The organism is Thermobaculum sp. T2p (genome assembly GCF_059335935.1).
The window spans coordinates 57672-115342 of record NZ_JANZYQ010000015.1; the positions used below are offsets into that span (position 1 = coordinate 57672).

At 59.6% G+C, this 57671-nt stretch carries 51 protein-coding genes (2 of these 51 cut by a window edge); 16 read left to right on the forward strand and 35 right to left on the reverse strand.

The features are described from left to right. The 7 genes from N2245_RS07805 to N2245_RS07835 all read right to left on the reverse strand — a co-directional run. Positions 1-278 carry the start of an ABC transporter permease gene (locus N2245_RS07805; RefSeq protein ID WP_494536170.1) on the reverse strand. It extends 718 nt beyond the left edge of the window, so only the first 278 of its 996 coding nucleotides appear in the window; its start codon is at positions 276-278; its stop codon lies beyond the left edge, outside the window. Between the two features lie 181 nt (positions 279-459). After that, positions 460-1443 carry a sulfate/molybdate ABC transporter ATP-binding protein gene (locus N2245_RS07810; RefSeq protein WP_494536171.1) on the reverse strand — a complete coding sequence of 328 codons (984 nt, stop codon included), beginning with the start codon at positions 1441-1443 and terminating at the stop codon, positions 460-462. Then, positions 1440-2234, reverse strand: coding sequence for a sulfate ABC transporter permease (locus tag N2245_RS07815; protein WP_494536172.1), 795 nt, complete (start codon positions 2232-2234; stop codon positions 1440-1442). The genes N2245_RS07810 and N2245_RS07815 overlap by 4 nt, the downstream gene beginning before the upstream one ends. Continuing rightward, positions 2224-3042, reverse strand: a complete 819-nt coding sequence (gene cysT / locus N2245_RS07820) for a sulfate ABC transporter permease subunit CysT (protein WP_494536221.1) — start codon at positions 3040-3042, stop codon at positions 2224-2226. Before cysT ends, N2245_RS07815 begins: the two co-directional genes overlap by 11 nt. Positions 3043-3052: 10 nt before the next feature. Next, entirely contained in the window at positions 3053-4057 is a 1005-nt protein-coding gene (locus tag N2245_RS07825; protein WP_494536173.1) for a sulfate ABC transporter substrate-binding protein, read from the reverse strand. Positions 4058-4512: 455 nt separating this feature from the next. Further along, a complete protein-coding gene (locus N2245_RS07830; protein ID WP_494536174.1) occupies positions 4513-5154 on the reverse strand; it encodes a ribonuclease FAU-1 family protein in 642 nt (213 codons plus the stop codon). A 26-nt stretch (positions 5155-5180) separates the two neighbouring features. Continuing rightward, positions 5181-7157: an alpha-galactosidase gene (locus N2245_RS07835; protein ID WP_494536175.1), complete on the reverse strand. Its 1977-nt coding sequence runs from the start codon at positions 7155-7157 to the stop codon at positions 5181-5183. Positions 7158-7725: 568 nt separating this feature from the next. Between N2245_RS07835 and N2245_RS07840 the strand changes: the two genes are divergently transcribed. Together N2245_RS07840 and N2245_RS07845 are read left to right on the forward strand one after the other, a co-directional pair. Continuing rightward, on the forward strand, positions 7726-8190 hold the full coding sequence (locus tag N2245_RS07840) for a MarR family winged helix-turn-helix transcriptional regulator (RefSeq protein WP_494536176.1): 465 nt from the start codon (positions 7726-7728) through the stop codon (positions 8188-8190). Next, a complete protein-coding gene (locus N2245_RS07845) occupies positions 8165-9916 on the forward strand; it encodes an MFS transporter (protein ID WP_494536177.1) in 1752 nt (583 codons plus the stop codon). Before N2245_RS07840 ends, N2245_RS07845 begins: the two co-directional genes overlap by 26 nt. A 195-nt stretch (positions 9917-10111) precedes the next feature. Here N2245_RS07845 and N2245_RS07850 read toward each other — a convergent pair whose 3' ends face one another. Beyond that, positions 10112-11017, reverse strand: a complete 906-nt coding sequence (locus N2245_RS07850; RefSeq protein WP_494536178.1) for a polysaccharide deacetylase family protein — start codon at positions 11015-11017, stop codon at positions 10112-10114. A 238-nt stretch (positions 11018-11255) separates the two neighbouring features. Between N2245_RS07850 and N2245_RS07855 the strand changes: the two genes are divergently transcribed. Further along, positions 11256-12230, forward strand: a complete 975-nt coding sequence (locus N2245_RS07855) for a ring-cleaving dioxygenase (protein ID WP_494536179.1) — start codon at positions 11256-11258, stop codon at positions 12228-12230. A 72-nt stretch (positions 12231-12302) separates the two neighbouring features. Here the strand turns inward: N2245_RS07855 and N2245_RS07860 are convergent, their stop codons facing one another. From N2245_RS07860 to N2245_RS07880, 5 genes are all read right to left on the reverse strand, one after another. Further along, positions 12303-14294: an alpha-amylase family protein gene (locus N2245_RS07860; RefSeq protein WP_494536180.1), complete on the reverse strand. Its 1992-nt coding sequence runs from the start codon at positions 14292-14294 to the stop codon at positions 12303-12305. A 27-nt stretch (positions 14295-14321) separates the two neighbouring features. Further along, complete coding sequence (locus N2245_RS07865; protein WP_494536181.1) at positions 14322-15221, reverse strand: carbohydrate ABC transporter permease; 900 nt, start codon at positions 15219-15221, stop codon at positions 14322-14324. A 6-nt stretch (positions 15222-15227) separates the two neighbouring features. After that, the gene (locus N2245_RS07870; protein ID WP_494536182.1) at positions 15228-16169 is read right to left on the reverse strand and encodes a carbohydrate ABC transporter permease; all 942 of its coding nucleotides are present in this window, start codon (positions 16167-16169) and stop codon (positions 15228-15230) included. A gap of 12 nt (positions 16170-16181) precedes the next feature. Next, positions 16182-17693: an ABC transporter substrate-binding protein gene (locus tag N2245_RS07875; RefSeq protein ID WP_494536183.1), complete on the reverse strand. Its 1512-nt coding sequence runs from the start codon at positions 17691-17693 to the stop codon at positions 16182-16184. 69 nt (positions 17694-17762) lie between these two features. Next, positions 17763-18521: a GntR family transcriptional regulator gene (locus N2245_RS07880; protein WP_494536184.1), complete on the reverse strand. Its 759-nt coding sequence runs from the start codon at positions 18519-18521 to the stop codon at positions 17763-17765. 123 nt (positions 18522-18644) lie between these two features. On the opposite strand from N2245_RS07880, the gene N2245_RS07885 reads away from it, so the two are divergent. After that, positions 18645-20495 (forward strand): Gfo/Idh/MocA family oxidoreductase, encoded by a 1851-nt coding sequence (locus N2245_RS07885; RefSeq protein ID WP_494536185.1) that lies wholly within the window; start codon positions 18645-18647, stop codon positions 20493-20495. Positions 20496-20638: 143 nt separating this feature from the next. Then, entirely contained in the window at positions 20639-22039 is a 1401-nt protein-coding gene (locus N2245_RS07890; RefSeq protein WP_494536222.1) for an alpha-L-fucosidase, read from the forward strand. 12 nt (positions 22040-22051) lie between these two features. On the opposite strand, the gene N2245_RS07895 is transcribed toward N2245_RS07890, so the two are convergent. Next, positions 22052-22966: a nucleoside hydrolase gene (locus N2245_RS07895; RefSeq protein WP_494536186.1), complete on the reverse strand. Its 915-nt coding sequence runs from the start codon at positions 22964-22966 to the stop codon at positions 22052-22054. Positions 22967-23064: 98 nt separating this feature from the next. Here N2245_RS07895 and N2245_RS07900 point away from each other — a divergent pair, with 98 nt between their 5' ends. Further along, positions 23065-25731: a UxaA family hydrolase gene (locus N2245_RS07900; RefSeq protein WP_494536187.1), complete on the forward strand. Its 2667-nt coding sequence runs from the start codon at positions 23065-23067 to the stop codon at positions 25729-25731. A 2-nt stretch (positions 25732-25733) separates the two neighbouring features. On the opposite strand, the gene N2245_RS07905 is transcribed toward N2245_RS07900, so the two are convergent. After that, positions 25734-26537 (reverse strand): SDR family NAD(P)-dependent oxidoreductase, encoded by an 804-nt coding sequence (locus N2245_RS07905; protein WP_494536188.1) that lies wholly within the window; start codon positions 26535-26537, stop codon positions 25734-25736. Between the two features lie 31 nt (positions 26538-26568). Next, positions 26569-26946: a sensory rhodopsin transducer gene (locus N2245_RS07910; protein WP_494536189.1), complete on the reverse strand. Its 378-nt coding sequence runs from the start codon at positions 26944-26946 to the stop codon at positions 26569-26571. A 164-nt stretch (positions 26947-27110) separates the two neighbouring features. On the opposite strand from N2245_RS07910, the gene nhaA reads away from it, so the two are divergent. Further along, complete coding sequence (nhaA, locus tag N2245_RS07915; RefSeq protein WP_494536190.1) at positions 27111-28478, forward strand: Na+/H+ antiporter NhaA; 1368 nt, start codon at positions 27111-27113, stop codon at positions 28476-28478. Positions 28479-28826: 348 nt separating this feature from the next. Then, a complete protein-coding gene (locus N2245_RS07920) occupies positions 28827-30134 on the forward strand; it encodes an alkaline phosphatase (RefSeq protein ID WP_494536223.1) in 1308 nt (435 codons plus the stop codon). A gap of 38 nt (positions 30135-30172) precedes the next feature. Here the strand turns inward: N2245_RS07920 and N2245_RS07925 are convergent, their stop codons facing one another. Continuing rightward, entirely contained in the window at positions 30173-31657 is a 1485-nt protein-coding gene (locus tag N2245_RS07925) for a glycoside hydrolase family 32 protein (RefSeq protein ID WP_494536191.1), read from the reverse strand. Further along, positions 31657-32112 (reverse strand): SRPBCC family protein, encoded by a 456-nt coding sequence (locus N2245_RS07930; RefSeq protein ID WP_494536192.1) that lies wholly within the window; start codon positions 32110-32112, stop codon positions 31657-31659. The genes N2245_RS07925 and N2245_RS07930 overlap by 1 nt, the downstream gene beginning before the upstream one ends. Before the next feature lie 119 nt (positions 32113-32231). On the opposite strand from N2245_RS07930, the gene N2245_RS07935 reads away from it, so the two are divergent. The 5 genes from N2245_RS07935 (at position 32232) to N2245_RS07955 (ending at position 36192) form a co-directional block, all read left to right on the forward strand. After that, on the forward strand, positions 32232-33230 hold the full coding sequence (locus tag N2245_RS07935) for a hypothetical protein (RefSeq protein WP_494536193.1): 999 nt from the start codon (positions 32232-32234) through the stop codon (positions 33228-33230). Positions 33231-33309: 79 nt separating this feature from the next. Beyond that, the gene (locus N2245_RS07940; RefSeq protein WP_494536194.1) at positions 33310-34002 is read left to right on the forward strand and encodes a rhomboid family intramembrane serine protease; all 693 of its coding nucleotides are present in this window, start codon (positions 33310-33312) and stop codon (positions 34000-34002) included. Positions 34003-34012: 10 nt separating this feature from the next. Beyond that, entirely contained in the window at positions 34013-34864 is an 852-nt protein-coding gene (locus N2245_RS07945; protein ID WP_494536224.1) for an SDH family Clp fold serine proteinase, read from the forward strand. 32 nt (positions 34865-34896) lie between these two features. After that, the gene (locus N2245_RS07950; RefSeq protein WP_494536195.1) at positions 34897-35895 is read left to right on the forward strand and encodes a DnaJ C-terminal domain-containing protein; all 999 of its coding nucleotides are present in this window, start codon (positions 34897-34899) and stop codon (positions 35893-35895) included. Between the two features lie 18 nt (positions 35896-35913). Further along, positions 35914-36192 carry a chaperone modulator CbpM gene (locus N2245_RS07955; protein WP_494536196.1) on the forward strand — a complete coding sequence of 93 codons (279 nt, stop codon included), beginning with the start codon at positions 35914-35916 and terminating at the stop codon, positions 36190-36192. Between the two features lie 152 nt (positions 36193-36344). Here the strand turns inward: N2245_RS07955 and N2245_RS07960 are convergent, their stop codons facing one another. From N2245_RS07960 to N2245_RS08005, 10 genes are all read right to left on the reverse strand, one after another. Then, on the reverse strand, positions 36345-37691 hold the full coding sequence (locus N2245_RS07960) for an ABC transporter substrate-binding protein (protein WP_494536197.1): 1347 nt from the start codon (positions 37689-37691) through the stop codon (positions 36345-36347). 44 nt (positions 37692-37735) lie between these two features. Next, positions 37736-38629 carry a carbohydrate ABC transporter permease gene (locus tag N2245_RS07965; protein WP_494536198.1) on the reverse strand — a complete coding sequence of 298 codons (894 nt, stop codon included), beginning with the start codon at positions 38627-38629 and terminating at the stop codon, positions 37736-37738. 10 nt (positions 38630-38639) lie between these two features. Continuing rightward, positions 38640-39560 (reverse strand): carbohydrate ABC transporter permease, encoded by a 921-nt coding sequence (locus N2245_RS07970; protein WP_494536199.1) that lies wholly within the window; start codon positions 39558-39560, stop codon positions 38640-38642. 206 nt (positions 39561-39766) lie between these two features. Next, positions 39767-40510, reverse strand: a complete 744-nt coding sequence (locus N2245_RS07975) for a tyrosine-protein phosphatase (protein ID WP_494536200.1) — start codon at positions 40508-40510, stop codon at positions 39767-39769. A gap of 55 nt (positions 40511-40565) precedes the next feature. Next, positions 40566-40919 (reverse strand): hypothetical protein, encoded by a 354-nt coding sequence (locus N2245_RS07980; protein WP_494536201.1) that lies wholly within the window; start codon positions 40917-40919, stop codon positions 40566-40568. After that, on the reverse strand, positions 40916-41131 hold the full coding sequence (locus tag N2245_RS07985) for a hypothetical protein (protein WP_494536202.1): 216 nt from the start codon (positions 41129-41131) through the stop codon (positions 40916-40918). Before N2245_RS07985 ends, N2245_RS07980 begins: the two co-directional genes overlap by 4 nt. 356 nt (positions 41132-41487) lie before the next feature. Further along, positions 41488-42429: a PfkB family carbohydrate kinase gene (locus N2245_RS07990; RefSeq protein WP_494536203.1), complete on the reverse strand. Its 942-nt coding sequence runs from the start codon at positions 42427-42429 to the stop codon at positions 41488-41490. A 1-nt stretch (position 42430) separates the two neighbouring features. Further along, positions 42431-43885, reverse strand: a complete 1455-nt coding sequence (locus tag N2245_RS07995) for a purine-cytosine permease family protein (RefSeq protein WP_494536204.1) — start codon at positions 43883-43885, stop codon at positions 42431-42433. A 4-nt stretch (positions 43886-43889) separates the two neighbouring features. Then, positions 43890-44891, reverse strand: a complete 1002-nt coding sequence (locus N2245_RS08000; protein WP_494536205.1) for an ADP-ribosylglycohydrolase family protein — start codon at positions 44889-44891, stop codon at positions 43890-43892. After that, positions 44888-45616 carry a GntR family transcriptional regulator gene (locus N2245_RS08005; protein WP_494536206.1) on the reverse strand — a complete coding sequence of 243 codons (729 nt, stop codon included), beginning with the start codon at positions 45614-45616 and terminating at the stop codon, positions 44888-44890. The genes N2245_RS08000 and N2245_RS08005 overlap by 4 nt, the downstream gene beginning before the upstream one ends. 127 nt (positions 45617-45743) lie before the next feature. Between N2245_RS08005 and N2245_RS08010 the strand changes: the two genes are divergently transcribed. After that, a complete protein-coding gene (locus N2245_RS08010; protein ID WP_494536207.1) occupies positions 45744-46100 on the forward strand; it encodes a DUF190 domain-containing protein in 357 nt (118 codons plus the stop codon). Between the two features lie 80 nt (positions 46101-46180). On the opposite strand, the gene N2245_RS08015 is transcribed toward N2245_RS08010, so the two are convergent. The 4 genes from N2245_RS08015 to N2245_RS08030 all read right to left on the reverse strand — a co-directional run bounded on the left by N2245_RS08015 (position 46181) and on the right by N2245_RS08030 (position 49715). Next, complete coding sequence (locus tag N2245_RS08015) at positions 46181-46720, reverse strand: YciE/YciF ferroxidase family protein (RefSeq protein ID WP_494536208.1); 540 nt, start codon at positions 46718-46720, stop codon at positions 46181-46183. 79 nt (positions 46721-46799) lie between these two features. Next, entirely contained in the window at positions 46800-47231 is a 432-nt protein-coding gene (locus tag N2245_RS08020) for a GNAT family N-acetyltransferase (protein ID WP_494536209.1), read from the reverse strand. Beyond that, entirely contained in the window at positions 47162-47395 is a 234-nt protein-coding gene (locus N2245_RS08025) for a hypothetical protein (protein ID WP_494536210.1), read from the reverse strand. Before N2245_RS08025 ends, N2245_RS08020 begins: the two co-directional genes overlap by 70 nt. A gap of 43 nt (positions 47396-47438) precedes the next feature. Beyond that, complete coding sequence (locus tag N2245_RS08030; RefSeq protein WP_494536211.1) at positions 47439-49715, reverse strand: MMPL family transporter; 2277 nt, start codon at positions 49713-49715, stop codon at positions 47439-47441. A gap of 125 nt (positions 49716-49840) precedes the next feature. On the opposite strand from N2245_RS08030, the gene N2245_RS08035 reads away from it, so the two are divergent. After that, positions 49841-51019, forward strand: a complete 1179-nt coding sequence (locus N2245_RS08035; protein ID WP_494536212.1) for an NAD(P)/FAD-dependent oxidoreductase — start codon at positions 49841-49843, stop codon at positions 51017-51019. 42 nt (positions 51020-51061) lie between these two features. Here the strand turns inward: N2245_RS08035 and N2245_RS08040 are convergent, their stop codons facing one another. Next, the gene (locus tag N2245_RS08040) at positions 51062-54985 is read right to left on the reverse strand and encodes an alpha-amylase family glycosyl hydrolase (protein ID WP_494536213.1); all 3924 of its coding nucleotides are present in this window, start codon (positions 54983-54985) and stop codon (positions 51062-51064) included. A gap of 145 nt (positions 54986-55130) precedes the next feature. Between N2245_RS08040 and N2245_RS08045 the strand changes: the two genes are divergently transcribed. Continuing rightward, positions 55131-56132 (forward strand): PfkB family carbohydrate kinase, encoded by a 1002-nt coding sequence (locus tag N2245_RS08045; RefSeq protein ID WP_494536214.1) that lies wholly within the window; start codon positions 55131-55133, stop codon positions 56130-56132. Here N2245_RS08045 and N2245_RS08050 read toward each other — a convergent pair whose 3' ends face one another. Continuing rightward, positions 56133-57329: a DUF58 domain-containing protein gene (locus tag N2245_RS08050; protein WP_494536215.1), complete on the reverse strand. Its 1197-nt coding sequence runs from the start codon at positions 57327-57329 to the stop codon at positions 56133-56135. It lies immediately after the preceding gene. A gap of 1 nt (position 57330) precedes the next feature. Continuing rightward, positions 57331-57671: the end of an AAA family ATPase gene (locus N2245_RS08055; protein ID WP_494536216.1), read on the reverse strand. 628 nt of this gene lie beyond the right edge of the window; the window shows 341 of its 969 coding nt (coding positions 629-969); the start codon falls outside the window, past its right edge — the gene reads right to left on this strand; the stop codon is at positions 57331-57333.

A 57671-nucleotide genomic window follows, 5' to 3' on the forward strand; every position in this document is an offset into this window, starting at 1 on the left:
GTCGTAGGGGACACGAACCTGTTCTGGCTGAGCCGCTGCATGATAAGCCCACAGATACTGATGCTGGCCCCAGCAATAGTTATGCTGATCAACCTGGGCACCCTGCTGATCCACAGTATCTCCCAATCCCGAGCATCGCCTCGGATAAGGGCCGTGAGAGATAGATCGTGCACTCCCACGAACAGCGATACCAAGGCAAGGAGACCAAACGCTGCCAGCATCCAACCTATCGCAGGGTCAACCGAGTACCTGCGTCGCACACCAGAAGACAGATGCATGTCCCAACCTCGATCCCGTAGATACAAGAGCCCCGCAGACTTACTACGGAGCACTATCTTACATCCACCTAACTTTAGCAATAAATAATAGTTAAATTCAAGATTTAGCCTAAGCTAATTATTGGGGTGCGTGCAAGGGACGCAAAGAGGGTATATGGACCGTGGGGGTCTCCCCCCACGGTCACGCACTGAGAGGAAGCGCTTGGGGTTTGTCAAAAGTACGCGCTCTGGAGAGGTCCAAGTAGACCTCCTGTCCAGGTACCAATCCCAGGTCAAGCAGCTCATCCCTAGTGAGCTGTGCCCACAGCCCGTTGCCGTCCTCAAGGGAGAGATCCACCCGCACGTCGTAGCCCAAGCGGGCGATCCTGCAAACAACGGCCCTCTCGGAAGCTGTGTGGGAGGGCACCAACGATAGGCGGACGTCGTGAGGCCTTATCATCAGGTCCCCCACCCTGCAGGTCTGTCCTACGAAGTCCATCACGAACTCGCTGGCAGGGTGATCGTAGAGGCCATCAGGGGTATCTACCTGCTCTATCCGACCCTGGTGCATCACGGCGATGCTATCGGCGATCTCCATCGCTTCTTCCTGGTCGTGGGTCACGAGGAGCGTCGTAACCTCGATCTCGTCGTGCAGGCGGCGTAGCCAAGCACGCAGTTCCCCTCTAACCTTAGCGTCAAGCGCCCCGAAGGGCTCGTCCAGGAGCAGCACCTTTGGCTCCACTGCCAGCGCCCTAGCAAGCGCCATGCGCTGCAGCTGCCCTCCCGAGAGCTGCGAAGGGTACCTATCGGCCCACCCGGATAGCTGGACCAACTCTAGCAGCTCCCCCACCTTCCGAGCTATCTCCTCCTTGGGGCGCTTGCGTATCTTGAGGCCGAAGGCTACGTTCTCCCACACGGTCATGTGCTTGAAAGCAGCATAGTGCTGAAACACCAGCCCAACGTGCCTGCGCTGTGGCGGTAGCACGGTAACATCCCTTCCCCCAATGCTGATTCTACCCTCGTCAGGGCTCTCCAGCCCAGCTATCAGTCGCAGTAGGGTGGATTTACCGCACCCGCTGGGCCCCAATATGGCCATCAGCGAGCCTTCGGGCACCACGAGCGACACGTCCGCTAGTGCCTTGAAGATTCCAAAGCTCTTGCTAACTCCGTCCACGATTATGCTCATCTTGCTTCCCCCTTATGCGTGAATCTATTTATCAGCAGCAGCATGACGACCCCCAAGCACGCCAGCAGCACCGAGGCTGCGTAGGTCCCGGTGGTGTCATACTGCTGAAACCTGTCGGCCACGTACATAGTTAGAGTCTGGGTACGGCCCTCGAGGTTCCCCGATACGACGTTGACCGCGCCGTACTCGCCCAACACCCTAGCGGTTGTCAAAACCACGCCATAAGCCACGGCGTTGCGGATCGCCGGCAAGGTCACCCGCAGGAACGTCTGCAGCTGCGATGCCCCTAGGGTATACGCCGCCTGCTCCTGCTCCTCACCCACCTCGCGCAGCACCGGCAGCACCTCCTTGGCCACGAACGGCAGCGATATGAACACGTTCGCCAACACCATCCCGGGAAGCGCGAAGATCACCCTCACACCGACATCGCTGAGCAGGGGACCAAACCACCCGGCAGTGCCGTAGGCCAAAACCAGGGCTAGCCCTACCACCACCGGCGAGAGGGCAAGCGGCAGGTCTATGATCGCCGAGAGCAGGCTCTTGCCTGGGAACCTTCCCCGTGCTAGCAACAACGCTACCCCCACCCCGAAAAACGCGTTCAGGGGCACAGAGATCACCACCATCAGCAGGGTAAGCCAGAGAGCATGCAGCGCGTAGGGGGAGGTTAGAGCCTCCCAGACAGGCACTGGACCGTGCTCGAAGGTCCTCCAGAGGATCATCCCCAGAGGGAGCACTAGCAGGGCAGCTAGATACACTACAGCCACGAGCCGCAGCAGGTACTTACCTCTCATGCCGCAACCTCCACCTGCGTACCCAGTCCATCGCCAGCATGACTCCCGCCGAGAGCACCAGCAGGAGCAGCGACAACGCGGCCGCCGACCTCACGTTGTCGCTCTCGATCAACCCATAGATGTTCACGGAGATCATCTGTGTGCGGAACGGCACGTTGCCCGAGATCAACACCACGGCACCGAACTCTCCCAGCGATCGAGAGAACCCCAACCCAGCACCCGAGAGCACTGCCGGCAGTAGGTTGGGCATCACTATGCGTCGAAAGATCTCTAGGTTGCTAGCGCCCAGCGACGCAGCGGCCTCCTCCATGGACCTGTCCAGCTCCTCCAGTACCGGCTGCACCGAGCGCACCACGAAAGGCAGGGTGACGAACAGCAACGAGAGCAGCACCCCCACTTTGCTGTACGCCACATTGATCCCCAGGGGACTCCTTGGTCCATACAGAGCCAGCAGCGTTAGCCCCGCCACGATCGTCGGCAACGAGAACGGCAGATCTATCACGGCGTCCATGATGCCCTTGCCAGGGAAGTCATCACGCACGAGCACCCAAGCGATCAACGTCCCCGTAGCTGCGTTGATCAGGGCCACAGCAAAGGATAGCCCCAGCGTGAGGCGCAGCGCGGCCATCGCTTGAGGGTTAGTCACCGCAGCCCAGAAACCTCCCCAGCCATCTGAGACTGCCTCCCAGGCTACCGAGGCTAGGGGGATGAGCACCACCAAGCTCAGGTAACCCATGATGGTGCCCGCCCCCAATGCCCTCCAACTCCGCAGGGAGGCAATGGCTCGCTGGCCGTAAGTTACGTCCATGGTGTCCGAACTACTTAGACTCAACTGACACTCCCTTGGCCTTCTCTATCTCGGCCACTATGCCCTTCTCTGGATCGAAGAACTTCTGCGTGACCTCATCCCATCCACCAAGGTCATCTATGGTGAACAGGCCAGAGGGTGTGGGATAGTCAAACTGAGAGAGCACGCTCTTCACCACGGGCCTATAGCCCTTCTCGCCGAAGATCTTCTGGGCCTCTTCGGATCTCAGGAAGTCCACGAAGGCCTTAGCCTTATCTGGATGTTGAGAGGTCTTGGTCACAGCCACCGGGTTCTCGATCAGGATGGTCTGGTCGGGCACCACGTAGTCTAGCTTCTCTCCCTTCTGTTTGGCATTAATAGCTTCGTTCTCGTAGGTAATGGCTACATCGCCCTTGCCGTTTAGGAAGGTCTGCAGCGACTCGCGCCCGCTGTTATCCTGCACCTGCACGTGGTCGAACAGCTCCTTTAGATATTGCTCGGCCTCAGATTCCGACTTACCAGCCTTGATCTGGGCACCGTACGCGGCCATGATGTTCCACCTGGCCCCCCCAGAGGTGAACGGGTTGGGAGTTACCACCTCAATCCCAGGCTTGATCAGGTCTTCCCAACCCTTGATGTGCTTGGGGTTGCCAGGCCTCACGGCAAGCACCACCACAGAATCGGTGACCATCCCCTTGTACTGATCCTTATTCCAATCGGAGCTGACTATGCCAGCCTTCACTAGACGATCTATATCTGGTGCCAACGAGAAGGCCACGACATCCGCCTGTAAGCCCGAGGCTACCGCCCGGCTCTGAGCACCTGACGCCCCGTAGGAAGTGGAGAAGGTTACTCCCTTGCCTGCCTCGGTCTTCTGGAAGGCCGGTATGATCTCATCATAAGCTTCCTTCGGAGTGGAATAGGCTACGAGCGTCAGCTTGATGTCCCCTCCCTGCGCTGCCGTCTGCTGGCCACAGCCCCATAAACCAACCACCAGCAGCGCTCCCAACAGCAAGTAACTAAGAATCTTCCGCATATCTAACTTGTCCCCCTTTTCTCAAGTATTTCTACTTAGTTAATAGACATAGTAGAGTCTATGGATGAGAGGGCACGAAATCAACCTTGAAAGCCATGCTTTTATTACTATGTAATTCAAGTTTTATAAGTATTTTTTATGAGGCCAACCAGGGCTGATCTTAGCAGGTACAGAGACTTGAAGCTGCCCCAGAGAGCGTACTCACAAGCCATTGACAGGTATACATGAGGGTATCCTAAGCGGTGGAGAGCCCTTACCTGCCAGCTTGAGTCCGCAAAGACCCCGAGCTTATGCCCACACGCCTCAGCTGTAGACGGCACGGAATCGCGTTCGGAGTAGTTATTACTAGAGGGTAGGAGTGGATTCCCAGGAGAGGCTAGCTGGGCGGTGCAGGTGTCGCCAGCGCGCCTTGGGGCACGGACTCAAGTCCGTGACAGCTATCTACACTCATCGGCTCAGCACAGTTCCGGATTTACAAGCTCCCAACCCTCCGGGATGGAGGGCAAGGGCCAGGAGCCGTCCGGCCTCCATCCAATCCAACGCTGATAATAGAGCCTATCCTGGCGCAAGCGCGCCAGGGCTAGCTCTCCTTCATGCCTTATGGCCTCCACCTGAGCATGATCGTAGCGACCCAACTTTACGCAGAACTCCAGCTCATCCTCGTCCTTCCAGCTCCAGCTGGAGAAATCAGGAGACACCTGCAGGTCCAACACGAAGTCTGATGTATCCCATCCCAGTGAGGTAGTTCTGAAGGGCGCGTGCAGGTCGATGTACCATCCAAGGAACTCCTCGTTCCGCCAGAAGAGTTGTATGGAGTGTGCATCACCCTCCCTATACAGCAGAAGCATCCTGGTGTCACGCCACTCCCAATCCTCGTATCGCCCAAGTTGCTTAAGGAGTATCCTTCCCTTTGGCCTCCCTCGTACCCCCACCGGCCGCTTACAACGGTAGCCTGGTGCGATGTAGAGCACCAGCAGCTCACCCTCATGCTCTACAACGGTAAAGGACCTGACAGAACCAACTTGCAGGTGATCACCACCCCTACGCACGCTGCGTAGGATGACGGGCGTCCCAGCAGGTCTATAATCACCCCTCAAAGTACACCTCCCATGAAGACCACAGGTTAGAGCCTCCGCAGGTGCAGCACGCGCATATCTTCCGGCTGCAGGTCGTAGAAGAGGATGCCGTCACGGGATAGCTCACTCCCTACGATCACGCTCTCCCTGTCGCTCGGCGGCCAGAGCCTGCGAACAAGGTAATCGCCATCCTCCATCAGACCTCGCAAGCGGAGCCTCAACGTGGGATCCGAGCGGTCGAGTCGGAAGACCATGAGCAGGTGCTCATCCTCAGGCAGGGTGTACTGGAACGCCGCCCAGCGTGCCCCCTCGCCGAACCTGCGAGGTTGCTCAGTAAGATGATAGACATCCCCCGCCGCTATGAACCTTCGGAGGTGTTCCTTATAGAGCTGTATCAACGCGGCGACACGCTCGCGGACCCACACGGGCAGATCGGGCAAGCGATGGGATAAACCGAACATCCCCAGCATGCCAACCCCGAAGGCGTAGTCCAGTTGGTGAGGCTGCAAAGCAGGGTCACGTGGGTTAAAAGTCTGTCGGCGATGTTCGGTGATCCACTCTGACCAACCCCAATGGAGGCAGACACTGGGGTGGAGCATGGTCGTCGCGCCCCAGAAGAGCTGCAGATCGTGTTCGGGCCAGTCGGGATCGCTCAGGAAAACCGCGTGCAGATGCCTCAAAAGGCCAAGATCAATACGGAGGCCTCCAGAGGAGCAGCCTTCCAGCAGTACGTGAGGATGCAATTGGCGGAAGCGATCGAGCACGCTGTAGTATCCCATGTAGTGGGCGTACAGACCATCGCCTGCACCGTGTCCATGATCAGTGCGATCACATCCCAGTCCGGGATCAAGGTTGAAGTCCAGCTTGATCCAGTCGGCCCCGTGCTCCCGTACCAGGCTGTCCAATATCTCTAGTGCCCATTCCCTGGACTGTGGACAACCAAAGCAGACATAGCCAAGGAATCTACCTTCCCTAGTAGCCAGTAACTCCGGTCGCCTATGGACCAGCTCGGCCCTCTCTCCAACGGCCTCGATCTCGCACCAGATGCCGAACTTCATGCCCTGAGAGTGCACGTAGTCCGCCAGCGCCCTTAGGCCGTTTGGGAAGCGTGTCCGATTGACCAGATGCCAGTCTCCTCGATAGTCGTACCAGTGAGTCGATGGGTCGTCGGGACCGAACCAGCCAGCATCCAGGGTGCACACCTCCACTCCCATCTGGGCCGCGATATCGACGTTGCGCTTGAACACCTCCTCGTTGATTTGACGGTCTTCATAAGGCCACCAATGGTTCCATTCCACAGGTAGTGATGCTGCAAGATCGTTACGAGGATACCAGAAGCGACGCCCTACGCTCCCATACTGGATGGACACAGCGTCTATACCATCACCCTCGCCAAGCGCCACCACTACGGGAGGTGCCACCAGCTCAGCCCCTGGCGATAGTTCGAACGGTGGGTCGAGATCGTACAGGCCACCGCTTAGGATCCACCCCCCAGCGCCATCCTGAAGCCTGAGCACCCAGTTACCAGACCAGGCAACGGAGGCGGACACCACGCGCCCACCCTGCCCCAACAGCGCGATCCAGGGATGTAGGCTGTTGGACGAACGACCACTGGAGTTCTCAAGCACGAGCTCTCTCGTCAAGGGTCCGCGCACTGGCTCGAACTCCATACCCCACCCACCGCGAAAATACATAGCTTCGTAGTCATCAGCAGGCAGGAGTACACGGAAGGATTCCACTCTACGCAGGCCAAGTGGTCTCTGGCCCAAGTTGCGTACCACCTGCCACTGATCCACGAGTCTAGTGCCTGGATAGCACACCACGTGGTGTACCGTACGCAAACCCCAGCGCGCATGCTCCAAGACCAATGTGTGAGTAAGGCGACCATCCAGCAATGCTTGCGTGTGCGAATCCACCAACTCAGCCGTCGTCGAGTCCAAAACGGTGCCATCGTCCAGCAAGATTCCACCGGGCAGGCTCGAAAGCCCTCCAGGTCCCCAGAACTCGGCCAACAATTCCTGCATGTTACCCCTCCACGTCGTGCTGATCTTAGCATATCACTCCCCGCTATCGGTAGAAAGACTCGAGGAGCGTGTTGATGCCCTGGCTAGAACAAGACCATCTAGCTCGTGGATGCTCCTCAAGGCCCTCATGCCGCACGACATCCTCCACCAAACCCTTGCAGCGCTGGGAACCCCAGGATGCATCCCTGGGGTAGCTGACATACGACGTCTACAGGTACACGCCCCACGGTCGGGGGTTCCCCCAAAGCGACTTATGACCACGACGGCACACATAGGGTGACACCAACCGATATCGAAGTGGTCTGTACAACAATCTAGCGCGTCCGATACACCGACTGCCCTAGACACCCGTAACGCCTCTTTGCACCAAAAGGATCAATCCTCACAACCACGCCTAGCACACGGCAATACACGCAAACACACGCACGAAACCGCAAATAAACGCACAAATCCCTTGCCTAACGCTACACATTGGCATATAATACGAGAGTGCGAATATTTAGGTATCACCAAATATTTGTAACGGAGGGGAGCGCTGACGGACTGGACCGAAGGGGCTGAGAGAGCGTTGAGGGCGTACCTAAGGGCAGTGATCTTTGCCGAACCCGTACAGCTGGCGCTGCTTGCAAAGTACGGTATCAGGCTATTTGACCTAAGGGCGCTGCGCCTGGTACGCGACCTTGGGCCGTTATCCATAAGCAGCTGGGCGCAAGAGTTGGGCATAGCACGCTCCACCGCGACCGGTCTAGTCGACAGGTTAGAGCAGAGGGGGCTAATTCGCCGTCGGGTGCACACACATGACAGGCGATCAACCATCCTTGAGCTGACCGAGTTGGGCAGGCAGGCGCTGGAGGACAAGAGCCTGCTCCGCGATAGCCGTCCAGGTAGGGCTATACTAGCCCTTCGCCCCGAGGAGCAGGAGCAGCTGGCAGCTCTGCTCGAGAGGCTGACCAACGTGCTTCCCCAAGAGAGTACATATCAGTTGCAAGATGAAACGGAGGGTGCAGATGGCACAAGCTACAGCTCAGCGTAGAAGGTTGGCACACATCGACTACAAGTGGATAGCTTTGTCCAACACCACGCTAGGTATACTAATGGCAGCGCTCAACGGCAGCATCGTGCTCATAGCGCTGCCAGACATCTTCAGGGGGATGGGGATCAACCCCCTGGCACCGGGCGAGACCACCTTCCTGCTATGGTCCCTCATGGGCTACATGGTGGTCACGGCCGTGCTACTGGTGACTTGCGGCCGTATCTCCGACATGTTTGGGAGGGTGCGCCTGTACAACTTGGGTTTCGCTATCTTCACTCTCGGCTCCATCCTGCTGACCTTCATCCAAGGCAGCGGCAACTTCGCTGCCACCCAGATGATCGTCTACAGGCTCATACAGGGTGTGGGTGGTGCGTTCCTTTTCTCTAACTCCACGGCCATCCTCACCGATGCCTTTCCACCACACGAGCGGGGCATGGCGATGGGCGTCAATCAGATAGCGAGCATCGGGGGCGGATTCATAGGGCTTATCCTGGGTGGCCTGCTTGCCGCCATCAACTGGAGGGCAGTGTTCCTAGTTAGCGTCCCCATAGGGCTGTTGGGCACCATTTGGGCGTACCTGATGCTACACGAGACCTCAAGGCGTCGTGGGGAACAGAAGCTAGATATTCCTGGCAACCTTTTGTTTGCCGCAGGCCTGACGATCATGCTGGTTGCTCTTACCTATGCCATCATGCCCTATGGCAACTCCAACATGGGCTGGAACAACCCATGGGTCCTCGGGGGCTTGACGCTTGGGACGCTACTGCTTGTGGCCTTCGTAATTGTTGAGTTGCGGGTATCAGATCCCATGTTCCAAATACACCTCTTTGGCATACGGATGTTCACCATGGGCAACATCGCCGGCTTCCTAGCCTCCGTGGCCAGGGGTGGCTTGCAGTTCATGCTGATCATCTGGCTGCAGGGCATCTGGCTACCCTTGCATGGCTACAGCTTCGAGAAGACACCTCTTTGGGCAGGCATATACATGCTGCCGCTATCTATAGGCTTCCTACTCATGGGACCGCTCAGCGGCTACCTTTCCGACCACTACGGCTCACGCCTATTCACCACAATGGGTATGATCCTCACAGCCGTGGGGTTCGTTGGGCTTACTCTTCTGCCTGCCAACTTCAGCTATCCGATATTCGCCTTCCTCATACTGCTGCTAGGGCTAGGTATGGGCATGTTCTCCGCGCCCAACACAGCATCCATCATGAACTCAGTACCTCCCGAGTACAGGGGTGTAGCCAGCGGCATGCGTGCTACGTTCCAGAACACGGGCAACACGCTCTCGATCACGCTGATCTTCTCGCTGGTTACCGCTGGTCTAGCCTCCAAGCTGCCTGCAGCTCTCTACGGCGGCCTCACCTCCGTGGGCGTGCCCGCCAGGGTGGCCGAGGCCATATCTCACCTGCCGCCCACCGGCGCGCTGTTCGCAGCCTTCCTCGGCTATAACCCCATGGAGACCCTCCTGCCCAAGGAGGTGCTCGACGGGCTCTCGATGACCAACAGAGCAAAGGTGCTAGGCAAGGAGTTCTTCCCAAACATGATCTCCGGAGCCTTCATGCACGGCGTGGTCATAGCGTTCACCATCTGCGCCCTAATCTCTCTGGCAGCCGCAGTATTCTCGCTGTTCCGCGGTGGGAAATACATCCACGAGCTGCATAGCGAGCCCGATCGTTACGAGACGGCAAGCATCCTGGCCACCGACACGATCCCTGACTAGCTCCACCAAAGCGAGAGGAGGGACATAATTCCTCCTCTCGCTTCATCTTGCTCCAGGTTGCTACCAGGGTGTGGACAAAGCCTTCTCCGATCGCAAGTCGCACTCCCCAGGCCTGGTCCCAGTGAACACGCGCGAGAGGAGGCGACACTTGCCCACACGCACAACACCTCACAGAGTGCAGGAGGCTAGGAGCTCCTACCTATTGGAGGTCATGCTCTGCACCAGCCTAGCGAACCCCCCGATGGATATATCTCCCCTTACCAGCATCCGGGGCTCCGAGAAGCGCTGGGAGGGCGTCCAAAGTCCACCTCCCCAGGCGCCCAGCGCACCCTGGTAGCCCGCCCTGCGCACTAGCCGCACCACGCGGGCATCGTAGGAGCCTCCGGGATAGGCCAGGTAGCGAGCGCTCACCCCCAGCTTCTCACGCAATACCTTGCGCGAGGTATACAGCTCGTACCAAAGTCGGGAGTTCGATAGCTTGGTCATAGGCGGATCCAGAGGATGCGTCATTGTGTGGGACTCGATCTCGAACCCCCAGGACTTGATCTTGCGAAGCTGCTGCCAGTCGAGCTGGTTGCCGCCGCCCATCACGAACAGCACTGCGGTCATACCACGCTTGCGTAGTTCCCTGAGGGCCGCCAGTTGGCTTAGGCGTCCATCGTCCATCGTGATGAGTAACGGCTTGCTGGGCAGTCCGCCCCCTTTGAACATGTAGTCGTAGACTTGGGGTAGCGTCACTGTGTGGTAGCCATGAGACCTCAGCCAGTTCAACTGCCTGCGAAACACGGGAATAGGGACCTCGTATTCGCCAGCGGGCGAGGTGAAACCATGGTACATCAGCACGGGCAGAGTGATGGACCTCGGCCTAAATTTGCTATGGGTCGACACCCCAGGCTCCCTTACCACAGATCGCTCAGAGACATCTCCCCGGCCTTGTGGAGAGGCCGTGCCCGCAGAGTTCTCATCCAGGCCACGCATGAGGGTTTTAGGTCTTTGTGCCACCGCCAGGGTAGAGGAAGCTACCATGGATCTCGCAACTCGACCGCCGCCACAGCCTACAAGCATAATCGCTAGCGCAAATATCACCAGACGATTAAGCATACACACCTCCCACTAAACAAACGCTCCAAGAGTTACAAAGTTACGTTGAACAGAGAAAGTAGTGCTGGGGCGGCAAAACCTGCTAATAACCGTCTTTAAATGACAAGCGGAGCCCCGCCAGCACGAACGAGCCACCTACAATGCAGGCTAACATAAGCTTGTAACTGTTGCAGCTGGGGTAGCGTTGGAAGGAGTCTTGCTGATGAGAGTGTGACTAAAGTCGTAAGGGGAGGTAGAGATGGAGCTGGAAGGATTGCACCACGTGACAGCTGTAACGGGCAACGCCTCGATGAACGTCGCGTTCTACACCAAGGTGCTCGGCATGCGGCTGGTCAAAAAGACCGTCAACCAGGACGACGTCTCGGCCTACCACCTCTTCTACGCTGATGCCGAGGGAAGGCCTGGTACGGAGATCACCTTCTTCGACTGGCCGCACATCGGCCCCAACGTGCCAGGGACCGGCATGATCACAGCGATCCGGCTGAGAGTGCACGATCGCGAGGCGCTGGAGTGGTGGGCGGACTGGCTGAGGGGCTTCGGCATCCAACCCGGCAAGCTGGAGGAGAGGGATGGCGTATGCGTGCTACCCTTCAAGGATCCGGAGGGGCAGCACCTGGAGCTGGTCGAGGACGGGGGGCTGCCTGGAGGGATCCCGTGGCGCGAGAGCCGGGTGCCCCCAGAGCGGGCGATCAAGGGGGTGCACTCCGTGGCCCTCACGGTCGACAGCCTACTGCCCACCGAGAGGACCTTGGTGGATATCATGGGCTTTCGGAAGAAGGGCGAGTACACCCTGCCGGAGGCACCGTCCCGCAAGGTGTACGTGTACGAGACCGGGCCGGGAGGCCCCGGCGCCGAGGTACACGTGGAGGAACGACCGGAGATGCCTAGCGGCAGGCTCGGCATCGGTGGGGTTCACCACGTGGCGTTCCGCACGCCCAACGACGAGGAGCATCGTCGGTGGCGCAACAGGGTGGCAAGCGAAGGGTTGGGGGTGACTCCTATCATCGACCGATTCTACTTCAAGTCCATCTACTTCCGAGAGCCTGAGGGAGTACTTTTCGAGATAGCCACCGATGGCCCCGGCTTTGCGGCAGACGAGGACCCCGACCACCTAGGTGAGAGGCTGTCGCTGCCGCCCTTCCTGGAACCCTACAGGGGGCAGATCGAGGCGGGGCTCAGGCCGATCGACCCATCTCCTTACTTTAATCGATGACGGCGTAAGGGGACAGAGGCGTATGTATGCGCCTCTGTCCCCACTTAGGTCTTCGAGGGGATGGGCATGCAGCTAGTACTCCAACACCACTACCGTGTGGGCTCCCACGTGAGGAACTTCAACCCAAGCGTAATCGCCCTCCTGCCGCCATTCTAGCTCACCGCCCTCCGGCGCAAGGTAAGCCCTCCGGAGATGGACGCCATCGCTGCGCACGCCCAAGCGTATCCCGGTCACCTTAGCCCCCTGGTCCACGTGTGGTATGGGTTGCATGGTCCTCCTGGGAGTATAGGCCACAAGGTGCACTATCCTCCGGGAGATGCCCGCCGCTTCCTGCTGGTGAAGCGATGCTTCCACCCAGCCAGGACCCTGATACTTCAAAACGGGATTCGGTAGATAGGCGGCAAGGGCGTTCATCACCACCGCCTTGTAGGCCCAGTAATCATGGCGGCGGTAGGCACCAAATAAGGGCGCAGCAAAGTACAACACACGGTCTCCCCAAATGACCAGCGGGCTATCCAAGGACTTTCCCACGGGAGCATGCGCATGGCTGGTGAAGTGCTCCCAAGTTCTGTTGAACAAGGCCCGACGCAGGTCACCGCTTGTCCTAACACCTTCCTGAGACCTGACCACGTAGGCCGTATCATAAAAAACGTAGTCATAGTCGGTGTCAAGCTCCGTACCCCTTGCTAGATCCTCGCCTACCCTAAAGTAGGAAGGGGTTGTAGGGGCCTGCTCCAAGGCACTGATTGGCAGAGAGGGCAACTGCTGGGGAGCAGCGGTGACGAGCATTCCCCCGCTCTCGATGTAGCTTTGCAGCATCTGTCGAAGCTGCTCATCCACCACCACGTCCTCAGGCAGGATAAGTAGGCGATAACTCGTCAGGTCCACACAGGAGGGATCAACGATATCGAACTGCACGCCGCTCTCCAGCAGCATCTGCGCCGCCCCCTCCACGCCCTGGGAGTAGCGCATCGGAGATCCAGGGTCATGGCCCAGAACTACCCCCACCTCCACCAAGGGGCTAGCGCCACGCAGCCAAGGCTCGAGCGCAGCCACCCTCCCGAAAGAATGGCCAAGAAGCCTGTAGACCGCAGGGTCGAGCCTGCCACTGGGATGCAGCTGATCCCCCACGGATATACGGCCACCGGCAGAGAGGATAACTCCGCACTCATAGTCTAGTTGATTGCGCGTCTTGAGTCCTCCGAAATCAGCCCAAGCCTTGTGGAACCTACCCGTCATGCCCAGGAACTGCGTGCCCAAAGATCTAGCGTGCCTTGCAGCCACCGGATAGTGTAGGTATCCCCAAAGCCCTGATGTCGGCAGGCTCTCTATCTCCACATGCGTCTGGTATCTAAGTACCTTAGCTAGGTGCGGAGACACAGTACCGTTGTAGAAGATAGTAGCATTTGGCGCCTTGGAACGCACCAACGAGGATACGCGCTCGAAGAACTCGCACAACCTGTTCCAGGCGTATCTCGAGACCTCACCTTCATCAGCTAAGTCGACCCCTGCAGCACGCATCTTGGCTTGCCCCCAAGGTGAATAGTTGGAGATAGGAAAGCATATGTCGAAAAAGAAACCATCGACCGGATACCTGTCGCAGATCTCCGTTATCTGGGATACCACGTAGTCCCCGTAGCCGGAGGAGACGTCCAAGGTGGTCCACCCCATCTTACCTTCCAGCGGCGAATAGTTGGTCAGCGGCGGCCGCATCACCATCCTGCCCTCCCTGTCTACCACTACCCACTCGGGATGCTGCTCGCCAGCCAGATCATCCCACATGATGCTCACATAGATGGGAGCCCGGATGCCAGCCTCATGTAATGCCCTGATCTGCTCGCCCATCAGGTCGAACCCCAAGTTTGGGTGCTGGGTTCCCACCTGCGTGGGATAGTAAGAGAAGCCGTGGTGACACTTGCCAAATATCGTGATGGACTCTACCTGGCCCATCTTGAGGGTGCGCACGAACTCTTCGGGATCGAAGTCCCTGCCCACATCTTCGCACGCAGCAGATGTATGAAAGTCCAGGTGTACCTGCCTGTAGGGCAATTCCAGGTTCCCCATAGGTGCATCCTCCACGGACTAAGATTGTTAGCGCCCTCCCATGCCAGTGAGCGTGATGCCCTGAATGAAGTACTTCTGCGCTACAAAGAAGATGACCAGTATAGGCAGCAAGGTCAGTATGGATACGGCCATGAGCTGGTTATACTGCGTAAAGTACTGGCCCCGGAAGAGGTTTAACCCGATCGCCAGCGTGAACTTCTCGGTCGAACGCAGGTAGATCAACGGATCGAGCAGGTTGTTCCAGTTACCGACGAAAGCAAATATGGCGACCGTGGCCAACGCCGGCTTGGACAAAGGCAGGATAATGTGCGTGAGTATCCGCAGGTTTGAGGCTCCGTCTATACGGGCTGCGTCATCCAGATCCAAGGGTATACCCATGAAAAACTGGCGCAGCAAGAAGATAAAGAAGGGGTAGCCGAACCAAGCCGGCAGGATCAGCGGCCACAGGGTGTTCACCAAGTGCAGCTTGCTGAAGAGAATAAATGTCGGCACTATCGTCACCTCGCGCGGTATCATGAGGGTTGCCAGCACCATGAGGAAGAGCAATCCCTTGCCACGCGCCCTCAGGCGTGCAAAGCCGTACGCCACCAGGCAGCACGAGATCAGGTTGCCGACCACGTTGGAGCAAGTCACGATCAGGGAGTTCTTCAGGAAAGTGTTGAAAGGCAGCGCCGTCCAGCCCTCGATGTAGTTGCGCCACTGGAAATGGGTGGGCAAGAACTGAGGTGGGAAGGTGAAGACCTCCTGCGACGGCTTGAGGGAGGTGCTGATCATCCACATAAACGGGAGAACGTAGAAGATCGACCCAAGGATCAGCAGCACATATATGAGGATGCGATGCAGACGCCTCGTCAACCGCACACTGCTGAGTGCCGTTCTCCTGGCTATGACCCTCCCAGAAGGAGTTACCTGAACTTCGGTCCTCATATTAGCTTACCCCCTGATATCGCCCTCGTAGTACACCCATCGCTGAGCGAACTTGAACTGCAGGGCGGTGATGAGAATTATTAGGACAAAGAGCACCCAGGCAAGCGCTGAAGCGTAACCCATATCGAAGTACTCGAATGCCTGCCGATAGATGTAAAGCCCGTAGACGAGCGAGGCATCCGCTGGTCCCCCATTGGTCATCACCAGGATGAGCACGAATGCCTGCAGAGACGCGATGAAACCAGTAACCAGGTTGAAGAAGATCACTGGTGATATCATTGGGACGGTCACATGCCAGAACTTGGACCAAGCGCCGGCCCCGTCGATGGCTGCAGCCTCATAGAGATGCTCTGGTATGTTCTGCAATCCCGCCAGGTAGATCACCATCGTGTTACCGGCACCCCACACGCTCATGATGATCAGGGCGGGAATCACCCACTCCTCCGATTGCAGCCAGCCCGGTCCCTGGATGCCGAACAGCCCAAGCACGTAGTTGATCATTCCGAAGTCCGGGTGGAATATATTAACCCACAGCAGCGCTGTGGCGATACCTGCCACAACGGACGGCAGGTAGAAGATGGTGCGGAACAAAGGCATCCCCCACACCTTCTGATTAAGCAGCAGCGCCAGCAGGAAGCTGACTATCACCCCGAGGATCACGCTGCCCGCACCGAAGTAGATCGTGTTGACCAGCGCTTTGTAGAATAGCGGGTCTTGTAAGAGGCGACGGTAGTTCTCGATCCCTATCCAATGAGGGGATGAGAGCAGCGACCAGTCGGTGAAGCTGATGAGCGCAGAAGCCACGATGGGGCCAGCTCCAAACAGGAGAAAACCTATCAACCAGGGAGATATGAACAAGTAGAACTCCAGTTCCTCACGCCTGGCAGACTTACTCATCGTGCTCTTATGCCTGCGAAAGGTCAGTCCACGTCCCAAGGCTATCTGCATCGCAACTCTCCGCTACTCCCGGTTCCGGGCAAGGATAGGCGATATCTCCCTGCACACCTGGGACAGCCCTTCTCTCACGCTCAACTTGCCGTTGATGACCCTATCCCAGACGGCCCCAGCCCTCTGTGTGACCTGCGCGGCGGTAGGCTTATCAAGGATCGCATGGCTAGCAAACTCGTTCAATGACTCCTGGATGATCTTGGCACTAGGAGGGGCGTACTTGGAGCTCAGATACGCAGGCCAGGCGGAGTTGCGCGCCGGGCTACCCCTGCCCGTACTGGCCCACATGAAGATCTGCCCGGCCGTGGACAGGTACTCATTGAGATATATCCAGGCAGCATCGGTGTTCTTGCTGTCCTTGGTTATGGCGTAGCCGCTGCCTGCACTGAAAGTAGAGTGCTTCTTCGGCCCCTTCGGCCACTTGGCCACGTCCCACTTGAACTTGGCGTTGGCGTTGATCACCGGTGTGGCCCAGGAACCATCAAGCTGCATAGCGATACGACCAAATTGGATTGCTGGCCAGGTAAGAGTCTCCAGATCAGCTGGGCTGGGTGTAGCTCCGTACTTGAGCCTGAGCTCCATCCACCACTCCATCGTGTCGATCGCCACCGGTTGGGTTATCAGGCACTTGTCCTCATTGGGCTCGCTCACGTACTGAGCACCGAATGGGAATAAGTAAGCGGGAGCCATCGTAGCATCACCGGGCGATGGCGTATTGGCGAATCCGAACTGCTTCTTCGGACCCTCACCTTGGGTAAGCTTGATAGCTACCTCTTTCAGGTCCTGTAGCGTCCAGTCGTCCGAGGGGTAATCTATCTTAGCCTTATCAAATATATCCTTATTGTAGTAGAGGATACCTGGTCCCTCATCGTAGGGCACGCAGTAGAGTTTACCGTCCTTCCTGTAAGACACGAGCGAAGGCTTGGTGAAATCATCTATGTTGAAATCGTCCTGCTGAGCTATGAAGTCATCCAGCGGGATAATGGCTCCTTGCTGTATGAGCTGCTGCGCCCAAGAGAAGTGTACGTACATCACATCCGGCATCGTGCCGCCCGCAGCCTGAGCCACGTACTTCTGGAGGAAGTCTCCCCAGGGAGTGTTCTCGGCCTTGACCACTATGTTCGGATGGCGCTGCATGAAGAGCTTGTCAAACTCCACCTGCCTTGTCCAGAACACAGCATCCCAAGCGTGAGCCACGCTGATCTCGACCTTGGATTTAGGTTCGGGGACAGCGGTCTTGGGCCACTTCAATCCCAGCGCCTCTGCCGACGGCCATTCCATCTTCACCTGAGGGGTGGGCTGTGCTGCTGAGGGGGCCGTGGTCGGCGTGTTGCCAGCAACAGGAGTACCCGCCGCAGCCATGCCCTCCTCCGTCTGTGGCCTGCGTTGGGCCCCACAGGCCGCGAGGAAGGCCGATGCGCCCATAGCACTCACCACCTTGAGGAAATCCCTTCTGGAATAGCCTCTTGCCGTCATCTCTTTCTCGAGCTCCCTTAGGAACTCCTTACCTGCTTCTCCAGCCATCACTTTCCTCCTGCTTTGCTGCACATAGTCGTGAAAGGAGAGACTATCACCATGGACAAGCCGATGGGCTCATACATCACCCCCTTCTCCAAAGAGATCCACTAGAATGCCCTCCATAGAGTTCCTGATGTGTTGGGCTAGCTGCTCCTCCGCCTGCACGAGATCACCCTCAAGCAAGCAGAGGAGTATCCGCTCATGATCCTCCAGCGCTCTGAGGATCCTCCCTGGATAGAAGCTGTCTCGGAACTGGAACAGCCCGTGCTGGCTACGTATAGTGGCCAGTATCTGGATCAGCCGCGAGTTGCCCGATGCCCGTATGATCATGTTGTGCATCCGCAGGTCGTTCTGAAGGAACAGATATATTGGGTTTTGGTCCATGTGGGCACGCACGTACTCCAGCTGAGCCAACTCAAACTTGAGCTGCGGCCTCTCGAGCTTACGCGCTCCCAGCCGCAGAGCGAGCACTTCCAGTGCGGCACGGACCTCAAATATCTCCCTTATATCCCGAGCGGTGAACTCCCTAACCGAGAACCCTCTACGGGGATCGAACTTAACCAACCCGTCCTGAGCAAGGCGGTGCAATGCCTGGCGAACCGGGGTCCTGCTGAGGCCCAGCTCGGCCGCAAGATCTACATCCGAGAGTCTCTCGCCGTACCGCTTCTCACCACCTATAAGCTTGATCCATATCATCTGATAGGCATGGTCCACGGCCGTGGGGAGGTACGTCTTCCCATTCCGTCCCCACAGCAAGTCAAACATCTCCTCAACAGCCCTACGCCTTTCGGCATCAACCTCGTTTGATTCATATTTGCCACTTAGAGTAGCCATACAATCCGGACCCTATTCTATGAATTTTGTATTTTGTATTCAATTTATGGTTGAGTCAGAGTATAATCAGGTTCAAGTTCGCTGTCAATAGTAAGGTGTAAATCCATTCTAGGAGGTGGTGCCTTGCAGCCCGTCAGGTCTCTGCTCATCGGTTGTGGCGCACGCGGACAAGCTCACGCTAGAGCCTTGGCGCAAAGCGATAACTTCGATCTCGTGGCGGTATGCGATGTAGATATCGAAAAGGCACAGCGTACAGCCCAAACATACGGCATATCTAGGTACTACACGTCGCTGCACCAAGCTATCGAGCACGAAGGGCCCGAGCATATCTCTTGCATCACGCCACCAACGCTGCGCTTGGCCATCATAAGGGAGATATTGCAGCATGCTCCGAAGTCCTTGCTGGTAGAGAAACCCCTGGCTAATACCCTGCAGGAGGCTTTAGAGATCCAGCAGGCCGCAAGGCAAGCAGGCACCTTCATAACTGTGTGTCACGAGACCCTTTGGGCAGATGAGATAGCTGCCGTGGCCAGATGGATACGGGAAGGAAGATTGGGCACCCTGCACACACTCGTGGGCACCACCAAGGGCGGGGTGTCCGCACAAGGCACGCACTTCATACATATGCTCAACTGGATGCTAGGTGCAATACCTCTCGAGGTCAGGGCATTCTGCGAGGGCCCCGTAAGCCTAGATCCGGAGAGGAACCAGTGGTGCCCGGCCCATTCGGAGCCTGAGGATACCATCATGGAGCTAAGCTATCCCGGGAACATCAGGGCTATGCTCCATCTGGGAGCACATGCGCCGGATGTACCCGAGCAAGCAGGCACCTTCTGGCTAGAGTACAAGCTCGATGTCCTAGGGTCACGCGGCTGGGCTAGGTTCGTTCACGGTCACAGTGCTCGTGCGCAGTTCCTGGATGGTAGTATCGAGGAGGTGCAAGCAAGGGCGTTCGATCAGGATGCCTATATGACGCAAGCCCTGTACGAGGAGCTGGCCAAGGTGATCCGCGGTGAGCAACAGCGGCATGCAGCTGACATCGCAAGCGCTATCGATGCCCATAGGGTGATAGATGCGGCGATGAGGTCGATGCTAACTGGCCGGAGCGCGAACCCCAGGCAGCTTCCACCCCAGCTAGGCAGAAGCACTAACACGCGCCTCAAGAGCCATCTGCTCTCGAGGCAGCCAGTCACGGTAGCCACGCTTATGTACGGCAAGAGGCGGAGAGGAGAGGTTTTGTCCCTGATCGCGGAGCTTGGAATCGAGGAGGTGGACTTGTGGTCGGTCCCGCGCTTTGCTCACCACTTCGATCCTGAGAAGGATACCCCGCAAGAGGTCAGGAGCGAGCTTGAGGCGTACGGGCTCAAGGCAACCGTGGTATCGGTATTCGACAGCGAGCCGGTGGAGGCCAAGCTCAGGTTCGCAGCAGAGATAGGGGCTCGCTACGCAGTGATGGGGGGCAGAACGCCAAAGAGGCCCGGCACCTGGCAGCTGGAGAAGCTACAGCACTGGTTGGATCTAGCTCATGACCTAGGGTTGAAGTTAGCCTTCGAGAACCACCTCGATACGCTGGAGACGGTGGATGAGATGGAGGCTCTGCTGGAAGCGCTGCAGCACCCCGCCGCACGTATATGCCTGGCGCCCCCACATCTCTACGTGGCGGGAGAGCTCTATGAGCAGGCGCTCATCCGGCTGGGCGAGGCGATAGGAGTGGTGTACATGTGGGACATGGAGATAGGTGCTACCAGAGAGACCGTAGAAGATATATGGTGGCACAGAGCTGATAGCCAGATACCGGGTGGGGGAGGCGCCGTGGACTTCAGGCGACTGATGGAGATGGCCTGCAGGTACTGCCCAGAAGCTCCCTGGGTACTGGTGTACCATGGTACCGAGGATTGGGACGACGTGCACATCCAGCAATCGATCGCCCGGTCACTACGCTACCTGGAGAGTCAGCGTCCGTGCAACGCCTGAGGGTATCCCGCCGGCAGCTGCTGACAGCTGGAGCACAGCTGCTGGCCGCGGCTGTTATAGCCTGCAGCGGAGCCTCCAGGAGGGGTCACAAGGGAGAGGATGCAAGTGAGCCTGAAGAAGCAAACATCGTTAGGAGGAGAGAGGTGATAAAGGGCAAAAGGTACGAGGCAAGTTGGGAGTCGTTGGCGCAATGGGAGGTACCTAAGTGGTACCTGGATGCCAAGTTCGGTATATTCATCCACTGGGGGGTCTATAGCGTGCCGGCCTTCGGTAACGAGTGGTACCCACGCAACATGTACAGGCAAGGCACGCCCGAGTTCGAACATCACGTGACCACCTATGGCCCGCAGTCAGAGTTTGGGTACAAGGACTTCATCCTGATGTTTGGGGGAGAGCGCTTCGACGCCCGGGAGTGGATCGCCCTCTTCTCGGAGGCCGGTGCCCGCTACGTGGTGCCCGTGGCCGAGCACCACGATGGCTTCGCCATGTACGCTACCGAGCGCAGCCGATGGCACGCTGCACGTATGGGCCCCCGCAGGGACGTAGTGGGCGAGATCGCCGAGGCCGCTCGAGAGCGCGGCCTCGTTTTCGGGCTCTCCAGCCACAGGGCGGAGCACTGGTGGTTCTTCCACCCAGGCACCGAGTTCGATTCCGACGTGCGCGACCCCGCTTACGCTGACCTCTATGGCCCAGCTCAGCCCGAGGACACCCAGCCCAATGAAGAGTTTCTTGAGGACTGGCTGGCGCGCTGCATCGAGCTGGTCGACCGCTACCGCCCCCAACTCTTCTGGTTCGATTGGTGGATCGAGCAGCCGGTGTTCAAGCAGTACCTGCAGCGGTTCGCTGCCCATTACTACAACCGAGGCGAGGAGTGGGGGCTTGGAGTAGCCATCAACTACAAGCATGACGCGTTCCCGCCGGGCACCGCCGTACTGGACATCGAGCGAGGACAGCTAGGAGATCTTAAGCCCTTCTTTTGGCAGACCGACACCTCCATCTCCAACAACTCTTGGGGCTACGTGCAACAGCAGGAGTACAAGACCCCCACTCATATTATCGGAGACCTGGTGGATATCGTCAGCAAGAACGGGGCGCTCCTCCTAAACGTGGGACCCAAGCCAGACGGCACCATCCCGGAGGAGGAGCAGGAGATACTGCGCGAGATAGGCAGGTGGCTGCAGGTCAACGGCGAGGCCATCTACGAGACCAGGCCCTGGCGTCGCTACGGCGAAGGCCCGACGCAGGTGGTGGAGGGGCAGTTCAGCGACACCAAACGGCGGCCGTTCACAGCCCAAGACATCAGGTTCACCACACGCCCCGGCAGGCTGTACGCCATCCTGCTCGGCTGGCCGGAAGGCGAGGCCGTGATAAGCACCTTGGAGCCCAAAGAGCTGCCGACAGAGCGGATAGTTAGGGTGGAGCTGTTGGGGAGTACGGGGGATCTGAAGTGGACGCAGGACGACGCGGGATTGCGGGTGTGGATGCCCTCCCACAGGCCCTGCAATCACGCGTACGCCTTGCGGATCACGCTCCGTGAAGGGTAGGAGATGAGCCCCCTAGCAGCTCAAGCGCTCTACAAGGAAGGATTCAAAGGCGGGGGCATCCACCGCCAGCGCCACGTCGGCATTGATGAGGGCGTCCGACTCCTGTCTCGCGAGCGTCGCGCCAGCGGTATAGCTGCCCACAAGCTCGACGTCGATGTGGAGGGACTCGAACGCCAGCAGCTCTGGACGCACGATCGATGCCGCTGCGAGGGGATCGTGCAGGTAGGTAAAGCCGTGCTCGGCGAAATGGGGATAAAGTTCCACCTGGCGGGCGACGAGCTCATGAAAAGGTGTGCCTCCCTGCCTGATGCGGTCCACCCCGTGGCGACGGATCGCCACCCGCATGGTCACATCGAGCGGCACCATGCGTACCCTGACACCCGACGAGAACACTATATGGGCCGCCTCCGGATCCGAGCGCACGTTGTGCTCGACGTACGGCAGATCGAAGCCACCCCTGCCACGGATTGCGCCGGCCATGACGGTGAGGCCAGCAAGGTTATCCGCCAACCGTGGCTCCCGCAGGAAGGCGAGCGCTACGTTAGTAAGCGGGCCTATAGCCAGCAGATGTATCTGCCCGGGATTCTCTATCACGGTCCGCGCTATAAAGTCCGCCGCGTGCTCTTGCGAGGGTGCCAGGGCCTCGTCCCCAGGCTCGAGCATCCCCTTGCCCTCGTGTCCCGCCCAGTAAACAGGGCGCAGCCCAAGCAGCGGCTTACGCGAACCCATGCACACGGGAACATCCTTCCTGCCAGCAAGCTGGAGCATCTTGAGCACCATACGCGCTCGCAGCTCCACATCGCCGTACACGCAGGTGACACCTTCAAGCTGGATCTCGGGTGACTTGAGAATGAGCGCCAGCGCCAGGCAATCGTCCACGTCGGTCCCTATATCCGTGTCAAGCAGCAACCTAGTTGAGACCACCATCCACCTCCACAAGTGCTTTCTTGTAACCGCGAGGGTACTCAAAGAGATGCTATCCTATTTGATATCGAACACACAACAGCGATTCTAAAGGAAGGTCGATGCGCTACGTAGATCTAGATGACATAGCCCGCTTACCCGCACCCAGCGACGAGGCCGCCGTCGCCGTACGGGACCTGCCGCCCGGCACGCAGGTGCGGCATAGGGATGGATCCTTCACCATCCGCAGCTTCATCCCTGAAGGGCATAGGTTCGCCGTCCGTACGATACGCACTGGTCAGAGCATCCACTCCTGGAGATGGCCGTTTGGAGTAGCCACGAAGGACGTCCTGCCTGGTGAGCACTTGTGCTCGCCTAGGGTGTTGGAGGTGCTGGAGGAGCATGGTGTGCGGGGGGTCGCACGGCAGGCGAACTTCGAAAATCAGCCGATCGTCCCCTTCCAACTCGATGCTACCGAGATGATCACTGATGGGCTGGGCACGCCGATTAGGCTGTACCGCGCGGAGGCCCCGCCGACTTTCATGGGCTACCCCCGCGAGGGGGGTCGTGGCGTTGGCACGCGCAACTATGTAGTGCTGCTAGCGACCAACTCGCGTGTCGCCGGCATAGTGCGGGCTCTAGAGAGGAGCACGCACCACCTGGCCGAGGGCGTAGAGGGTCTGGACGGGGTGGTGGCGGTGGACCATACCGAGGGCGGTGAGGACGTGCCCCCCAATAACCTCGAGCTGTTGCTGCGCACGCTCGCCGGCTTCATCGTGCACCCCAACGTTGGGGCCGTGCTGTGCGTGGACGATGGTATGGGACCGGTGGATAACACACTGCTAAGACATTACATGGAGACACACGGCTACCCATTGGCTTACGTTCCACATGTATGGCTGACCGTGGACGCCGACCTCGAGGAGAAGATGCGGCTCGCTGAAGGAGAGGTGATGAGGATCCTGGAAAGCGGTGCTTGGCGGAGCGAGAGGGTGAGGTCATCCCTGGAGCACCTCCGCCTGGGGTTGCAGTGCGGGGGATCGGACGCCTTCTCGGGAATCTCGGCCAACCCGCTGGTGGGGCTGGTCGCCCGCGAGCTGGTGGCTTGGGGCGGCAGCGCCAACCTGGCGGAGACCGACGAGCTGATGGGCGCCGAGGCACACATCCTCCAGCGCGTGCGCAGCAGAGAGACTGCCGAGCGCTTCCTGGAGGTGATCGACAGGTTCAAGCAACTGCTCTCCTGGCACGGGCACACACCCGAGAGCAACCCTTCGGGCGGGAACGTTTTGAGGGGACTTTACAACATCACGCTGAAGTCGCTGGGGGCGGCGATGAAGAAGCCGGCCGAGCAGCTGCTGGACTACGTTATAGACTACGCCGAGCGAATGGTTATGCCAGGGTACTACTTCATGGACAGTCCCGGCAACGACCTGGAGAGCGTGGCCGGACAGGTAGCTGCAGGCTGCAATATGATCGCCTTCACTACAGGCAATGGCTCGGTGACCAACTTCCCATTCGTGCCCACGATCAAGGTCGTGACTACTACTGGCCGCTACAACCTGCTTTCGGAGGAGATGGACTTCAACGCCGGCAGGTACCTCGACGGAGAGGGGATGCATGATCTCGCGCTCGAGGCGTTTGCGCTGCTCCTGCGTGCAGCGTCAGGGGAGCGCACCAAGGGCGAGCGCGCCGGACACTCCCAAGTCTCCATCTGGCGGAACTGGCGCCAGACACAAATAGTCGATCCTAGGCAGGTCATCAAGCGGCTTCCGAACAGGCCAGTAGTTCCTAGGTCAACGCCCAGCGCCCGACTGGATCTGACTGCGCGGCTGTACAGGGGGCCGAGGGGAGCCAATATCGAGAGGGTTGGCTTGGTGCTACCCACCAGCCTTTGCGCCAGCCAAGTGGCCAGGCTTGGAGCCGAGCGGCTGAACGCGCAGCACTCTAGGCCGGAGGTCATATCGCGCTTCGTATCGCTCCCCCACACCGAAGGCTGCGGAGTCTCCTCCGGCCACTCCCAGGAGCTCTACACCCAGCTGATGATCAACCACCTACTGCATCCAGCGGTATCGATGGCCCTGCTCCTGGAGCATGGCTGTGAGAAGACGCACAACGGCTACATGAGGCCGCAGCTCGAGCGCCTGGGCATAGACCCCGACACCTACGGCTGGGCGAGCGTACAGCTGGACGGCGGTATGCGACGGGTGCTCGACAAGATAGAGCTCTGGTTTCGCCGACAGCTCGAGAGCTGTCGGCCGATCGAGAGGGAGGAGGGCAGCCTCGCGGAGCTGTGCTTGGGCTTGTGGACAGAAGCTACGGACCCACAGATGCTGCTCACGCTCTCCCAATTGGCGGCCACGCTGGCAGGAGACGGGGGTAGGGTAGTCATACCTCACACATCTCCTCTCGCATGGGAGTTCTCTCGAGAGCCCACGCTAGAGTTCGGACATAGGCCCAACACTCCCGGCGTGTATGTGATGGAGGCGCTCTCGCGCGATTGGTCCGAGACCCTAGCCGGCATGGCGGCGTGCAGCGCCAGCTTGGTCCTGGCGTGCCCTGCCAGAAGGAGTATCACCGGGCACCCGCTGGTGCCGGTCCTGCAGGCCAGCAACCTCCCCCAGCTGCGGCGGGATGTAGACCTAGTGCTCGAGGGAGACTCCGCCGAGTGGTCGAATCAACTCGTAGAGATTCTATCTCGGACAGCCTCGGGAGATTATACGCCCCTGGTTCGCAGGCTGGGCGTGCTAAGTTTCCAGATAGCACGTGGGCCCCTCGGGGTATCGGTGTAGTCCTAAGGTCGGCGGGATCTTAGACGGAGGCTGTCCCAGCTGCCGTCGCTGTGCCAGCCTCCATCAACCGGCAGGCAGACTCCATTAATGAAGCCACTGCGCTTGGGATCCAGCAGGAAAGCCACCGCCTGCGCCACGTCCTCCGACCGGGCAAACCTCCCCATGGGCACGCGGCTCTCGATATCTGCGTCTGTATAGCCCGCAGTGAGCTGGTCGCGCTCGTCCATACCGGTCTTAACCCAGCCGGGGCAGACGGCGTTGACTCTCACTCCGCGGCCTCCCCACTCCGCGGCGAGTGTGCGGGTGAGGCCCACCAGCCCGTGCTTGCTGGCGTTGTAGGCCACTCGCTCCGAGATGCCCAGGATGCCGGCGACGGAGGCTACGTTCACTATGCTGCCATCGCCTCGACGCAGCATCTCTCTGCCAACCTCACGGCACATCAGGAAGGGCCCCGTGAGGTTCACGGCGAGCACGCGCTCCCACTCATCCAGAGAGGTCTCCTCGGCGCGTCGGATGCAGCTGATGCCAGCGTTGTTGACCAAGCCATCCACCCAGCCATAGCTCTCCAGGCAAGCTCTCAGCGCTCGGATGGCAGTATCCACAAGGGCCACATCCCCCACCACGGACACCGCTCTGCCTCCTGCGTCCTCCACCTCCTCGGAGGTCTCATAAGGCTCGTCCAGGTCCACCAGCACCAGGTCGTAGCCCTCGCTGGCCAGGGTGACGCTGATGCTCCGACCTATCCCCCTAGCGGCACCTGTGACGATAGCTACCAGCCTGTGGCGCTCCGCTAGCTCTGCGTTCATCTTGCCCCTCCCATCAGCCTGCATATGAGGACTACTCAGGTACTGGGAAAGCCATAGTGGTCATGAGCGTGTTCTCGGCCTGCCTAGTGTCCAGCCGCGAGTGCTGTACCACCACCGGGACATCCGAGCGCACTACCAGTGCGTACTCCTTGCCCACAGGTATGGGCTCGGGCTCTTGCAGATCGTTAAGGCGGAGGTGAATCGTACGCCTTGCGGGCACCACGATCCGGTAAGGACCAACCGGCTCTCGGTCCGAGAAGTAGACTGTGAGCTCAAGTTGCGCGTCCTCATCGCCAGTATTGAGAACGCACACCGCCTCGTGGCTCACCATGTCGGGCTCGGGACCATGGCTCCAGGAAGGAATGTACCCATCTGGCACGGCCCACACCTTATGGCCTATCCCTGGCATAGCTTTCTCCTGTTAAGTAATTAATCCGGCTTCTGTTGTACTACGAAACGCCCCTCAAAGGCAAATTTGACCCCCATCATCACCATGCTATATGATGGCTTTATCAGAAAGAAATCATGGAGCGATCGTAACTCCAGAAGCACCGCAAACCCCAGGAGAAGGCGATGGGACAGGCAGCCTCTGAAGGCTTCGTGCAGCGAGAGCAACCCATACGGAAACTACTATACCCTCTGCTGGCCTTCATGGGAGCCCAGAGCTCGAGTGGTATCCTGTTGATAGCCTGTACCGTGATCGCGCTGCTGTGGGCCAACTCCCCCTGGGGACACACCTACGACGCCTTCTGGCACACCGAGTTGGCTGTGGGGCTTGGTAGTTACCAGATCTCGCTCGACCTGCTCCATTGGATCAACGACGGCCTGATGGCGCTCTTCTTCTTCGTCGTGGGGCTAGAGATCAAGCGCGAGCTGCTGGTGGGCGAGCTCTCCAGCTTACGGCAGGCCTCGCTCCCCATTGCCGCTGCCGTCGGCGGTATGCTCGTGCCAGCTGCGATCTACACCCTCTTCAACTGGGGCGGTGAGGGCTCGCACGGTTGGGGCATCCCTATGGCCACGGACATCGCGTTCGCACTGGGCGTGCTCTCTCTGCTGGGCAGCCGCATCCCCAACGCGCTGAAGGTGTTCCTGACGGCACTGGCCATAGTCGACGATATCGGGGCGGTGCTAGTGATCGCCCTTTTCTACACAGAGGACACATCCCTGCGCGCCCTGCTATTTGCCGGTGTAGTGTTCCTGATGCTCGTGGCGTGCAACGCCCTGCATGTGCGCCATCCCATACCCTATGCGCTGTTGGGGCTGGCCATGTGGGTGGCCTTCCTGCAGTCGGGGGTACACGCCTCCATCTCAGGAGTACTCGTGGCGCTGACGATCCCCGCGAGGACGCGGGTGGACACTAAGGAGTTCCTGGATCGCGCGCAGGAGCTGCTCGAGGAATTCGATGCCGCTGGCGAGGAGGGCGAGAGCATCCTGACCAACGCCGGTCAACAGGCCGCGATCCGTGAGATCCAGGCATTGGCCGAGAGTGCCCAGACCCCAATGCAGCGGCTGGACCACATGCTGCATCCGTGGGTAGCGTTCGCGATCATGCCCGTGTTCGCGCTGGCCAACGCGGGGGTGCACCTCGGAGGCCAGATCGACCTCTTTAGCCCTGTGACTCTAGGTGTGATAGCCGGCCTGGTATTGGGCAAGCAGATAGGGATATTCACCGCAAGCTGGGCAAGCGCCCATCTTGGGTTGGCAGACCTTCCGGAAGATACCAGCTGGAAGATGGTATACGGTGCTGGCTGGCTGGGGGGCATAGGCTTCACGATGAGCCTCTTCATAGCCACACTGGCATTCGGAGACGACCAGAGGCTGCTGGACGACGCCAAGGTGGGCATACTGGTGGGATCGCTTATCTCGGGAGTGTCCGGGCTATTGTACCTCCGGAGGGTTATCTCGCGACCCACTGCAACCGCCGTGACTACCGCTAGCTAGCGGACATCGGATAGGCGGCTCGCAGCCCCCTAGCTGGAAGATCCTGATGTGCTCAAAGATCGTAAGTCGTGTGGTAATCCTACACCAAAGGTTGTACATTGCTCCTTTACTGCCAGCCTTATATCACCACAAGCCGAGCAGATCTAGCCACAGTCCAAGCCTCCATGGTCCCTACCGTGGCCTGCGGTATGTAAATCCAGACTTAATGTAGCCCTAAAGTCCCTGTTAAACCCCTGGGGTAACATATGCAGGTGAAGTAAGGCTCATAGTTGGGTACAAGCAGAAAGGAGTCGTAATATGACTTTGAGGTCCAAGGTTATATATCTCCTGCTCGCGATCGCGTTGGTGATGAGCGTGCCGCTTGCTATCGTCAGAGGCGCTGGGAATCGCTCGCCGGCGAGAGCTCGCAGCGTGATCTTCCTGATGGGCGATGGCATGGGAGCCGCCCAGCGCGATGCTATCCAGCTGGTGACAGTCGGCCCATACGGCAGGCTCACGATGGACCAGCTCCCATACACGGGCATGATGAGCACCAACTCCGTGGATCCGAAAACTTTCGTGACGGACTCGGCAGCTGGCGCCACAGCTTGGGCCATAGGACGCAAGACCTATAACGGCGCGATAGCCGTGGACGCCCAGGGCAAACCTTGGCCCACGATCTTGGAGGAGGCTAAGCGAGCGGGCAAGTCGGTGGGGCTTGTGACGACCAGCCAGGTGACCGACGCCTCTCCGGCAGCGTTTGGCGCACACGTCAAGGATCGCGATGAGCAGAGTGAGATCGCTCGCCAGTATCTGGAAAGCTCCAAGGTGGACGTGATCCTCGGCGGTGGCGAAGACTACTGGTACCCCAAGGGCGACCCTGGAGCTTTTCCGGATCATCCAAAGGATGATCCGGAGGAGGGTAGCAAGGGAGATCGAGGCAACCTCGTTCAGGAAGCCAGGCGCCTAGGCTACACCTACGTCACCAATCGTCAGGAGCTAATGTCTGCCAAAGGCCCCAAGCTGCTGGGCCTTTTTGCCAACGAGGAGATGTTCCAGCAGAGGCCCGAGGGTGAGGGTGCGATATACTCACCGGTCGTCTCGCTGCCTGAGATGACCCGTAAAGCGATAGAGATCTTATCTCAGAACCCCAAAGGTTTCTTCCTCTTCGTGGAGCAGGAAGCTATCGATGAGATGGGACACCACAACAACTCCGAGCTGCTAATGAAGGCAGGGCAGGAGCTAGACAAGTCGGTGGGCGTGGCGCTTGACTACGCTAAGAAGAGGGGAGATACGCTGGTGATCGTCACCGGTGATCACGAGTGCTGCGGCCTTACGCTAGAGGGACCAGACGACCCCAAGTATCCAGACGAGGACGGCAGGGAGATAAAGGGCAACATCTCGGGCGAGGATGGTCCATTCAAAGCGAAGCAGTCGAGCTACCTCTTCAAGACAGATTGGACCACTACCGGTCATACTCCTGTGGACGTGCCTGTAAGCGCCTACGGTCCGTATGCAGACAGGCTTGTAGGCAACTATGAGAACACCCACCTGCATGAGGTCTTGCAGCAGGCTCTTGGACTTGGCCCCAACGGCATGCCTGAAACTGGTGGAGGTTGGCAGGACCATCTCGCAGCTTTCTGGAGGGCCTTGACCTCATACCTGCCCCGGAGCTAGCTGAAGGGTAACAGACATGGTGATGCTCCTGGAAGGCATCACCATGTCTGCTGCATTCTCCAAACGCTTAATCTGCGAATCTCTGCCCTGGATTCCCGAGCCGTGATGGTCGTAAGGCGGGCATCTTCCGGAGGATACAGGTTAGTGGAGAGCACCAAATCGCCCTGGTCGACGAACACCTCCAAGCTGGAGGCATCTACGAATATGTGTAGCCTCAAGGTGCCCCTGCGGCGCCGCCAGCCGCACCTGCTGCCTCGCAGGTAGCCATCAGCATGGCTCCGGTCCAGCGTCACGGCTCCGTCCGCACCGCACAGCAGCACTGTGCGGTGGACCCCATCCGGTGAGGCTCGCAGGGCGATCTCCAGCTCTCCCCACCCGTCCGGCCAATCCACCTCAAGCTCCACCTCCATGCAGCTGTCGTCGCTCGGGGGCAGATCGAGGGACTGCCCATGGTCCAGCTGCACACTGCTGTGGAACAAGCGCTCCTGGCGAAGACCTGACAGCTCGGACAATGGTGGGAAGCGCAAGGTACTATCCGCCCTCAGCTGCACCTCCCTGGGCAGCGCCATCGCCCCACACCAACCGCTCTCGACGGTGGGGCCGAACGTGGAGAACCAGGGCATCCAGGGCCAGGAGTTGGCCCAGCCCAGCAGCACGCGCCTGCCGTCAGGAGTAGCTAACGACTGGGGAGCGTAGAAGTCAAAACCGCAGTCGACCTCCCCCATCCTATCAGGGATGAACTTACCCAGCTCATAGTCGATATCGCCCACCAGGTAGAGACCACGAGTCTCCCCCATACCCATTGGAGAGAACAGCAGCACCCATCTATCCTCCAGGGGAAAGACGTCAGGGCACTCCCACATAGTACCCAGGCTGCCATCACTCTCAGCCATCACCCCCACGTAGCGCCATCTTCTCAGATCATCAGACCTATAGAGCAGAGCCTTTCCACGCCCGTCCTTGCAGGATCCCACCACCATGTACCAGCTGTCGTCGTGTCGCCACACCTTGGGATCACGGAAGTCCGGCGAGCCATCGGGAGGTGGCCCGGGAATGATGGGGTTGCCAGGGTACTTGTGGAATGTCACGCCATCATCGCTGTAGGCCATGCACTGTGATTGCCGCAGCTGCCCATCTTCGAAGGTACAGCCCGTGTAGAAGAGGTACAGCAGCCCATCGGACTCGACCGCACTGCCGGAAAAGCATCCTCCACGCTCGTGCAGGTCGTAGGGCTCACTCGGCGCCAAGGCGATGGGCAGGTGCTCCCAGTGTAGGAGGTCCCTGCTGCGCGCGTGTCCCCAGTGCATCGCCCCCCACTGCGCCCCGAAGGGGTTGTGCTGGTAGAAGAGGTGGTAGTAACCCCCGTAGTAGATGAGGCCGTTAGGGTCGTTCATCCATCCAGCCGGCGGCATGAAGTGATATCGCTGGCGCCATGGAGAACCGGTGATCCTCTCTTCTAGCTCCCTACGAGCCTCCTCCGCCCTCCTGATCCTATCTGCATGTGTTTGAGATCTCTCTTGCACTATAGTTTGCCCTCTACGATTTCCAGGATCTTGACGCTGCGATAGTCAAATATCTTGTTGAGCTGGAACCTCACTATTGGGAAGGCTAGATCTCCCAAGGGACTAAGCGGGAGCCTGTAGCGTACGGTGTCAGTCATCAGAGTGTAGCCGTCCAGCGGTTCGAAGCGGTGCTCGTGGACCCATTTGTGGTAGGGCCCCCGCAGTTGCTCGTCGATGAACCTGTGGGGAGGCTCCCAGATGCTGATGCGAGTCAACCAGCGCATGGGTATCCCCATCAGCTTCAGCCTGTACTCGATGAGCGTGCCTTGTCGCATCTCGATGGGTACAGGTGTGAGTATGCCGAAGCTCAGCCAGGGAGGAGTAATCGCCTCCAGGTTCTCCGCCGCAGCAAAGAACGGGAAGACTTCCTCCACCCTTCCTCTTATAAGCGTGCGCCTACGCAATACGTGCCACAAGGTTCACCTCCCATAGATTATACGATTATAGCCCACAGATGGACGTATCTATTTACATATAGAGGGGAAAGTATTACAATCCAGCCAGGATGGCCACTCACGCGCAGGCACGCACCAGGTTGGATATCCTACGACTGCATCCCGTGGCGCTGACGGGCGTGGCTGCCGCTGCGCTATTCACGGCGCTCTGCGGCATCTACTGGGACGTCACCTGGCACGTGGTCTACGGCAGGGACTCCTTTTGGATACCGCCCCATCGGGTGGTGTACGCCGGCGTGGCGCTGGCCTGGCTGGTGGGGGTGATAGGAGCCCTCACGATGCGGGGTCGAGACAGGAGGGTCTTTCTGGGGTTCTGCATAGGCGTCCTGGGCCCCACCATACAGGGAATAGCCGCCCCGATCGATAACACCTGGCACAACACCATAGGGCTCGATCCCACGGTGTGGAGTCCACCACACCTGATGGGCATAGTGGGCGGCGGGGTAGGTGTGCTCGGGATGTTGCTGGCGCTGTCCCCGTATATCAGGGTCGAGAGGGGAAGCATGCTCTCGGCGAGCTTATCTCGGGCCGAGTGGGCGGCTCTCCTCCTGTTCGGAGGTGGACTGTCGCTCGCGCTCTTCGCCCTGGGGGACCTGGACTTCGAGCTGGACAACCAGGATTACCTGCTGTTCCCGCTGATGGCGGGCGCGCTCTCGGCGCTGGTGCTCTTTGCAGCCGGCAGCTACTTCCGCAGGCCCGGAGCCGCGACGCTGGTGGCGCTGATCTACATGGTGTTTCGCTCACTGGTCCTGATCATAGTGTGGCGGATGGGTTTGAGCGACGCGCTCACTCCCCCCGTCTTCGTGCTCGCGCCCGCGGTGGCCATAGACCTGGCTCACGCCATGAACCCGCGATGGGGGGTCCTACTGGGCACTGTGCTGGCGGGCCCGGCGCTGCTGTGGGGGGAGTGGCTCTACCGCAGCCTGTTCGACACTTACCCTTGGAGCTTCCTACAAGTGTTCGCCGCCACCACCACTGTGGCGGCGATCGCGGCCATAGGTGGGCTCGCCGGCATATGTATTGGGAGCATGCTCCGAGATGGCACCCTTACCCCATGCCCACCGGCCTCGGGCGAGTAGCGCACGCTGGACTTGCCTCCCCCTCCCTGCTTAGTGTATCATTTCTCCACATCCACTAGATCACCCCTGGGGAGGCAAGATGATACCCATCAAGGACACGGTGCGCGCGCGGGAGTTCCCGGTGGTCACCGCGGCGCTCATAGCAGCCAACGTGCTCGTCTGGGCGCTCGAGCTCAGCCTGGGGTCCCCCGGCCTGAAAGACCTCGTGTGGCGGCTCGGGGTGGTGCCTGAGCGCTTCCTGCGATCACCTCTGCCCTTCGAGTGGGTGACACTACTGACGTCCCAATTTCTCCATGGCAGCTGGTTTCACCTGGGCAGCAACATGATCGCGCTCTACATCTTCGGGGACAACGTAGAGGATCGGCTAGGGCACCTCAAGTTCCTGCTGTTCTACCTGCTATGCGGCGTGGGAGCCGGCGTGATGCACATCCTGCTCAACTCGAGCTCCGCGGTGCCCGCGATCGGCGCCAGCGGGGCGATATCCGGCATCATGGCCGCCTACCTGGTGCTCTTCCCGCTGGCGCAGGTGGTGACCATCACGTTCTTCTTCTTCCTGCCGCTCTTTGTGGAGGTGCCGGCAGTGATATGGATCGCCATCTGGTTCCTCTCGCAGCTCCTCAACGGCCTGTTCTCGTTGGCCGTTAGCGAGATGATGCTGGGCGGCGTCGCGTGGTGGGCGCATGTGGGCGGCTTCCTGACCGGCCTTGTGCTCGCCAAGCCACTGTCGAGGCCGGCCTACAGGTACCATCCAGACGAATACTGGCCCTGGTAGGAGGTTGCGTATGCTTGAGATCTTCTGGTTATTCCTGATTATCAGCTCGCTCCAGCCCGTGATCCGTCAGAAGTGGCTGGAGGCACAGCGCATACGCTCCTTCAGATCGCTGGAGGAGCGACGGCACAGCCGGGTGATAGGGCTGATACACCGACAGGAGACGATGAGCCTCCTGGGATTCCCCGTGGCTCGCTACATAGACATAGAGGACTCCGAGGCCGTGCTAAGGGCCGTGCACCTGACGGATCCCAGCGTGCCCATCGACATGATCCTGCACACCCCGGGCGGTCTAGTGATAGCAGCGGAACAGATCGCTCGTGCCCTGAAGGCTCATCCCTCCAAAGTCACGGTGTTCGTCCCCCACTACGCCATGAGCGGCGGCACCCTGATAGCTCTGGCTGCCGATGAGATCGTCATGGGACCGCACGCCGTGCTGGGGCCGGTGGATCCCCAGCTGGGGGAGTACCCCGCGGCCTCGATCCTGAAGGTGGTGGAGCAGAAGCCTCTGGCCGAGGTGGACGACCAGACGATCATCCTGGCGGACATCGCCCGCAAGGCGATGGGACAGGTACGGCAGACCGTGCTCGAGCTGCTGGGCGACAAGATGCCGCAGGACAGGGCCGAGGGGCTGGCCGATCTCCTCTCATCGGGCCACTGGACGCACGACTATCCCATCACCGTCGAGGAGGCGCTGAGCATGGGCCTGCCCGTCAGCACGGAGATGCCGAAGGAGGTGTACGACCTCATGCAGCTTTATCCCCAGGCGGGACGCAGGCGGCCATCGGTGGAGTACGTGCCGATCCCCTATGGCCCTCGCGAGAGCCCGGCGAGAAGGCCCGATTCACACAGGTCTCAGGGCTAGCGCAATTGGCGCAATTATTGCTATCCTGATTGATGGCTATGGAGTTCAAGGACTACTACGAGATACTAGGTGTGCCCCGTAACGCCTCGGATAAGGAAATACGCCAGGCGTTCAGACGACTGGCCCGCCAGTACCATCCCGACGTCAACCCGGGCAACAAAGAGGCCGAGGAGCGCTTCAAGGAGATCAGCGAGGCCTATGAAGTCCTCTCCGATCCGGAGAAGCGCAAGATGTACGACCAGTTCGGCGCCCGGTGGCGGGAGTACCAGGCGGCGCAGCAGGCCGGACAGGCGACCGGGCAGGGGTTTGACTGGAGCGACTTTGTGCGCGGGCAGGGCGGCGGCACGCGCTACGAGTACCGCACCTTCTCCGAGGAGGACCTGCGCGACCTCTTCGGAGAGGAGCACCCGTTCTCGGACTTCTTCGAGACCCTTTTCGGCGGAGGTCGTGGCAGGACGAGCACCCGGCAGCGGGCTCGTCCTGGGCAGGACGTGGAGCAAGAGGTACAGGTTACCCTGCGCGAGGCCTATACCGGCACCACGCGCCTGCTAGAGATGCAGCTGCCCAATGGGCAGACTCGGCGCATAGAGGCCAAGATACCCCCGGGCGTGAACACCGGCACGCGAGTGCGCATAGCTGGCCAAGGCATGCCTGGCGCAGGGGGAGGCCCACCGGGCGACCTTTACCTAGTGGTACGGGTGCTGCCGGATCCGGCTTTCGAGCGCGAGGGCGATGACCTGAAGACGAAGATGCAAGTGCCCCTCTCGACCATGCTCCTTGGAGGGGAGGTGCGTGTCCGCACGCCTGATGGACGTACGCTCGCCCTGCGCATACCCGAGCGCACCCAGGACGGCCGGGTGTTCCGCCTGCGGGGGCAGGGGATGCCGCGCCTGAACAACCCGAACCAGAGAGGAGACTTGTTGGTGGAGGCGCACGTGCACCTGCCGGAGAGGTTGACGCCCAGGCAGCGGGAACTGCTGGAGGAGCTGGCACGCCTCTCAGAGGGAGAGGCCACCCAGGCGGCAAGCTGACGAGCTTGGAGGTTGAGGTTGGACCGAGACGAAAGGCTGACCTACTACAGGATAGAGACAGCTTCCCAGGTTGTGGGGATACCCCCTTCAACTATCCGCTATTACGTGCGGGTTGGTCTGGTCAGGACCCGCCGTGAGGGCAGGGAAGAGCTGCTGGATGAGCAGGAGATAGCGAGGCTGCGCCGCATCCGTAGGCTGCGAGAGGACCTCGGGATCAACACCGCGGGAGTAGAGGTCGTCATGCGCCTGCTGGACGAGCTGGAGTCCCTGCGTGCCAGGCTTGCCGAGTCCCGCTAGATCCAGCCTACTCCCCAGCACGTGGCTGCGAAGGGCTGGAGACCCCAGCCCATCTGAGTCCACCAATATAAGGTGTGTCGCATCACTTCTGGCCTAAAAAGTTGGCCCCAACGGACTGAATCGTCGGGGCCAGGCCTCCGTAGAGGTGATACCTACAGTCCAACCTCCTGGATCTGCTGCTTGACGTCCTCGGCGTCACGCGCGAGCCTCTGGGCAGCGTCCTTGAAGGCCTGTTCAGCCGGTGTGTTGCGCACAAAGATCTTCTCCAGCGCCTCCCCTATCGTCTGGTCGCCGTTGGGGATGAACAGGCGAGCGGTGTCCTGAGGCTGCGTCTTGGGCAGCTGATCCACCGCCACCTTGAACTGGGGGTTCTGCTTGAAGTACTCCTGCATCTGGCTCGATTCACGCGCCGACTCGGTCACCGGCATGTAGCCACTCTGTTGTGACCAGAACACCACGTTCTCGGGTTGTGCTAGGAACTTGATGAACTCGAAAGCAGCTTGCTTGCGGTCGCTGGAGGAGGCCGCGATGATGCTCAACCCGGAGCCGCCAGTCGGACACCCGAAGTGCTCGTGCTTGGGGAGGAAGGCCGTGCCCACCTCGAACTTAGCTGTCTCCAAGATCTCCCCCAAAGACCCAGTAGACTGCTGGGTCATGGCACATATGCCGTTGGCGAAGTCGACGCTCTGATCCTCCGCCATGTACCCTAGCCCTTCATCGTGGATGAACTTGCGGACCCATTCGCCCGCCTCCACAGACTTATCTTTATCTATCAGGATGTTGAGCTCCTTGTCGGAGTAGTTGCCTCCCCACTGCCACTCGTTGCCTTGGAAGTGCCAGGCATTATAGTTCTTGGCCGTGGTGAAGGCGTAAGGCTTCTTCACACCGGCACTCGCCTTCAACTCCTTGGCAGCCTCCAGCACCTCATCCCAGGTCTCGGGCGCCTTGTCCGGCAGCCCCGCCTTCTTGAAGAGGTCTCGGTTATAGTAGAAGAGCGGTGTGCTGCGGGCAAAGGGTACCCACCAGGTCTTCCCTTGCCTGGTGCCCTCATTAATAAGGGGATCCACATAGTCATTCCTGTCCAGGTTCTGGTTCTTGAAGTAGTCGTCCAGTGGCTCTAGGGTCTGGTTGAGATAGAACTTGTTCCAAGTAACCTCGCTGAGCACCACTAGGTCGGGCACTTGTTTTGCGGCCATCGCCGTGGCCAGCTTCTGAGCCAGCTCCTCGTAGGTACCCTGGTACTGGTTCTCCACGAAGATGTCGCTCTGGGATTTGTTGAACTTGTTCACCAGGGTCTGCAGTGCCTCGCCGTTCTTGCCGCCCCAGGCGGACCAGAAGACCACGCGCGTCCGGTTGCGAGCCTCGGGGGGTACCGTGCCGGTGCTGCTCGGCTGAGCGGCGCCGCCACCACCGCCCGCACCACAGGCCGCCACCACGAGCGACCCCATCGCGGCCCCCGAAGTCACCAGAAACTTCCTGCGGTTCATCTTCCAAGCCAATTGACCAACCTCCCTTCGATTAGTGGCCCACCCCGTGCATCTCCCTAACCTTTGAGGGCACCGGCCGTCAGTCCGGATATTATGTACCGCTGCGCCCAGATGAAGAGCGCCAGCACGGGGATCACCACGAACACCGTGCCGGCCATGATCACCCCCCATTGGTTGGCGCCCTCCGTGTCGAAGAGGTACTTGATGCCGATCGACAGCACCCTCATCTCCACCTTGTTGGTGACTATCAGCGGCCAGAGATAATCGTTCCACTTGGCCACCACGGAGATGAGCGTGATCGTCACCAGCATCGGCTTGGACAGCGGCAACACGATGGACACCAGCCTTCTGAGGTGCCCCGCGCCCTCTATGATCGCAGCTTCCATCACCTCCTTCGGCAGGGTCATGAAGTGCTGGCGCAGCAGGAACGTCGTGAAGGCCACCGACGCCCCCGGCAGCACTATCCCTTGATAAGTGTTGAGCCATCCGAGGCTAGCTATCGTGAGGTAATTGGGCAGGATCGTCACCTGCAGCGGGATCATCAGGGTAGCCAGCAGCGCTACGAACACGAAGTTCTTCCCCGGGAACCGGATGTAAGCCAACGCGTACGCCGTGAGGCAGGCGTTGACCACCTCGAGCGCCACCCCGAAGAAGGTGACGATCACCGTGTTGATGTAGAACCTCCCAAAAGGAGCGCTGCGCCAGGCCTCGCTGTAGTTGGCCCAGCGAAAGCTCGTCGGCACCCACTGGGGCGGGAAGGTGTAGATCTCTCCCAGAGTCTTCACAGACGCCGTCAGCATCCAGTACATAGGGACAATGAACACCAGCACCGTCAACGCCATCGCCAAGTAGAGCCACATCCCGAACATACGGCGTGTGAGCAAGTCAAGCACCACCGACCTCCCAGCAGTGCTGGACTGTATCGTGCTCTTGACGGCCTCGCCTTTCATATCCTACCCCCTACTCGTAGTACACTTTGCGTTGTAGCCACCCCACCTGCACCAAGGTGACCACCAGCAGGATGATGAACATCAGCATGCCAGATGCTGCAGCTATCCCCGCCCGAAAGGCCCTGAAGCCCTGCTCGTACATGTACCAGATCAGCGTCGTCGTCGCGCCCACCGGGCCTCCGTCCGTCATCACGGATATGATGTCGAAGGCCTGCACCGAGGATATGATCGTGGTGACGATCAGGAAGAACGTCACCGGCGAGAGCTGAGGTAACGTCACGTGCAGGAACTGCTGCCACCTGCCGGCGCCATCGACCCGTGCCGCCTCGTACAGCTCGGCAGGGATGTTCTGCAGACCTGCAAGGTAGATCATTGCGCTGTAGCCTAAGTTCTTCCAGAGGTACACGATGATCACCGCGGGCATAGCCCAAGCGGGGCTGCCTAGCCAGTCGATCGGTGGCAGCCCGAACCACCCCAGGATGGTCCGCATCAACCCATAGTTGGGATCGAAGATATAGGCCCATACTAGGCCAACCGCCGCGCCCGAGAGGATCACCGGAGCGAACACTACCGTGCGCGCGAAGTTGCGCCCGCGCAGCCGTTGGTTGAGCAGGAGCGCCAGGGCCAGCCCCAGCGCCAGGCTACCCACCAGCACGGCCACCGTGAAATAAAGCGTGTTGAACATGACCCGGTGAAAATCGGGATCGCTGAACAGGTAGGCATAGTTCTCCAGTCCCACGAACCGCTTCACAGGCGAGATCATGTCCCAGTGCACCAGGCTCAGGTACCCCTGATACACTAGCGGCCAGTAGGTGAAGACTATGAACAGTAGGAAGTTGGGAGCAACGAAAGCTAGAAATATCAGGTGCTCGCGGTTGAACACCCTGCGCCCACGGGCGGTGGGTACCCGCTCCTTACTGGCTACTTCCAACCTATTGGCTCCTTTCACTCGTTATTTTCGAACGGCTCAACTGGATCCGCGCCATTATATTGGTCAGCACCCACCTGGGGCACTACCGATCACAGAAAGCTAAGCAAGATTTAATGCCCTCTTTAAGATCGGCTCCAAAGGCCGTCCATAGAGTTGTGCACATATGATACTCAAATTATGTGCAAATGCAAGCCCTTCGCATCTGATCAGGGCACGTAGCCTAGCAGGCGCGCCTGTATCAGCCCCAGTTCGAGGTCGGTCAACCCTATATGCCGGAGATAGGGATCCACACCACCGTAGCGACGATCCAAGTGATCGAGCATCTCCAGCATGACCTCTCTCCGCGGCATCATTACGTCCAGTTCCCTCTCTATCTCTTGCCGACGCTCGGGGTTATGCCTCAAGGTCTCCTCCCACTCTGGTCGCAGGCACTCTGCGGTGAGCGCGTAGTCGGCGGCTATCACGTCGTGGGGCACACGCACTACGCCCAACAGCAGCGCCGCAGCGATGCCCGTGCGGTCCTTGCCGCCCGCGCAGTGCAGCAGCACTGCGCCCTCTGGCGAGGCGTGGGCGATCGCATGGATGATGCCCGCCATCCGGCCGGTATAGCGGTCCAGCATCATCTTGTAGTTATCAGCGAGGGTCGTGAAGTCCTTGGGAGGGAACTCGGCAGGATCGATCATCGAGATGTGGTGGTATGCGACATCGTGCTCCCCCGGAGTCGCGTATGGGCTGGGGTCGGCCTCGACCTCGTGAGGCAGGCGAAGGTCGACTATCGTGCGCACGCCGTACGCCAGGAGGGCCGCGCGGCCTGCCATAGTGAGCTTGGACACCGTGTCGGCACGCACCACGGTCCCCCAGCGCGTCCACACCCCGTAAGCTGTGGGGTAACCCCCGAGATCGCGGATGTTGAGGCAACCCTCCCAGGCAAGAATCCTTCGATGCACCATACGGCCTCCTGTAGGTTACCTAACGATAACGCAGAAGGCCGAGGAGCGCAAGCCCCTATCTCCAGGAAGGCTCAGGCGGCAACTCGGTTCGCTCCACACTGGTGTCCCACGCCGCCCTCGATCTCCATACCAGGTAGATGTTGTACAGCGCGGCGAACGCAAAGCCCGACAGCATACCCCAGAACCCCAGTCCCCAGTGTACCTGTATCAGCCCGGAGAGCCCCACCATGTCGCCGCTAGCGCCGCTTGCCAGCTCCTCACGCATCGAGTTGATGGTCGAGACGCGTAACAGCATGATGTCCAGCACGCCCAGGATGCCCAGGATCGCGCCGACGAGCCCCTTCCAGCTCTTCCAAGCCCCTAACCCAAGGACGATGCCCACCACAGCAAAGACCGCCAAGGTCCTCATGTGCCACTTCCAACCGGCTCCGGAGCCCTTTTCGCTGGAGGCACTAGCCTCGTTGAGCTCGGCGCTATCCACGGGTCCTGCCCAAGGGCCTGGTCCATCGCCGTGACCCTCATCACCTCCTGGCCGCCACAGGTGACGGTCATGAACGGCAGGGTGAAGCAGAGCAGCGTGAGCAAGAACAGCAGAGAAGACAGCTTAGGACTATGCAACATGATACCCCTCCAGTGATAAGTTGGCTTCGCCCAGCGTAGGTGCAGCCTGGGTCAGAGCTCTGCGGTCAGGGGCTGTAGCGCCACGATCTCACAGGGCCTCGCAGCCAGCAGCTGCATCTCCTCCACCAGACGCCCCCAAGTATAAGTACCCTTTTTGACAACTTATATGTCACAACACAGCGGCAAAAGAGGCAACAACGCGCAGAGGACCCAAGCCCATCTCCGAGGCGAGCTCACACACCCCACCTACCCTGAAGGATATGACGACTGATCGGTGGGACCTATGTCCTGGAGAGATCGAAAGCAAAGGGGGGAGCTGTCGCTCCCCCCACCTCCCCGCTTAGGGCCTCGGAAGCTTACCTCGACATATCCTCACCCAAGAGGGCCTCCAGCTCCTCCAGGGTGGGGCCTGTGGCCGGGCCACGACGCCCGACAGCTATCGAGGCCGCGACGTTAGCCCGGCTTGCGGCCTCCTCAAAAGGATGTCCCGCGTACAGCGCCGCCAGCAGCGCCGCCACGTGCGCGTCGCCAGCCCCTGTGGAATCCACCGCCACCACGGGCCTTCCGGGCACGTGCCTCAGATGCCTGTCAGGGCTAGCTATCCAACAGCCTTGAGAACCCACCCGCACTACTACCCAGGCATCCTCATGGAGCAAGCTAGCAAGCCTCTCCACAGCGGTCGGCAAGTTATCCTCACCCGCCAGTATGGCCAGCTCCCGCTGGTTCAAGCTTATTATGTCAACTCGCCTCAGGACGACGTAGAGGTACCTGACCGGGATCTCCCCCACGAGTGGGCCGGGATCGAAGGCCAGCAGGACGTCCTGTGACAGGGCCGGCAACCAGTCAGCTAGCGAAGCGCCGGAGACCGGGTAACACAGATCGTAGCCCGAGATGTACACGACGTCTCCACTCTCAAGAGGAATAGCTGCTAGGTCCGAGGCTGTAAGCCTGGACTCCACCCCTGGAGCAGTCACGAACGTGCGTTCGCCATCAGGCTCCACCAAGCCGATATCGAAGCCAGTATCACCATCGCTGGACAACGGTAGGAGGAGGGGGATAGCAGCAGATTCCAGATCTCGCAGCACCTGAGCACCCATTGGACCGTTGCCTATCTTGCCTGCATATGCTACCGGCATACCCAGCCTGGATGCCCCCACCAGCACGTTGTAGCCACCACCAGCGGTCACCATCGCTCCTTGTGCCAGGACATCACTCCCTCTCTCGGGCATATGGGGCACGTAGAGCAAGACGTCCACCAGTACGCTGCCCACCAGCACCAACCTGCGAGGGCGCCTCATCTCAGGACTCCCCTGGACGCTCTCGCTGGCCAGCCACTACCTGCCCGCGGGCGAGCACCGCGCCAAGCAGCCAGTACATCAGCATGCTTACCAGCAAGCCCATTATATAGCCCAAGCTGCTCGAGGCAAACACCCCTTTGGCCAGGGGGCCGCTGAACCATGGAGATACGGTGAAAGCCAGCCCCACGAGGACGCCACAAAGCCAGGAGATGCATGCCGGCCAGTGAATTCCCCCTGAATAGTAATAAGGGCTGCCGGGGCCGGTCCGCCTGAGCCCCTCCGGGTCATAGCCACGGCGCAGCAGCATGTCCACGAGGAAAACGCCAGCCCAAGCGGCGAGGCCGTCGGCCAGCAGCTGGAGAAAGCTGATGAAGGGCCCGAAGAAGTCCTGGGCTATGAGCATGACGTAGACCGATCCCAACACCATTATCACCCCATCTATCAGCACTGCCTTGTGCCTCTGGAGTCTCACACCCAGAGCCAGGAGGTTGAGTCCCGAGGAGTAGATCGAGAGGTCCGCGGCAGCTATCAAGCCGCCTATCGCGGTGACTAGGTAAGGCACGGCCATCCATGATGGCAGAGCATCCCCTATCACCTCCACTGGATTGGAGGCGGAAGAGAGGTCCGCCACCCTGCTAGAGAGCAGCACCCCCGTCATGATCAGCACGAACAGGGGAATGGTCGCACCCAGCACCGTCCACCCAACTATGGACCGATCACTGCTGGCTCGAGGTAGGTAGCGAGTGTAGTCCGCACCAGCGTTCGCCCACCCTATGCCCGTGCCAGCCATGATGATACTCAGCGTCGCCAGTACCCCAGAGTCCCAAGCTCCCCATGGGGTATCAAGCAGCTTGCTCCAGTTGGTACCCGGGATCAGGAAGATGATCACCAAGACGGTGAGCGCCCCGAGGATCCAAGTAGCGGCCTGCTGAATGATGACCAGCGTCGCATGCCCCAACAAGCCGAATACCACGACCAGCAGGGCGATGACCAGCAGGCTTACCAACGTCCACAGCGAGTTGGCGGGCAGCCCCAACAGCCCCAGTAACCCCAGCAGGGCGTACGCCGCGGTGATAACGCTGACCGTCTCCCAGCCCACTAGGCTCAGCCAGCTGATGAACGCGGGCCCCAGGTTACCCCGCACCCCAAAGGGCGCACGCGAGAGGGTCAGCATAGGAGCGCCTCCCCACTTGCCGGCCACACTGAGGACCCCCACCAACAGGAAGGATAGAGCTGAACCCACGAGGGCGACAAAGGCGCTCTGCCACAGATTCAGTCCTGCGGCAGTGAGTATACCCCCATACACTATGCCGAGGATACCAATATTTGCTGGGAACCATATCCAGAAGAGCTCCGAAGGCTTGCCATGCCTCTCACCGTCAGGGATGGGCTCTATGCCGCGCAGCTCGATAGCCCAGGGTCTGTCCACCTCAGGATGATGCGTCTTGGCAGTCACGATGTTACCTCCCCGATATACTCTGACGCAGCGACAACAGAGCCACGACTAATTCGTCCACATACAGAGAGTTCACCTCACGCACAAGCGCCAGAGCCTCCGATGGGAAGCAACTTTCTCCACAGCAGGCTCCCAACATGGCTCCCGTGATGGCGCCTATCGTATCACTGTCACCGCCTAGCGACGCCGCAGCTAGACAGGCTTTCCACGGGTCGTGCACGTATATGGATGCGAGCGCAAAGGCCGCCGGCACCGACTCCTGTGTTAGTACACCGGTGCCGACCAGGTCATAGATCCTAACCTGAGCACTCACCTCGTCCAACCGTCTCACCAGGGACACGGCCCACGAGATCCTCTCAGCTACGCTAGGGCCAGCAACGTAATGTCCCCGTTTCTGACCGAGCTGGGCAGCACGCAGGGCCAGCTCAAGCCCCTCCTCGAAGGTCCCTCCATCCACCCCAACGCTAACCACCGCCGCCACGGCAGCCGCCCCAGCAATAGCCAGGCCCGTATGGTGCGTGGGGAGGCATACTTGTTCTACGTGGTCGACGAGTCGGGACAAAGGCTCAGGAGGTACGACTATACCCACCGGAGCTATGCGCATGGCCGCGCCGTTGGTGTCGCCTCGGCTGCCCGCCCGGCTGGGATCTACCCCTCTGACCACGGCCTCCAGCGCGCGCCGCGAGGAAGGTCCAAGCTGCTCGCTACCATCCGACTCCGCCTTGCGCGTCCAAGCCAGGAGCTCCTGGACGAACAGCGAGACGTCCAGACTTCCACCACCCTGCACCAACAAGCGAGCGACGATGAGAGCCTGCTCCGTATCGTCCGTTACCTTGCCTGCAGGCTGCCCAGCGCTTATAGGGTTTGCCAAGGGACCTTCCTCGAACCAGCAGATGTTCCCCAACAGGGACTGGACCTGCTCTCGCGGCAGCATCTGGGTGGGCATGCCCAGGGCATCCCCTATAGCCAGTCCGTACAGGGCCCCAGCGGCTCGCAATCGCCTCATCCCCGTCGCCCCCAACCTTCCCTCTCAAAGGTGATGTGCAGACGGAAGTGGTCTGGATCGAGCAAGCTGGCCACGTACTCCATCAGCGAGCCGTGTTGGTCACGCAACACCCTGCGGCTGAGGAGGAATGGCTCTCCGATGGCTCTCCGCAGCAGATCCGCCTCATCCTCCCTCAGCCTCGTCAACTCTATCCACTCCTCACTGCTAGTCGGGATCATGCCGAGCCGGAGGGTCAGCACATCCATCAGAGACTCCTGGCGGAAATCCACATCCAGCAAGGCGGCCGTGCTGTCACTAAGGGGTATCCTGCTGCGCTCTAGAGATATGGGCTCACCCCCAGACACCAACCGCAGCCTGTCCAGGGCAATGAATCTAGGTCCCACGCCAAGTTTGCGCCCCAGCTCCTCGTCCACCACCGACCCGAAATAGATGATGCGCGACTCCACAGTTAGACCGCTGCTGGTGAGCGCCTTACTCCAACCCTGTGACCAATCCAGGGGCTGGTTATCAAAGGTGATATAGCTGCCAGAACCCACACGAGTGGTGATGAGCTGCTTGCGCGCCAACTCCGCAAGTGCCTGACGGACGGTCGTTCGACTGACCCCAAAGCGTCTCGCCAGCTCATGCTCTCCAGGAAGCCTATGTCCGGGCTTGAGCTTCCCCGAGGTTATCTCCTCCTCAAGCACGTTGGATATGCGTATGTAGGCCTTATCTTGTCTAGACATCTTATGAGCAGATTGTACTACAACTTGTGTGCATTCTCAACACCTAGTTGAAAGCTCGGAGATAGTATTGCTCTGAACTCAAAAAAGCTCTATGCTCTGATACAGCTAACCGTTGGAGGCTACCAAGATGAATCTATCGGGAAAAGCCAAGCGCGTGCGCATCTACATCGGGGAAGCTGATAGATACGGCAATCGCCCGATGCATCTAGCTATAGTCGAGATGCTGCGCAGAGAGGGGTACGCCGGCGCTACCGTCCTGAGGGGCATAGAAGGCTTCGGACATACAAGCCGGCTGCACACAGCCACCATACTGCGCCTATCTGAGGATCTCCCTTTGGTGATCGATGTCGTCGATTCGCCAGAAAAGATAGAGTCCCTGCTTCCCAAGTTAGGGCAGATGGGCATCAATGGCCTGATCACCGTGGAGGAGGTTGAGGTCTATCAGTACGGGAGTAGCTCCTCAGGCAATACCACAAAGGCCTAGAGTGGGCCTAGAAGGCGTCTAGTCGCAAGAATATGTAAAGGTCCCCAGCAGATCTGCTGGGGACCCGAAAGGTACACGATCTAGATGGTAGGTGGAGTGAACTCCGTCCCAGGGGCCGTTGGCCCCTGGGTACCTTGGGAAACCTGCTGAACCAGCTGTTGGATGAGAGCCTCCAGCTTCTGTGCCGTCTCCTCCTCCTGCTGTAGGTTCTGTTGTAGTAGCTCCACAGCGTCTTGCCGTCCCATCTGCTCGAGCCCCGACAGGATCGTCCTGTAGCTGGACATCTCGTAATGCTCTACCTTGGAGAGCCCTCCGGCGATCATGGCGTCGCGCAGTGGTCCCCCTTGAGCTTCCTGCATCCCCTTCTGTGCCTCCGAGACCAACCCCCTAGCAGAGTCGCAGGAGATCTTGAGCGGCTGCTCGCCTAAGATATGGAACACCTGATCCAGGTTGTTGATCTGTTGCTCGGTTTGCGCTATGTGCTCCTGGATGCCATCACGTAGCTGCTGGGTCTCAGCGTAGCCAATGGCCTGCTGCATGCCTTGCAAGAACTGCGTCTCGGCATCGTAGATGTCAGACAGCTCGTACAACAGCTTGTCCCTTGGGTTAGTGATAGCCATTTTTCTCCCCCGATCCTTACTAACGCCTATAAGCCTGTGACCCGGGTCTACGCTATATAAAGCAGCTACCGTGCCAGGACTACCAGATCATGCCTCCCAGATCTATGGTACCCCTGCGAGGCCAGGCTTCGAGCTTGGCCCTAACTGGTAAGATGAAGGTGGGATAGCTAGCCTCCAGCCATTCACCGGTCTCGGGGGAGATGAAGCGCGACGGTTGATGCACCCTTATCCAGCCAGCTCGCTCGTAGAAACCAGCTACGGTCTCCAGGCAATACAGTAGGCCGAAATCTACTGGAGTGTGGTAGCGTACTGCATTCTCGAGCTCTCTCATGAGGCGCATACCTAGTCCTTGTCGACGCACCCCCTGACGCACGGCCACCTCCCCGACACCAGCTACCTCGAGCACGGAGTCTCCAACCTTGATGTGTCGAACGACATAGTCTAGGTGGGCCAGAAGCTCCCCATCCTGGGACTCCAGAAGCAGCCTGCAATCAGGACGTGGCCCCTCCAAGACTGAGCGGAGAAGAGCTCAGCAGCGTGCGGGAAGGCCTCAACCAGCAAAGAGCTTATCTTGTGGTGATCCTGTAAGGTTAATTCATCCTCGCGCAGCAAACGCGTATGTAAGCCGCCGGCAGTTCGCAGCAAGGACCCTAGATCATTCTTGGCCTCAGCCATATACCCCTCCAGCAGGTGTTGCATGGAGAGTATAGCACACGGGTCAGGAGTCCATATTTACAGGTGTAAACGTCTTCTCATCTTGCAGCTCACCCTCGGCCGAGATTCCAAACCTCTTGTACAACCGGGCGAGCGGCCCAGGAGCCCACCAGTTCCATTGCCCCAGCAGACGCATGGCGGCGGGCACAAGCAGGGTACGCACGATCGCTGCATCGACAAAGACCGCGATCGCCATCCCCAGGCCTATTGACTTGATGACAAGGGTATTGGCAAAGGTGAATGCCACGAACACGGTGATCATGATCAGTGCTGCGCCAGTGATGATCCGGCCTGTCTTCTCTAGCCCAATTGCCACCGCCAGAGTGTTGTCCCCAGTACGCTCGTGTTCCTCCTTGATGCGGCTGAGCAGCAGCACTTCGTAGTCCATCGAGAGCCCGAAGAGCGCACAGAACAATATCACCGGCAGCGCGCTATTGATGGGCCCAGGGTGGAAGTTGAGCAATTCCGATAGATGCCCCTCCTGGAAGATCCACACCAGGGCGCCGTATGAGGCGCTGAGCGACAGGACGTTCATCACGAACGCCTTAATGGGGAGGAAGACGCTGCCCAACAGGAGGAACAAAGCCACGTAGGTGGTCACGAGGATGAAGGCCAAAGCCTTCGGCACGTCCTCCTCTATGAGCTGTAGTGAGTCTATGTCGTAGGCGGTCTGGCCAGTGACCAACAGCTGCCCATCCACCTTCGGGTGCGAACTGCGGATCCTGCGGACCAGGTCGCGAGCCTGGTCGCTGTTGGGGTCGAGATCGGTGTACACCTGCACGACCACGATCTGCCTACCAACGCTACCCTCGACGGCCTGTTGTAGAGGTGCGGGGAGAGCAGTCTTGGGCTGCGACAGCAGCTGCTGATACTGCTGCTTGGTCAGCCTGGGGTCCAGGGTGGTGAGGCTCTGCACGCGCACCACGTCCGATTGTTGCTGCAACCAGCGGGTGAGATCATACAACTGTCCTATCCTTTCCGGCGTGAGGGGCGAGCCCTGATCGTACCTCAGCACCACGTAGATCGGGTTGAGGTCCCCTCCGGGAAACTCGTTCCGGAGCATCTCCGCGCCCTGACGCGCCTCCGCGTTCCTGGGGAGGGCGTTGATATCCGAGAGCGCAAGCCTGATGTGCAGGAACGGCGCTCCAAGGAGGAGCAGGATGGCCCCCACGACTATCAGCACCTGCCAGGGATAGCGCATGATCACCATAGATATCCTGTGCCAGTAGCCGTTCTGGGCTGTCCTGCGCTCGGGATGCACGAAGGGTACTCTAAGGCTGTTCACACGCCGGCCTAGGATGGCCAAGATCGCGGGCAGCAACGTAAAGGCGTAGAAGACCGAGAACACTACCACCACCGTGCCCGCAATGCCGATGGAGCCGATGTCAGCTAGGCGGAAGAACGTCATGCCCAGCATACCGATCGCCACGGTGATGCCCGAGAACAGCACAGCACGCCCGGCAGTGGATAGCGTTCTACCCAAGGCCGCCTCGATAGAGCCGTTGTTGATCTCCTCGCGAAACCTGCTAACGATGAACAGCGAGTAGTCGATCGCCAGAGCCAAACCTAACATAGTCACGATGTTTTGGGAATACACGGTGAGGTTCATGTAGCGCGCCAGAAGTAGCGTGCCCGTGAGCGCCCCCACGATCGCGAACAGACCGATACCCAGGGGGATCGCCGCAGCAACCACCGACCCGAAGACCAACAACAGCATGATGAGAGACGCCGGGAAGGAGATCACCTCAGCTCGACGTAGGTCCTCGCTGGAGATCTGTTGGAACTCATAGAGCGCTGGTAAAGTCCCCGATTCTATCACACGTAGCTGCGAGGACTTTACTTTGCCGTGCAGCTCTTTGTACACATCCTGCAAGCGCTCGTCGCTGGCCCTTCGCAGCTCCACGATGGCATAAGCACTATGCTTATCCTTGGAGATGAACTGAGGGTTGATGTTGCCGCCATCGTAAGGTGTGCGTACCCCCAACACGTCAGGACTATCTTTGAGGGGCTCCAGGGCCTGCTGCATCTCCTGCACAAACCTTGGGTCTGTGGCCAGCAGCTTATCGCTCGTGAATATCACGTAGTAGCTAGGAGCCGAGCTGGGTAGCTGGTCGTTGATCAGCCTGCTGGTGCGTCCAGCTTCGGTCTGCGATGCGAACTCGATCGAGCCCAGCTTCCCACCGTACTGTCTCAGGTAGGCGGTGAGCACCAGACAGAGCACGGACAGCAGCAGCACGAACCACCTGTACCTATAAACAAACCTGCCCCAAGCGTCGAGCAAGTCACTTTCCCCCTTTCCCTCGAAGAGAGCTGGTGTTAACATCTTTCAGAGATAGTTAACCATGTTAACTACCTTTGTGCAAGGAAGAACTATCACTGAGAGAAGATGAGGTGTAGAATGCAGCTATGAACGCTGTCAAGTACGATGTGGTGATCGTGGGAGCGGGCCCAGCCGGTAGCGCGTGTGCCTGGACCCTAGCTAGGCACGGGGTGCGAGTGCTGCTGCTGGACAAATCAGAATTTCCACGCGACAAGACGTGTGGCGATGGTCTCACCCCGCGCGCCGTGCATATGCTGGAGCGTATGGGGCTCAGGGATGAGATCTCGAGCAAAGGATGCGGGATATATAAGGTGCGAGTTGTTGGGCCAGGCAGGGTCTCCACCACGCTGCAGATGCCTAGGGGCGGAGGTATAGTAGTACCTCGTCTTCAACTGGACGATGCCCTAAGGAGGCGAGCGATAGACTCGGGAGCAGAGTTTGAGGCACCAGCTAGGGCAGAGCTCATCGAGCGCGAGAGCCAGCAGGTCGGTGTCCGCCTGGAGAACGGTCGCAGGGTGCGTGCTCGCCTGGCGGTGATAGCCACCGGCGCCTCTCCGCTACTGCTCGAGAGGTCGGGCTTGATCGCAGCCCGCCCGAAACTACTGGCAGCATCCCGAGCCTACTTTGAGTGTCCAGAGGCCCAGGTTGATGAGATGATCTTCAGTTTTCAAGGAGTGACTCCCCCAGGGTACGGCTGGATCTTCCCGTTGGGGGGTGGGCGCTTCAACGTGGGCGCCGGAATACTCGGCCGTCACGAGGGCTCGACCGCGCGCCGAGAGTTCGAGCGCTTCGTCCGCAGTCCCCTATTCGGTCGCCTGTTACCTGGCGCAAGGCGGAAGGACGTCGTGCGAGGTTTCCCCATACGCACAGACTTCCTGCGATCGCGACCATGGTCACCGCGAGTGCTCATGGTCGGCGAGGCTGCTGGTCTGGTAAACCCTCTCACAGGCGAAGGCATAGACTACGCGCTGGAGTCGGGAATGATCGCTGGGAAGCATATCCTGGACATGCTAACCGATGGCCGTCCCGATGCGGGGGCCTATGAGCGGGAGCTACATGCCCGGTTCTCCAGGCTGTTCCACACCTGCGAGCGCCTGCGTTTGCTGTGCCGTAGCCGGGTGATCACCCACAGGCTCGTGGTAGCTGCGGATCGCCATCAAGATCTTCGAGCCATGACCGCTCGTATTATCCTGGGGCTGGAGGGACATGGGAAGGTGCCACTGTCCATGATTGCGAAAGCGCTCGCGGCACTCCTCCTGGCATGATAGCCCTAGCGCGGGCTGCCTTATCCAGCCCGCGCTAGGAAGTTAGTTCCCGCACGGAGATATGTTCCGCCAGTTAGCTACGGTGTCCTGGACGAGCTGCCGACCTTGAGCATCCCCCACCACTCGAAGGGTGCGGTTGGACAGCTCCTCACAAGACGGGCCCTTCTCAACGTAATCCCAGGAACCTAGCGTGTACTTGTACTCGACGGCGGTGCCTTCCGTGAACTGGATCGTCACACGCCATCTGCCGTCATCCCCCTTGGCGAGTGCCACGGTGTGTGGGTTGCACCAGTTGCAGATCTGCGGCTGGTTGCCAACGATGTATACCGTGGCGTTAGGAGGTGTAGTTGAGGGCACCGTTACCTCAAAGGTCACGTCCACCTGCCTCGAGCTAGGCACGGCACTGGCCTCGTTGCTCGGGGTCGAGACGTTGGCCGCCTCATCCACCGCCTTCACTACATAGTAGTAGCGAGTACCGGTCTGCAGACCCGAATCGGCGTACTGCGTGGTGCCCGCATCAGTGGATCCTACCTTGTCATAGGGGCCACCAGACTGCGTGCTCCGGTAGACGTCGTATCTATAGACATCGGGCGACGTGGACGCATTCCAGGCCAGGAGTATCGAGCTGGGACCATTGTTGTACGCTCGCAAGTTGGTGGGTGCCTCCGGCGGAGTCTGATCGGGATTGGGATGCACCACCAGCGTGCCCGGGCTGTCTACCTGGTCCTGGAAGCTACCGCTCTCCGTGCCATCTATATCGCCGTAGGTCCAGCTCTCCCCACCGGTCGTGCTGTAGCGCACGAGGTAGTCGTAGGTTCCGGGCACAGTCGGCTGGAGGACGCCCTTGTACTCGTCGTTGTTACCTACATCGGTATTGAACTGCATCGGCACCCAGGTATCCCAATTTCTCGGGTCGCTGCCCTGAGGTCCATAGCCGAGCTGGGCGATGAGACCAGGAGTTGGCCCCGGCTGGTTGGTCACACCATCAATCCATACCTGCCCATACACCGTGTCTGTAGTGTATCGCGCACTAACGGTGTAATCCAAGCTGTGAGGCCACTGCAGGTTGGCCCAACCTATCCTATAGCCAGGGGTAGCGCTCGCCTCGTTGGAGTTTGCGCTCTCATTGCCGACGCCGTCGAGAGCACGCACGACGTAGTAGTACTTCTGGCCGCTGCGCAGGTCAGCGCCCTCGTCCAGGTAGTCCGTGGTGGTCACGGGGGCCGTGTTGACCTTGACGTAGCCTCCGCCTGCGACCGGGCTACGGTAGACGTTGTAGCCCCTGGCACCCTCCACGGGCATCCAGGAGAGCCGCACCTGCATGCCATCGGCTACTGCCCGCAGGCCAGCGGGCGCGGTTGGAGGCGTGAGGTCAGCGTCCCGCGTCACGAGCAGCAGGCCGGATAGCGGAGACAGCATCACGTTGATTCGACCGTCACGTACGTAGAGATCGCCATGACCTCCAACCACACGCGAGAGTTCCGTACCATCTGGCAGGTAGCCATCCATGGGCACGGATACCTGCCTGGGCTGCTTGCTAGTGTTGAGCACGATGATCGAAGCTTCGTTGCGCCACTTGCGGCCATAGGCCAGCGTACCTGCAGAGTCATCCACTAGCAGGAACCGCAGATCCCCGTTGACCAACGATGGGTGCTGGCGCCTCTCGCGGGTCAGATCGCTGTAGTAGCGGAACAACACCATATCGGGTCGGCGGGTATCCCCCTCGGCGCGGGCCTGGCGATCTCCCCACGGGAAAGTGCGCCGATCGTCGGGATCGTCATCGCCCGTCAGGCCCACCTCGTCACCGTAATAGATCGTGGGAGCACCAGGCATCGTCATCTGGATAAGCGCTGCTAGTCGCAGGCGGGTTTTACCCTCCGCAAGGTTGGCAGCGTCGCGCTCCCTACCATTGGGGTTCTCCACCCCAGGAGTCAGCGTCCACAGCACGCGCTCGGTGTCGTGGGAGTCCAACAGGTTCATGAGCGTCCAGTAAGTCGCGTCGGGGTAGTCCTCTCTGATGGACTCCAGCCGGTTGACGAACTCAGAAGGCTTGATGGGCTGGCCACTGCCAGGAAAGCCCTTGCCGTCGAACGAGCCGGGAGCCAGCAGCGAGATCACCGCATCGCGGAAGCGGTAGTTCATGGTCGTGTCAGCTGTGTCACCTTGGACGAACGGCAGGACGTCAAACTTCTTCCAGAGCTCGCCGATGATGATGGCGTTGGGGTCTACCTGCTTGACCCTCTGTCTGAATTCCCTCCAGAACGCCACGCTCTTGTCGGGCATGACGTCCAGTCGCCAGCCATCAGCGCCCTGACGGAGCCAGTAGCGGGCCACGCTATCGTTTGCTCCGTAGATGTAGTTTTTGACCTGGTCGCTCTCGGCCAGTTGAGGCAGCGAGTCGAAGCCCGCCCATGAAGTGTAGTAAGAATCTCCATCACGAGTGTAAGGTGCACAAGCCGCGGGCTCGCTCCCTACGGGCACCCGAAAGCGAAACCACGCCCTATAGGGAGAGCTAACACTCTCACAAGCCCCCACACCGTACAGGGAGTTGCTCCAGTTGTGGTAGCGGTCGAACAAGGGGCTGTCGGACGACATGTGATTGAACACCCCATCCAGGATGATACGTATCCCCTGCCTATGGGCAGCGCGCACCAGCGTCCTCCAGTCGCCGAGATCACCCAGATAAGGGTCAATGATCTTGTAGTCGCGGGTATCGTAGCGATGGTTGGAGCCTGCAGCAAATATAGGGTTGAAGTATATCGCGGTCACACCTAGACGCTTGAGGTAGGAGAGCTTCTCGGTAACACCCTCGAGATCACCCCCGTAGTAATCTCTACCCCTTGGTTGTTCTCGAGTAGAGGAGGGTTGAGAGAAGCGTTGGGGGCATGGATAGTCCCCAGCGTAGTTCCGGCAGTACCCCTCCGGCAGCTCCCCCCACTTCATACGCAGGATCTGATCCCATTCAGGCCTGCTGGCACCAGTCAGATCACCATTGGGATAGGCGTAGCGAGGATCGCTGCTCAGCCTGGGATTGCCTCGCAGCGGCTTGGGATCATTGGATGGGTCGCCGTTGCGGAATCTGTCGGGAAATATCTGGTACACCACAGCGTTCTTCATCCAAGCGATTGGGAGGAAATCGCGACGGTGGACCGTTACGGCCCATCCCCAGTCGGGCGATTGGTCAAACGGCCTGCCAAGGCCGCCATCGCGCACCTCGCTGTCGTCCTCGTAATACACCACCTTCGAGCCATCGCGGACTATGAACCGATAGTAGATCGTGCCTATAGGCCCTGCCTCTATCCTGGCCTGCCAGAAGTCACATGTAAACGGTAGATCCTGATAGCAGGAGACGTTTTGCGCCACCCGCTGCATGTCGTATAGCCTCTCAGCGTTGAGCCCGGTGTGCCATACGCGCACGGTCACGCTCGACACGTCATCATGGAAGGTCCGAAACCGTACTAGGAACTCCGAGCCCTCGGGAACGGCACCAAACGGCACCCTATAGAGAGTGTCCCGGCTGTCATGTCGGAGTCCGTCCCAGAAGATGTCGTTATCACCCGTCCTAGGAGGCCGAGTACCGGTCACAACGTGATGCACCTCATGGGTATCGGCGTTGTAGTAGAAGGTCACGCTGTTGTCTGGGGCAGCAATATCGAACTGCTGGTTACTGGCTGGGAAGCTGTAATCCCAAGACCGGTTGAGCGCCACCTTGTACTCATAAGTGCCAACGGGTAGGACACCAGCAGGTACGGTGAAGGTGTATACCCCATCACTGTCAGGATCTGACATCAATGAGAGGTCACAAGAGGGCTGCCAGTCACCAGGACATCCTATCTCGCTCTGGAAGCTGCCAGCCACTGTAGCGCTGCTGAACGGAACATGTGACGCTGATGTCGGGCTCACACGCAAGAAGCCCATCAGCAGCATCACGACCACAAGGACCACGTACAGACGATAGCGTCGCATATCACCTACTCCTCACGTAGAGAGTTCATGGCACAGATCAGTCGGTAGTATACACCTAGCGGACAAAAATACAAGAGGCACAGGGTATGCAACGGGAGGCAAATGGTGGTATAACATTCTTCCCAGGATCTTGTGGAGGTAGAGTGTGACGAGGTACGACGTCGTTAGCTTTGGCGAAACGATGCTTCGCCTGACACCACCAGGAGGCCAAAGAATAGAGGATGCCGACACCTTCGAGGTGCACGTCGGAGGCACGGAGTCCAACACGCTGGCCTGCCTGGCACGCCTCGGGATGAGGGTGGCCTGGATGTCCGCACTACCTGACAACCCAGTGGGCAGGCGAGTCGAGCGGGAGCTGAGGGCCTACGGCGTCGACACCAGCCACGTGGTGTGGTCTCCCCCCAACAGCAGGCTGGGCATCTTTTACGCCGAGGAAAACCCACCACCATTAGGTACCAGAGTATATTATGATCGGGCCGGATCGGCTTGTGCCGAGATAGATCCCGACCAGCTGGACGTGTCGATGGTGGGTATGGCCGGGGTGCTTCACCTGACAGGTGTTACGCCCGCGCTGGGGCAGGGTGCCAGGGAAGCCTTCTCCAGGCTACTCCAGCGCGCCCGCGCACAAGGGACCACCATATCATTCGACGTCAACTACCGTGCCAAGCTGTGGGCCCCAGAGGAGGCCGCAATCGCACTAGAGGAGCCATGCAGGGTAGCCAACATCTTGTTCTGTACTCGCGAGGACGCCCACACACTGTGGGGCTTTGACGGTGAACCTCAGGACGTGCTTTGGATGATGTCCGAGCGGTTCGGCAATGGCCGGCAGGACAGGGCATTCGTCCTCACCCTAGGACAAGATGGGGCAGCACACCTGCGAGGGGGCACATACGAGTGGGCCCCCGCCATCGAATCCGCTGGCCGCTATAGGTTCGGTTCTGGAGACGCCTTTGCCGCTGGCTATCTATACGCCACGCTGGAGGGACCACACTATAGGGGTCTATTGGGAGGCCGCGAGAAGATATCTCCCCTGTTGGTGGGCAACGCCTTCGCCAGCATCAAACGCTGTCTGCCGGGAGATATCGCCCTCATCACGCCGGAAGACATCACGCAGGTGCTCGGCAACGCTAGCACCAGGTTCAGATGATCAAGTTGTCCTGGGAAGCCAGGTCTCCAGATCGCGATCCGTCCACACGTGGTACACCGGCACACCTATGGCTGCTGCCTGCCTACGCACGAGCTGCTCTGACTCCCCTGGGTGCACGACCACGAGGGCCACAAGCAGCCCCCCGCGCTTGAGGGATAGCAAGGTATCCACCACCCTGACGTGGGCTCCTCCCGTGATCACCACCACCGTAGCTCCCCAAGAGAGCTCCGCCGTGGCGCGAGTGATCATGTCTCCCAGGGAATCCTCCCCCAGAGGCTCCACCCTGGCCAGCACCTCCAGCAAGCTCATCAGATGTCCCCTCTCGCTGCGGGGTAAGAGCACAAACCTCTGCCTCGCCTCCACCAGCGGGTCCATGGCATCCACCGCAAGTCCCACGGGCAAGTCCTGCTGGACCACGACATGGTTGGCAAGCGACGCAGCCGTAACCACCGCAAGCTCTATCGCTTCGTACCGCCTACGAACGGAGTAGTGCTCCTCATACATGTCCAGGCAAAGGAGGGTCTCGCGCGCAATCGCTGGTTGATACTGCTTGACTAGGAGCTGTCCGGTGCGGGCCGAAGCGCTCCAATGGATGCGCCTGGGGGAGTCGCCTCGCTGGTAGGCCTTCACTCCCATCGTGCGGTTGGGGTCCTCGAAGAGCGGATAGCGGGTGGGCAGCGCAGCCAGCGGCGAGTGCTCGGGCAGCTGCAGGTGGTGCAGGGGCACCACCCTCGGGTAGACTATGAGGCGATCCGTCCGGTCGACGGTAGCGTACACCTGATGCATACCCAACAGATCGCCGCTGCGTAGCGTGCAGGGACCTAGCTGATAGTACCCTCTGTGCCTACACCTCAGAGAGTACTCTCTCTCCCAGGTCTCATTTGCCCCCAGCGAGATCACCTCCGTGCGGAATGGCGAGGCCAGTAGCTGCCCCGGGATCGTATCTCTCACCTCCAGCCAGCTGACGGGCAACAGCCCGGTGTTGGTCACCCGCAGCTTCACCTGTACCTCATCGCCGGTGAAGGCTCTCTCCTGTAAGCTGCGAGCCACGGCCACGTGACTAATCGACCTTCGTGTCCATAGGTTGGACAGCAAGTATATACCTACCAGGAAGTACACGACCGTGAAGAAGAAGCTGATGCGCAGCAGTATCACGATCCCTATGATCAGCACCAGCACCGGTAGATAGTTACGCATCTTACCTCACACCACCCATATCTAGCGGCTGACGCTCGACGATCTCCGCCACCACACCTATTGATGTACGACCACGGAGCTGGCTCTCGGGCTTCACCAGGAGACGATGCGGCAGGGTGAGAGCGGCCATCTGGCGAACGTCTTCCGGTATGACGTAGTCTCGCCCTCGCAGGGCTGCCAGAGCTTGTGACGTCTTGTAGAGGGCTATAGACCCTCTTGGGCTAGCGCCCAGGGCCAGGTCAGGGTGTGACCTGGTAGCCGTTACCAGGCCTACTATGTAGCGCTCTAGGGTCTCGTCCACGTGGACGTCAGTTACCTGATCATACAGCTCTCGCAACTCCT

Excerpts from the sequence above, each read along its gene's own strand:
- N2245_RS07865 (WP_494536181.1), bottom strand. The coding sequence starts at position 15,221 with ATGAGGACCGAAGTTCAGGTAACTCCTTCTGGGAGGGTCATAGCCAGG.
- N2245_RS08000 (WP_494536205.1), bottom strand. The coding sequence starts at position 44,891 with ATGAGGCGATTGCGAGCCGCTGGGGCCCTGTACGGACTGGCTATAGGG.
- N2245_RS07870 (WP_494536182.1), bottom strand. The coding sequence starts at position 16,169 with ATGCAGATAGCCTTGGGACGTGGACTGACCTTTCGCAGGCATAAGAGC.
- N2245_RS08015 (WP_494536208.1), bottom strand. The coding sequence starts at position 46,720 with ATGGCTATCACTAACCCAAGGGACAAGCTGTTGTACGAGCTGTCTGAC.
- N2245_RS07985 (WP_494536202.1), bottom strand. The coding sequence starts at position 41,131 with ATGTTGCATAGTCCTAAGCTGTCTTCTCTGCTGTTCTTGCTCACGCTG.
- N2245_RS07950 (WP_494536195.1), top strand. The coding sequence starts at position 34,897 with ATGGCTATGGAGTTCAAGGACTACTACGAGATACTAGGTGTGCCCCGT.
- N2245_RS08035 (WP_494536212.1), top strand. The coding sequence starts at position 49,841 with ATGAACGCTGTCAAGTACGATGTGGTGATCGTGGGAGCGGGCCCAGCC.
- nhaA (WP_494536190.1), top strand. The coding sequence starts at position 27,111 with ATGGGACAGGCAGCCTCTGAAGGCTTCGTGCAGCGAGAGCAACCCATA.
- N2245_RS08050 (WP_494536215.1), bottom strand. The coding sequence starts at position 57,329 with ATGCGTAACTATCTACCGGTGCTGGTGCTGATCATAGGGATCGTGATA.
- N2245_RS07860 (WP_494536180.1), bottom strand. The coding sequence starts at position 14,294 with ATGGGGAACCTGGAATTGCCCTACAGGCAGGTACACCTGGACTTTCAT.
- cysT (WP_494536221.1), bottom strand. The coding sequence starts at position 3,042 with ATGGACGTAACTTACGGCCAGCGAGCCATTGCCTCCCTGCGGAGTTGG.
- N2245_RS07920 (WP_494536223.1), top strand. The coding sequence starts at position 28,827 with ATGAGCGTGCCGCTTGCTATCGTCAGAGGCGCTGGGAATCGCTCGCCG.
- N2245_RS07990 (WP_494536203.1), bottom strand. The coding sequence starts at position 42,429 with ATGAGGCGCCCTCGCAGGTTGGTGCTGGTGGGCAGCGTACTGGTGGAC.
- N2245_RS07880 (WP_494536184.1), bottom strand. The coding sequence starts at position 18,521 with ATGGCTACTCTAAGTGGCAAATATGAATCAAACGAGGTTGATGCCGAA.
- N2245_RS07810 (WP_494536171.1), bottom strand. The coding sequence starts at position 1,443 with ATGAGCATAATCGTGGACGGAGTTAGCAAGAGCTTTGGAATCTTCAAG.
- N2245_RS07980 (WP_494536201.1), bottom strand. The coding sequence starts at position 40,919 with ATGAGGACCTTGGCGGTCTTTGCTGTGGTGGGCATCGTCCTTGGGTTA.
- N2245_RS07815 (WP_494536172.1), bottom strand. The coding sequence starts at position 2,234 with ATGAGAGGTAAGTACCTGCTGCGGCTCGTGGCTGTAGTGTATCTAGCT.
- N2245_RS08010 (WP_494536207.1), top strand. The coding sequence starts at position 45,744 with ATGAATCTATCGGGAAAAGCCAAGCGCGTGCGCATCTACATCGGGGAA.
- N2245_RS07850 (WP_494536178.1), bottom strand. The coding sequence starts at position 11,017 with ATGCTTAATCGTCTGGTGATATTTGCGCTAGCGATTATGCTTGTAGGC.
- N2245_RS07965 (WP_494536198.1), bottom strand. The coding sequence starts at position 38,629 with ATGAAAGGCGAGGCCGTCAAGAGCACGATACAGTCCAGCACTGCTGGG.
- N2245_RS07975 (WP_494536200.1), bottom strand. The coding sequence starts at position 40,510 with ATGGTGCATCGAAGGATTCTTGCCTGGGAGGGTTGCCTCAACATCCGC.
- N2245_RS07825 (WP_494536173.1), bottom strand. The coding sequence starts at position 4,057 with ATGCGGAAGATTCTTAGTTACTTGCTGTTGGGAGCGCTGCTGGTGGTT.
- N2245_RS07845 (WP_494536177.1), top strand. The coding sequence starts at position 8,165 with ATGGCACAAGCTACAGCTCAGCGTAGAAGGTTGGCACACATCGACTAC.
- N2245_RS07895 (WP_494536186.1), bottom strand. The coding sequence starts at position 22,966 with ATGGTGGTCTCAACTAGGTTGCTGCTTGACACGGATATAGGGACCGAC.
- N2245_RS07945 (WP_494536224.1), top strand. The coding sequence starts at position 34,013 with ATGCTTGAGATCTTCTGGTTATTCCTGATTATCAGCTCGCTCCAGCCC.
- N2245_RS08005 (WP_494536206.1), bottom strand. The coding sequence starts at position 45,616 with ATGTCTAGACAAGATAAGGCCTACATACGCATATCCAACGTGCTTGAG.
- N2245_RS07940 (WP_494536194.1), top strand. The coding sequence starts at position 33,310 with ATGATACCCATCAAGGACACGGTGCGCGCGCGGGAGTTCCCGGTGGTC.
- N2245_RS08025 (WP_494536210.1), bottom strand. The coding sequence starts at position 47,395 with ATGGCTGAGGCCAAGAATGATCTAGGGTCCTTGCTGCGAACTGCCGGC.
- N2245_RS07900 (WP_494536187.1), top strand. The coding sequence starts at position 23,065 with ATGCGCTACGTAGATCTAGATGACATAGCCCGCTTACCCGCACCCAGC.
- N2245_RS07875 (WP_494536183.1), bottom strand. The coding sequence starts at position 17,693 with ATGGCTGGAGAAGCAGGTAAGGAGTTCCTAAGGGAGCTCGAGAAAGAG.
- N2245_RS07905 (WP_494536188.1), bottom strand. The coding sequence starts at position 26,537 with ATGAACGCAGAGCTAGCGGAGCGCCACAGGCTGGTAGCTATCGTCACA.
- N2245_RS07835 (WP_494536175.1), bottom strand. The coding sequence starts at position 7,157 with ATGCAGGAATTGTTGGCCGAGTTCTGGGGACCTGGAGGGCTTTCGAGC.
- N2245_RS07910 (WP_494536189.1), bottom strand. The coding sequence starts at position 26,946 with ATGCCAGGGATAGGCCATAAGGTGTGGGCCGTGCCAGATGGGTACATT.
- N2245_RS07855 (WP_494536179.1), top strand. The coding sequence starts at position 11,256 with ATGGAGCTGGAAGGATTGCACCACGTGACAGCTGTAACGGGCAACGCC.
- N2245_RS08040 (WP_494536213.1), bottom strand. The coding sequence starts at position 54,985 with ATGCGACGCTATCGTCTGTACGTGGTCCTTGTGGTCGTGATGCTGCTG.